The sequence below is a fragment of the Streptomyces sp. NPDC104761 genome (genome assembly GCF_055583445.1).
In genome coordinates this window covers 333,048-390,023 of record NZ_JBVJNZ010000006.1, presented here as the reverse complement: position 1 = coordinate 390,023, position 56,976 = coordinate 333,048, and the positions used below count along the sequence as shown (strand labels likewise).

The window sequence follows — 56,976 nt, the reverse complement described above, 5'->3', positions numbered from 1 at the left end:
CCTGATGCTCGACGTGCCGCCCGGCATGCCGCTCGGTGTCGGCGGCGAGCCCTTCGAGGAGGTCGAGGTCGAACTCCCCGAGGGTGCGCTGCTGGCGCTCTACACCGACGGCCTGGTCGAGTCCCGCGACCACCCCCTCGACGAGGGCCTCCAGGCGTTCGTCGGGGCCCTCACGGACCCCGCCCAGCCCCTGGAGGACGTCTGCGACCACGTCCTCAGCACCCTCGACACGCATCACGGCGAGGACGACATCGCGTTGCTGATGGCACGTGTCCAGGGACTGCCGGCCGACTCCGTCGGCGACTGGACACTCCCGCGCGAGCCCCGCAGCGTGGGCCGCGCCCGCGAGTACGCGCGCGGCCAGCTCCTCACCTGGGACCTGGAGCCGCTGGTCGACACCACGGAACTCCTGGTCAGCGAGCTCGTCACCAACGCGCTGCGGTACGGCGAGGGCGAGATAAGGCTCCGCCTCCTCCTCGACCGGACCCTGGTCTGCGAGGTCTGGGACTCCGGCCTGGTCCAGCCGAGGCGCCGCAGGGCGCGGGACACCGACGAGGGCGGCCGGGGACTGCAACTGGTCGGCCTGCTCAGCGCGGCGTGGGGCTCACGCCGGACGCCGCGGGGCAAGACGGTGTGGTTCGAACTCCCCCTCCCGGACGGCGAGACCGGCCTGACCGACCCCGCGGAGGCGCTGCTCAGTCTGTTCTGAGAAGGGGTGGTTCGGTCCGGTCGTTCGGTGCGGCGCGGTGGGGGCTGGTCGCGCAGTTCCCCGCGCCCCCTTTGGGGCGCGTTGCCGCGGACGCCGGCTGTAGCGCCCCGTAAGGGGCGCGAGGAACTGCGCGACAAGCCCCCACGCACCCCGCAGCCGCCCGACGACGATCCGCCGCACCCTCTGACGCGCTACCCCAACCGCCGCCTGCTCCCCGGCCCCCCGAACGCCACCACCGGCCCCCCGTCCGCCTCCTCACCCAGCAGCACACCCCCGAGCACCACACCGGCCACCCCACTCCCGTGCGCGGCCTCCCCGGCGAACGGGTTCCCGTGCGCTCGCACGTCCCGCTCCGCCAGCTCCCGCGCCTTCCGCGCGAGCCGGTCGGCGTCCGCGGGCGCAGCCCGCCCCGCAGCGGCCAGCAGTGCCCGCGCCTCCGCCCCCACCGCCGCCCGGTGCGTCCCCACGAAGTCGTCCGCCGCCCCCAGCGCACTGCGCGCCACCAGCTCCGCTCCCGCCGCGATCACCCCGGACCGCCCGCCCCCCGTCCCCTCCACCGCCCGCACGATCCGGCGCAGGGCGTCCACCGTGTCGTAGGACCCGCCGGTCACCTCGCCCCGCACGCCGGCCAGCACGGCGTCCGCATGGGCCAGCCGCGGCGGCAACGCCGTCCCCCGCAGCCCCGCCAGCTCCGCCTCGGCACCCGTGACGGCGGCCGGCACCAACCCCGCCGCCGTCCCCAGCTCCTCTGCCAGCCGCTCCACCCCGCACAGCAGCACCGCGGCCTGTGCCACGGCCCCCTCGGCGGCCCGCACGTCCCGCCGGAACCCGTCACCGTCGCCCGAATCGGCGGCCTGGCGGGCCTGGTTGAGCCGCGAGGTCGCGAACACCAGCCGGTCCTTGGCCTGTTCGACGTGGCCGACGACGGGGGCGACCGCGGCCGCGCCGTACCGCTCGCCCGCCCCGGCCAGCGCCGCCGCCACCCCGCCGGTCCGTCCCGCCAGCCGCCGGAACCGCCCCTCGGCCACGGCCAGCGCGTCCCCCGCGTCCCACGCGATGTCGAACCCCGGCGCCTCCGCGTCCAGTTGCCGCCCCGCCTCCGCGCACCGCCCGACCACGCCCACCAGCGCCTGGCGCCGCCCGGCGTCGTCCCCCGGCACCCCCTCCTCGAACCGCCGCCATATCGCGAACGCGGCCGTCAGCTCGGTCTCGGCCGCCCGCAGGGCCCGTGCCGCGGACGCGGCCCCTTCGACGTACCCGAGGGCCTCGCGGCTGGTGCGGACGCAGTCGTCGGCGAGGACCAGGGCGGCCCGGGCCTGCCGCTCGGCGTCGGCGGGCGCCGGCTTCGGTGGGGCCGGGGAGAGGATCCCCGGTGTGGTGCGCGAGCGGGCCCGCCGTATCCGGCGTACGTAGCCGTAGCCGCCCAGCGCGCCGGCCACCGCCACGACGACGAGCGGCAAGACGTAATCGGTCGCCGACGCCCCGTCCGCCGCCCGGGCCGCGGAAGCCGTCACGCCGCCCGCCACGGGAACCGGATCTTGAGTGACGCTCGTCATCACCGGCAACACCAGCCAGACCACCCCGGCCACCCCGCCCAGCACCGCATGCCCCACCCGCACGGCTATGTGCCCCGTGGCATGCCTCGGCCGACCCCGGATCAAGGATGACGTCACATTTCGGAGCGTATGGGCAGCCGGTCGGCTCCGCGACCGGGGCGGAGACAGCCGGGGGACGACGAGAAAAGGCGGACAGAACATGGAACGGAGCGCGAACCAGGAGAACAACCCGACACCCCCCACCGCCCCGGCCCCCGCGACACGACCACCCGCACCCGACGACGAGAGCCGCACGGGTCGGGCGGGCGGGAAAGCGAAAGCCGTCAGACGGACGCTACGCGCCCTCGCCCTCCTGCTCGCCCTCCTGCTGCTCCCCCTCCTCATCGCCGAGACCGCCCTCCGCATCAACTACACCGGCGACCCGAAGGCCGGTACGTACAGCCGCAACCGGGACGCCCTCTGGCTCGGTCACGCGTGGGTCGACGGCCGTAGGACCGACGCCGACGTCACCGCACTCGCCGCCCGGCTCGCGGACACCGGCATTCGCGACCTCTACGTCCATGCCGGACCGCTGGAACACAACGGCACGCTGCCCACGTCGGCCTATTCCAAGGCCCGTTGGCTGATAACGGCCGTGCATCGAAAACTCCCCGGCGTACGGGTGCAGGCCTGGCTCGGCGACGAGCTCGCGCCCGAGAAGCCGGACGCCATGCACCTGGAGAAGAAGGCGACGCGGGACGCCGTGGTCACGTCCGCCCGGCAGGTCGTCGGTGCCGGGTTCGACGGGGTCCACCTCGACCTGGAGCCCCTGCACTCCGGCGACCGGAACTACCTCGCCCTCCTCGACGCCCTGCGCCCCGCCACCCCGCTGCTCTCCGTCGCCGCACACCAGATCGATCCGCTGCCGGCGTTTCACTCCTTCTGGGGTACCGCCACCGGTCATCCGAAATGGTGGTCGCAGGAATATTTCGGACAGGTCGCCCGTCGGGTGGACCAGATCGCGGTCATGTCCTACGACACCATGCAGCCGCTGCAGAGCCTGTACGGCGGGTACGTCGCGCAGCAGACCAGCCTCGCGCTGGAGGTCACACCGGCGGACACCGATCTGCTCATGGGGCTGCCCTTCTACCACGAGAACCGGTTCGGGCACTGGGCGCACGCGGAGACCGTGCCGGCGGCCGTGCGCGGGGTTCGGCTGGGACTGTCACGGACGGACCCGGATCGCGCTACCTTCGGCGTCGCCCTGTACGTCGACTTCGCCGCCACCGAGGATGACTGGACCTCCTATCGGAAGGACTGGGTTCGTACGTCATGACAACCGCTCGTGCCCACCTCACCCGTGACGACCTCGCGTCGCTGTCCCGCGAGGCCCTCGGCCGTGCTCCCGTGGCCGTCACCCGGCTGCGCGGAGGGAGCAAGAAAGGCGTCTACCGGCTCGCCCTCGACAACGGCCGGAGCGCGATCGCGTACGTCTGGTCCCCGGAGGAGGACTACTGGGGGCCCGCCGACGCCGACATCCGCGACCCCTTCGCGCACGCCTCCGGCCTCGGACTCTTCCTGTCCGCCCACGACCTGCTGACCGAACTCGGCGTGCGCACCCCGCGCCTGCTGTTCGCCGACGAGGACGCCCGGCACCTGACCGCCTTCGCCGCGGTCGTCGAGGACGTCCGCGGCGGCAGCCTGGAGGTCCTGCTGCGCAGCGACCCGGGCGCCGCACGGGTGCCGCTGGCCCGGCTGGCGGGGACGCTCGGCGTGCTCCGCGCGCACGTCGCCGCCGGGTACGGGAAGGCCGCCCTGGTGGAGGAGGGCGGCAAGCCGCTCGGCAGCTCCTGCGAACAGGTCGTCGCGGACCGCGCGATGCGCGACATCGCGGAGGTGGCCGAGCGGGACCCCCGGGTGCGTGAGGCGCGGCAGGCGCTGACCGAGCGGGTGCACGAGCTCTACGACGCGGTCGAACCGCGCGACCACGCCTCCCTCGTGCACGGTGAACTCGGCCCCGACCACGTCCTGGTGACCGAGGACGGCGATCCCGCACTCATCGACGTCGAAGGCCTGATGTACTTCGACGCCGAATGGGAGCACGCCTTCCTCCAGCACCGCTTCGGGCCCGCCTACGACGTGCTGCGCACCGCCGGCCTCGACGAGGACCGCATGGCGCTGTACCGGCTCGCGATGCACCTCAACCTGGTCGCCGGGCCGCTGCGGCTGCTGGACGGCGACTTCCCGGAGCGCGAGCCGATGCGGGACATCGCCGAGTCCAACCTGCGGCAGGTGCTCAGCCTCCTGCGGGGCGCCTCCTGATCTTCGAGCCGAGCCAGACGAGGGGGTCGTACTTGCGGTCGACCGCCCGCTCCTTCAGGGGGATCAGGGCGTTGTCGGTGATGTGGATGCCCTCCGGGCAGACCTCCGTGCAGCACTTGGTGATGTTGCAGTAACCGAGGCCGTGTTCGTCCTGGGCCGTGCGCTTGCGGTCCAGGCCGGAGGCCTCCGCCGCGTCCAGCGGGTGCATGTCCAGTTCGGCGACGCGCATGAGGAAACGCGGGCCGGCGAAGGCCGTCTTGTTCTCCTCGTGGTCGCGCACGACGTGGCAGGTGTCCTGGCACAGGAAGCACTCGATGCACTTGCGGAACTCCTGCGAGCGGTCCACGTCCTCCTGGTACATGCGGTACTCGCCGGGGCCGACCCCCGCGGGCGGCACGAAGGACGGGACCTCCCTGGCCTTCTGGTAGTTGAAGCCGACGTCCGTGACCAGGTCGCGGATCACCGGGAAGGCCCGCAGCGGGGTGACCGTGATGGTCTCGTCCTGCTCGAAGACGGACATCCGGGTCATGCACATCAGGCGCGGGCGGCCGTTGATCTCCGCCGAGCACGAACCGCACTTGCCCGCCTTGCAGTTCCAGCGGACGGCCAGGTCGGCGGCCTGGGTGGCCTGGATGCGGTGGATGATGTCGAGGACCACCTCGCCGTCGTTCACCTCGACCTTGAAGTCCTCCAGGCCGCCGCCCTCGACGTCGCCCCGCCACACCCGGAAGTGGGCCGTGTAGCCGCTCATTCGTACAGCTCCTCTTCGGCGAGGTACTTGACCAGCTCCTCCTTCTCGAAGAGGGCGAGCAGGTCGGCTCGGATGGGGTCGGTGGTCTCGCGGGTGAGGTCGATCTGGCCGCGCTCCGGGTCGGTGGCGGCCAGTCCGCCGGTGGGGTCGGCCAGCCGGCAGAGCAGGTTGACGCGGCGCCAGCGGCGGTCCATGACCGGATGGTCCTCACGGGTGTGGCCGCCGCGCGACTCGGTGCGCTCAAGGGCCGCACGCGCCACGCACTCACTCACCAGCAGCATGTTCCTGAGGTCGAGGGCGAGGTGCCAGCCGGGGTTGAACTGCCGGTGCCCCTCCACCCCGGCCCGGCGCGCCCGCACCCGCAGCTCGGCGAGCTTCTCCAGGGCCTGCTCCATCTCGCCCTCCCGGCGGATGATGCCGACCAGGTCGTTCATGGACTGCTGGAGCGCCTGGTGGAGGGTGTACGGGTTCTCCGGCGGCCCGGAGTCCGGTTCCTGGCCCTCGGCGGAGAAGGGCCGCAGCGCCTCGGCCGCGGCCGCGTCGATCTGCTCGTCGTCCACGACCGGCCGCTCGTCCAGGTCCGCCGCGTAGTCGGCCGCGTGCCAGCCCGCCCGGCGCCCGAACACCAGCAGGTCGGAGAGCGAGTTGCCGCCGAGCCGGTTGGAGCCGTGCATGCCGCCGGCCACCTCACCGGCCGCGAACAGCCCCGGTACACCGCGGGCGGCGGCGGTGTCGGAGTCCACCGCGACCCCGCCCATCACGTAGTGGCAGGTCGGCCCGACCTCCATCGCCTCCGCGGTGATGTCGACGTCCGCCAGCTCCTTGAACTGGTGGTACATGGACGGCAGCCGGCGCCGGATCACCTCGGCCGGCATCCGCGTCGACACGTCCAGGAAGACCCCGCCGTGCGGGGAGCCGCGGCCCGCCTTCACCTCGGAGTTGATGGCGCGGGCGACCTCGTCGCGGGGGAGCAGCTCCGGGGGACGCCGGTTGTGGTCCGGGTCCTCGTACCAGCGGTCGCCCTCCTCCTCGGACTCGGCGTACTTCTCCTTGAAGACGTCCGGGATGTAGTCGAACATGAACCGCTTGCCCTCGGAGTTGCGCAGCACCCCGCCGTCGCCGCGCACCGACTCGGTGACCAGGATCCCCTTCACCGACGGCGGCCAGACCATGCCGGTCGGGTGGAACTGCACGAACTCCATGTTGAGCAGCGGCGCCCCGGCCAGCAGAGCGAGCGCGTGCCCGTCGCCCGTGTACTCCCACGAGTTCGACGTCACCTTGAAGGACTTGCCGATGCCCCCGGTCGCGACGACGACGGAAGGCGCCTCGAGGACGAAGAAACGCCCGGTCTCCCGCTCGTACGCGAACACCCCGGACACCCGTGTGCCCGCGGCGGAGCCGCTGTCAGGCACGGTCTTGAGGATCCGGGTGACCGTGCACTCCTGGAAGACCTTGAGCCGGGACTCGTAGTCACCGGTCTCCTTGTGGTCCTCCTGCTGGAGCGAGACGATCTTCTGCTGCAGGGTCCGGATCAGTTCGAGCCCCGTGCGGTCGCCGACGTGCGCGAGGCGCGGGTACTCGTGGCCGCCGAAGTTGCGCTGGGAGATCTTCCCGTCCTTCGTGCGGTCGAACAGGGCGCCCCAGGTCTCCAGCTCCCAGACCCGGTCCGGGGCCTCCTTGGCGTGCAGTTCGGCCATCCGCCACTGGTTGAGGAACTTGCCGCCGCGCAGGGTGTCGCGGAAGTGCACCTGCCAGTTGTCGTGCTCGTTGACGTTGGCCATGGCCGCCGCGATGCCGCCCTCGGCCATCACCGTGTGCGCCTTGCCGAACAGCGACTTGCAGATCACCGCCGTACGGGCGCCCCGCTCGCGCGCCTCGATCGCGGCGCGGAGGCCTGCCCCGCCGGCGCCGACGACCACGACGTCCCACTGCTGCCGCTCCACCGCTGACATCACAAGCCCCTGTCCCTAAAAGAGTCGCGGATCGTCGAAGACACCGGACGCGAGCAGATAGACGTAGAAGTCGGCGAGCGCCACGCTCACCAACGACGCCCAGGCGAGCAGCATGTGCCGGGCGTTGAGCCGGCCCACGAACTGCCATGCCTTGTAGCGCACGGGGTGTTTGGAGAAGTGCTTGAGCTTGCCGCCGACGATGTGCCGGCAGGAGTGGCAGGACAGCGTGTACGCCCAGATCAGCACGATGTTGACCAGGAAGACGAGGGTGCCGAGACCCATGTGGCCCCAGCGCTCGTGGGTGTCCCGGAAGGAGAGCACCGTGTCGTAGGTCAGCACGCAGGCGACCAGCAGGGCGAAGTAGAAGAAGTACCGGTGGACGTTCTGCAGGATCAGCGGGAAGCGGGTCTCACCGGTGTACTTCGCGTGCGGCTCGGCCACCGCGCAGGCGGGCGGGGACGCCCAGAAGCTGCGGTAGTACGCCTTGCGGTAGTAGTAGCAGGTCAGGCGGAAGCCCAGCGGGAAGATCAGGATGATGATCGCCGGGGAGATCGCCCACCAGCTGCCGAAGACGTCGGCGTTCGGGCCGGACGGCATGGTCTTGCAGTTCTCGGCCAGACAGGGTGAGTAGAACGGCGAGACGTACGGCGCCGAGTAGTAGTGCGCGTTCGAGAAGGCCCGCCACGTCGAGTAGACGACGAACGCGAACAGACCGGCCGCGGTGACGGCGGGCGCCAGCCACCAGCGGTCGGTCCGCAGGTGCGGGGCGGAGATCGCGGCGCGCGTACCGGTGCGTACGCCGCCGCTGTTCGGATGTGGTTCCGTACCAGTGGCCAAGGGGATGACTCCGGTCGGTTCGGGGGTCGGGGCCTGCGGGCGGGCGCTCCTAGGGGGCGTGCCGGTCGCGGGCGCCGAGACCCTCGTCGTCCGTGTCCGTCCACAGGTTGATGTCGTACGGGTCGTCGGAGATGGTCACGAGCTCGGGGCGTTTGCCCGGGGCGCCGGTGCTGGCCGCCTCCCGCAGCAGTGCCACGCTCTCGCGCAGGTGATCGGCGTCGGACCGGACGCGGCGCATCTCCAGGCCGCCGCTCCCGAGCTGCTGCTCCAGGCGGCCGACGGACCGGTTCAGGTCTTCTAGGCAACGCTGGACTGACGTCAGGTCGTCGTGCACGGACATGACGTGACCTCACTTCCGCGGACTTCGGTGTCCAAGGCGGCAACGTTCATGCGCCTGCGAGTGTTGCGCGTCACACCTGCCGATGTGAAGCCATGTGCAGCGATTGGCGGATTGCGCGCCTCCGTCGCACGCCCGCACGCGCTCTGTGTGCGCCGGGAAGGAGCGCGGCATTGCGCCGCACGGGTGGCCTTTGGCAGCCCCGGCCGCCGTGTCGTCCCCGGCCGACGGACCTCGTCCATTTCAGTGGGGTCCGTACTTCTGACGTACATGTGATCAACTCCAAAATACCCCCAAATGTGAACACACCGCACCCAAGGGGCCTCCCGGAGGTAAGCAGAGATGTCTCACCAGGGCGTCAGCCGTAGCGCCCCGTCAGGGGCGCGGGGAACTGCGCGACCAGCCCCCACGGACCCGCAGCCGAACCACGGCGGCACAGCGCGGCGCTACCGGCGAAGCCTCGCCTTCCTTGCCGCCGGCGCCCTCGCCGTCCCCCTCCTCGCCGGCTGCGGGTCCGACGACGAGGCCAGCAAGCCGCTCGCCGGACAGGACATCGTGCCGGTGGCCAGGGACGCGGTCGCCGAGGGCGGCACCCTGAAGATGGCCGTGGACGCCGTACCGGAGACCCTCAACACCTTCCAGGCCGACGCCGACGCGGGCACCACCCGGGTCGCCCAGGCCGTCCTGCCGTCGATGTTCACCATCGACGCCACCGGGAAGCCGGTCCGCAACCCCGACTACCTGGAGTCCGCGAAGGTCATCGAGACCGAGCCCCGCCAGGTCGTCCTGTACAAGCTCAACCAGCAGGCCGTCTGGAGCGACGGCCGGGAGATCGGCGCCGCCGACTTCGCCGCCCAGTGGCGCGCCCTGTCCGGCAAGGACTCCGCCTACTGGACCGCCCGCAACGCCGGCTACGACCGCATCGCCCAGATCGAGCGCGGCGCCAACGACCTGGAGGTCCGGGTCACCTTCGACCGGCCGTACGCCGACTGGAAGTCGCTGTTCTCCCCGCTGTACCCGAAGGACGTCATGGGCACCCCGGACGCCTTCAACGACAGCGCCCGCCGCAAGCTCACCGTCACCGCGGGTCCCTTCCGGGTCGACAAGGTCGACACCGCCAAGAAGGACGTGGTTCTCACCCGCAACCCGCGCTGGTGGGGCCGCCCGGCCAAGCTCGACGAGATCGACCTGCACGCGGTGGACCGGGCCAAGCGGGCCGCGGCGCTCGCCGACGGCACCGTGGACGTCGCCGACCTCGACGTGGCCGACGCCGACCGGATCACCGTCGCCGGCCGCGAGAAGGGCACCGGCCTGCCGTTGCAGGGGGCCGGGAAGACCTCGGCCAAGAAGCTGCGGTCCTGGGCGCTGACCCTCGGCATGGACGAGGAGAAGCTGCCGAAGGGGCCGAAGAAGCTCCGCAGGAGCATCGCGAAGTGGCTGGAGCAGCAGCACGAGCTGCGCGACTTCGCCGTCCGCAAGTCGCTGGAGCCCGCCTACACCCAGCTCGCCCTCAACGGTTCCGAGGGCCCGCTCGCCGACGAGCGGGTGCGCCGGGCCGTCGCCCGCGCCCTGGACCGCCAGGCGCTCGCCAGGCTGGTCCTCACCCCGCTGGGGCTGCCCGCGGTGCCGGTCGGCAGCCACGTCGCCCTGTCCGGGCAGGCCGCCTACACGGACGGCAGCGGGGCGATCGGCGGCCTCGACACCCACGAGGCGCAGGCCCTGCTCGCCGACGCCGGCTGGGTGGCCGGCGGCCCGGTCAAGACCGGCGGCAAGGCGGCCGGCGCCGAGGACGGGGAGAAGGCCGACAAGAAGAAGGACGACAGCGAGGAGGGCGACGAGTCGGACGGCGGGCACGACGGGCAGTACATCGTCGGCGAGGACGACAAGGGCTCGGACGACAAGGGCCCGGACGACAAGGGCACGGACGACAGGGACACCCGCGACCACCAGAAGGACCACGCCCACGGGGCGCCCGGTGCGTACGCGCCGAAGGGCACGGCGGCACCCAGGGGAGCGGGGGCGCCGGCCGGGCCGCTGGCCAAGGACGGCAAGGCGCTCTCGCTGCGGTTCGTGCTGCCCTCGGGGCCGGGCTCGGAGACCCTCCAGGCGGTCGCCGGCCAGATCTCGCAGATGCTGGACCGGGTGGGCATCGCGACCGAGATCCACAAGGTCTCCGACGACAGCTACTTCAAGGACCACGTCGCGGCCGGGCAGTACGACCTCGCCCTGTACTCGTGGCCGTCCTCCGCGTTCCCGGCGACGGACGCACGGCCGATCTACGCGAAACCGGTGGTGGCGGCCGACGGCTCGCTGAACGTCGAGCAGAACTACACGCGGGTCGGCACCGACCAGGTGGACCAGCTCTTCGACCAGGCGCTGGGCACGCTGGACGAGGACGAGGCGGACGGGCTGCTGCGCAAGGCCGACTCCAGGATCTGGGCGTCGGCCGGGTCGCTCCCGCTCTACCAGCGGCCGCAGCTCGTGGGCGCCCGGAAGGACCTGGTGAACGTGGGCGCCTTCGGCTTCCAGACACCCGTGTACCAGGACATGGGGTTCCTGAAGAAGGGCGCGAAGGTGTCGCCGAGCCCGAGCAAGGGGTAGCGCGGTTCGGCCGGCCGTCGGGTGGGTCGTGGGGGCTCGTCGCGCAGTTCCCCGCGCCCCTTGCGTCGGCCCGGCGAGCCTCCGCTGGAGAGTGCACGTACCATGGGGTGAGGCCGTGGCGTGTTCAGCCCGGCAGGGTCCGCGTAACGATGTACGCGCAGGCCCCTTCCTCACACTCCGGGAGTACGCCGCACTATGGCCACGCGCCACGACATCCGCAATGTCGCCATCGTCGCCCACGTCGACCACGGCAAGACGACCATCGTCGACGGCATGCTGAAGCAGGCCGGCGCGTTCGCCGCGCACCAGCTCGAAGGCGTCGACGACCGCATGATGGACTCGAACGACCTGGAGCGTGAGAAGGGCATCACGATCCTCGCCAAGAACACGGCGGTGAAGTACCACCCCAAGGACGGCGGGGACCCGATCACCATCAACATCATCGACACCCCCGGCCACGCCGACTTCGGCGGCGAGGTCGAGCGCGGTCTGTCGATGGTCGACGGTGTCGTGCTGCTCGTCGACGCCTCCGAGGGCCCGCTGCCGCAGACACGGTTCGTGCTGCGCAAGGCGCTCCAGCAGCGTCTTCCCGTCATCCTGTGCATCAACAAGACGGACCGCCCGGACTCCCGCATCGACGAGGTCGTCAACGAGACGTACGACCTCTTCCTCGACCTGGACGCGGACGAGGAGCAGATCGAGTTCCCGATCGTCTACGCCTGCGGCCGCGACGGCATCGCCTCGCTGACCAAGCCGGAGAACGGCACGGTCCCGGCCGACTCCACCAGCCTGGAGCCGTTCTTCTCCACGATCCTGGAGCACATCCCGGCCCCGACCTACGACGAGGACGCCCCGCTCCAGGCGCACGTCACCAACCTGGACGCCGACAACTTCCTCGGCCGTATCGCGCTGCTGCGCGTCGAGCAGGGCGAGCTGCGCAAGGGCCAGACGGTCGCCTGGATCAAGCGGGACGGTTCCGTCAGCAACGTCCGCATCTCCGAGCTGCTGATGACCGAGGCGCTCACCCGCAAGCCCGCCGAGAAGGCCGGCCCGGGTGACATCTGTGCCGTCGCCGGTATCCCGGACATCATGATCGGCGAGACCCTCGCCGACACCGAGAACCCCATCCCGCTGCCGCTGATCACGGTCGACGAGCCGGCGATCTCCATGGTCATCGGTACCAACACCTCGCCGATGGTCGGCCGCGGCGGCTCCGGCAAGGGCGCCGACGCGAAGGCGGCCGTCAAGGACCGCAAGGTCACCGCCCGCCAGGTCAAGGACCGCCTCGACCGCGAGCTGGTCGGCAACGTCAGCCTCCGGGTGCTGGAGACCGAGCGTCCCGACGCCTGGGAGGTCCAGGGCCGAGGTGAGCTGGCGCTCGCCATCCTGGTCGAGCAGATGCGCCGCGAGGGCTACGAGCTGACCGTCGGCAAGCCCCAGGTCGTCACCAAGGAGGTCGACGGCAAGGTCTACGAGCCCGTCGAGCGCATGACGATCGACGTGCCCGAGGAGCACATGGGCGCGGTCACGCAGCTCATGGGCGTGCGCAAGGGCCGTATGGACAACATGTCCAACCACGGCTCCGGCTGGGTCCGCATGGAGTTCGTCGTGCCGTCCCGCGGTCTGATCGGCTTCCGGACCGAGTTCCTGACGCAGACCCGCGGCACGGGCATCGGCCACTCCATCCACGAGGGCCACGAGCCCTGGTTCGGCGCCCTGCAGACCCGTAACAACGGCTCGCTGGTCGCCGACCGCTCCGGTGCCGTCACCGCGTTCGCGATGACGAACCTCCAGGAGCGCGGCGTGCTCTTCGTGGAGCCGGGCACCGAGGTGTACGAGGGCATGATCGTCGGTGAGAACTCCCGCTCCGACGACATGGACGTCAACATCACCAAGGAGAAGAAGCTCACCAACATGCGGTCCTCGACGGCCGACGTGGCCGAGTCGATCGTGCCGCCGCGCAAGCTGTCGCTGGAGCAGTCGCTGGAGTTCTGCCGTGACGACGAGTGCGTCGAGGTGACCCCGGAGGCCGTTCGCATCCGCAAGGTGAACCTGGACGCCCGCGAGCGGGCGCGCGCCGCCAGCCGCGCCAAGCACGGCTGATCGCGCCTGATCGCCGGACATCGGAGCCCGGGTGCCCCCATGATGGGGGTGCCCGGGTTTTTTGCAACCCGATTTCGGGTGGGCGGGACTCGGCCATTTCCGGGCCGGTGTCCGAAATGCGGAGATCCTCGCCCGATAGCCATGTAACAAGTCCGTTTCGTGGCCTTCTCCCCTCGAACGCTTTGTCCATTTTTCGGAAGAACTACACGCCAGCTGTGACTGAATTGAGATTTAAAGACAGTGGTCGGCACCTGGCTCATGGCAGATAGTTAGCCGCGTAGCGCTCGGGTCAATGGGTCTCGCGCTGTGGGGACAGCGCCCGACTCACGAGCATCAGGGGGTGTCTGACCCTCCGTCAGGGGTGTCGGAGGGTATGGACGGAAACCTCCTGTTGGTGAACACGTGAAGTCATGAGGAGAAGTCCCATGTGCAGTGTCACAGGCACCAGGTGGGTTCCGTCGCCGGTGACGGCCGTTCGGTCCGCCCGGTCCGACTGTCCTTGTTCGTCCGGCGGTTGGTCCTGAAACAAGGGCCGGCCGGGTAGCGCGTTCGCTCGCCTACGCGCGTCCGGCTGCGGTGTTCCCGTTCTGCGCGGGGACGCCCCCGACGCCTCATCGGATCATGCCACAGCGGTCGCGCCCCCGTGCCGGCCGCCGGTTCGGCACACCCACACCTGTGAATTGGACGAACTGTGACCAGTCCTACGGACATTGAGGGCGGTGAAAGGTCGGTCGTCGTGGACGGCGGACCGGAGCCGGAGACGAAGACCGGGACGGTGAAGCTCGAAGGCCGCTCACCCGGCCAGCTGATGTGGATCCGCTTCAAGCGCGACCGCACCGGCGTCATCTCGGCGTTCGTCGTGGCGTTCTTCTTCCTCGTCGCAGCGGCGGCCCCGCTGATCTCGAAGCTGTACGGCAAGAACCCGTACACCATCTACGCCGACGAACGCCCGGAACTCTTCGACAGCGCGGGTGTGCCGGTGCAGCCCAACGGCGGCATCAGCAGCGAGTTCTGGTTCGGCCTCGAACCGGGCAACGGCTACGACGTGTTCACCAAGCTGATCTACGGCATCCGGACCTCGCTGACGATCTCCGTGGCGGTCACCGTCGCGGTCGTCATCACCGGAATCCTCCTCGGGGTCAGTGCGGGCTACCTCGGCGGCAAGACCGACTTCTTCATCGGCCGGATCATCGACTTCCTGCTCGCCTTCCCCTCGCAGCTGTTCTTCATCGCCAGCATGCCGGTCGTGGTCTCGCTGTTCGTGAGCCCGCGCGACGAGACGCCGACCTACGTGCGGGTCGTCGCGCTGATCGCCGTCCAGTGGGTGCTCGGCTGGATGAGCCTCGCCCGCATCCTGCGCGGCACGACACTCGCCCTGCGAGAACGGGAGTTCATCGAGGCGGCCAAGGTGAGTGGCGCCTCGCCGTGGCGGATCATCCGCAAGGAGATCCTGCCGAACGTGGTGACACCGCTGCTGGTGCAGACCACGTACACGCTTCCGTACCTCGTCACCAGCGAGGCGGGCCTGTCGTTCCTCGGCGTCGGCATCGTGGAGCCCACCCCCGACTGGGGTCAGATGTTCTCCAAGGCCTCGACCGAACTCGTCCTGCAGAACGACATCACCTACATGTTCTTCCCCGGCGTCTCGATGGTCATCTTCATCGTCGCCTTCAACCTGCTCGGGGACTCGGTCCGGGACGCCTTCGACCCGAAGGCGTCGCGCTGACCGACAGTTTGTGGGCGTCCTCGCCCGGATACCGCACGGCCATTTCCTTCGCACCGGCGTACACACAGATGGGTGGAGACTTCAGTGATGAGTAGGGGCGGACGCCATGCATACGCCGCTTTGTCGATATTCGCGGCGGGGGCACTCGTGCTCAGCGGCTGCAGCAAAGGCGGCAGCAACGCCAGCGACAACGAGAAGAAGGACCAGCAGAACGCCAAGCGGCAGCAGGCCTCGATCAAGTTCGGAAACGCGGCCGACTCGACGGGGCCCGCGGCCGCCGTACCGGGCGCGAAGACCGGCGGCACCCTGGAAGTGCTGCAGCGCGACTCCTACGCCCACCTCGACCCCGGCCAGATCTACGTCTCCGACGAGGGCTCGCTCGCCACGCTGATCCACAGAGGTCTCACCGGCTACAAGTCCACCAACAACGACGGCAGCGGCCACGAGGTCGTCGGCGACCTTGCCACCGACTCCGGCACCACCACGGACGGCGGCAAGACCTGGAAGTACACCCTCAAGGACGGCATCAAGTTCTCCGACGGGACGCCGATCACGTCCGCGGACTTCCGCCAGACCTACGAGCGGCTCTTCGCGTCCTTCATCAACCAGGGCCCGACGTACCTCCAGCAGTGGCTGGCCGACACCAACGGCGCCGACTACCGCAAGCTGCTCCCGGACGGTCCCTACAAGGGCAAGCACCTGCCGGACAGCATCCTGGAGACGCCCGACAGCAAGACCATCATCTTCCACTTCAAGTCCCCGCACCCGGACCTGCCGTACGCGCTCGCCATGGCGGGCTACGCGGTCGTCTCCAAGAAGGGCGACACGAAGGAGAAGTACGACAAGGCCCCGCTGACGACCGGCCCGTACAAGATCCAGTCGTTCAAGTCCGGCAAGTCGATGGTGCTGGTCAAGAACACCGACTGGGACCCGAAGACGGACCCCATCCGCCACCAGTACGTGGACCAGATGGACTTCACGTTCAACGTGCAGTACGAGGACTCCACGAAGCAGCTGCTCGCCAACAGCGGCGCCGACCAGACCGGCATCAGCTTCAACAACTCGGTGGACGCGGGCAACATCTCCCAGGTCCTCGGCGGCGACGCGGCCATCAAGGCCCGTACGGTCGCCGGGTACCAGCCCTACGTCGGCCAGGTCAACATCAACATGAAGCACGCGGCGTTGCAGGACAAGACGGTCCGCGAGGCCATCGCCTACGCCCTCCCGATCACTCCGATGATCCGTGCCTTCGGCGGCAGTTCCGCCGCCGAGGTCGCCGGCGGCTTCATCAGCCCGACGGTCAGCGGCTACGACGCCGCCTTCGACCCGTGGGGCAAGAAGAAGAACCCGGGCGGTGACGCGGCCAAGGCCAAGGCGCTGCTGAAGAAGGCCGGCAAGGTCGGCATGAAGCTGACCTACGGCTACATCAACACCCCCGAGGGCCAGCAGTACTCCGCCGCCATCGCCGCCGCGCTGGACAAGGCCGGCTTCAACGTCCAGCGCCAGGACATCCCGGCCGAGACCTTCTACGACCAGATCGGAAAGGTCGAGAACAACTACGACATCTACCACTCCGCCTGGGGTGCGGACTGGCCGTCCGCCTCGACCGTGATCCCCCCGCTGTTCGACGGCCGCGCGATCGCCGACGGCTCGCCCAACTACTCGCACGTCAACGACGCCAAGGTGAACGCCGACATCGACGCGGCGAACAAGATCACCGACCCGGTCAAGTCGGCGGACGCCTGGGAGAAGATCGACCAGTACCTGGCCAAGGACGTGATCAACGCCGTCCCGACCATCTACTACAAGCAGGTCCAGATCGCCGGCTCCAAGGTCGGCGGCCTGGTCTACGACGACGTGATCGGCGGCATCGACCCGCGTCGCCTGTACATCAAGTAACCCCATCCGCCCGCCGGTACCCGGTGCGTGAGCCTCCTCGGGGCGACACCGCACCGGGTACCGCCCGGCCCGCCGACGTCAGAAAGCCCTTCGCATGCTGCGCTTCCTCGTCCGCCGGATCCTCGGTGCCGTCGTCATCCTCTTTCTGCTGAGCATCGTGACGTTCTTGCTGTTCTTCGGGATGCCGCGCGACCCGGCGCTGCTGATGTGCGGCAAGACGTGCAATCCGACGAGTCTCGCCAACATCCACCACGTGCTCGGCCTCGACAAGTCGATCCCCGAGCAGTACTGGATCTTCCTGCACAACCTCGTCCTGGGCAGCGACAAGTTCGCCCAGGGCCCGTGCCCCGCCCCCTGTTTCGGGTACTCGTACCACACCAACGACCTGGTCTGGGCGACCATGATGGACCGGCTGCCCACCACCGTCTCGCTCACCCTGGGCGCCGCGGTGGTCTTCCTGACCGTGGGTCTGGGCACCGGCATGATCGCCGCGTGGAAGCGCGGCACCCTGCTCGACAAGTCGGTTACGGCCGGCTCGATGGTCCTCAGTTCGATGCAGATCTACTTCCTGGGCCCGCTCGCGCTCGCCGTACTGGTCTACCAGTCGCACATCTTCGACAAGCCCGCCTACAACGACTTCCTCGCGAACCCGGTCACCTGGCTCACCGGGCTGATCATCCCGTGGGTGGTGCTGTCCACGATCTTCGCCTCGCAGTACACCCGTATGGCGCGCTCGTCGATGATCGAGCAGCTCCAGGAGGACCACGTGCGCACCGCCCGCGCCAAGGGCATGTCCCGCCAGTACGTCTTCTTCCGCTACGCCTGGCGCGGCTCGCTCATCCCGATCGTCACCATCTTCGGCATCGACCTCGGTTCGCTGCTCGGCGGCGCCATCATCACGGAGTACACCTTCGGACTGCCCGGCCTCGGGCGCCTCGCGGTGGAAGCCGTGCAGTTCAGCGACCTGCCGCTGCTGCTCGGCGTCATGCTGTTCTCCGCCTCCATGATCCTGCTGTTCAACATCATCGTCGACGCGGCCTACGCGTTCATCGACCCGCGCGTCCGGCTGTCCTAGGCCGGGCAGGAGGAGAACCGTCGTGACCACTCTGACCAAGGACGCCGGCGCCCCCGCACCGGCCGACGCGGGTGCCTTCCTCTCGGTGCGGGACCTGCACGTCAGCTTCAAGACCGAGGACGGCGTCGTACGGGCCGTGGACGGGCTGTCGTTCGACGTGGCGCGCGGCAGGACACTCGGCATCGTCGGCGAGTCGGGCTCCGGGAAGTCGGTCACCAACCTGACCATCCTCGGCCTGCACAACCCGCAGTTCACCACGGTCGAGGGCGAGATCCTCCTGGACGGCCAGGAGCTGATCACCGCGCGCGAGTCCGAACTGGAGAAGGTGCGCGGCAACAAGGCCGCCATGATCTTCCAGGACCCGCTCACCGCGCTGTCTCCGTACTACACGGTGGGCCGGCAGATCGCCGAACCGTTCATGAAGCACCGGGGCGCCTCCAAGCGGGCGGCCTGGGACCGGGCGGTCGAGATGCTCGCGAAGGTCGGCATTCCCAACCCGAAGGAGCGGGCGAAGGACTACCCGCACCAGTTCTCCGGCGGCATGCGCCAGCGCGCGATGATCGCGATGGCCCTCGTCTGCGACCCCGACCTGCTCATCGCCGACGAGCCGACCACCGCCCTCGACGTGACCGTGCAGGCGCAGATCCTGGACCTGCTCAAGGACCTGCAACAGGAGTTCGGATCGGGCATCATCTTCATCACCCACGACCTGGGGGTGATCGCCGACATGGCCGACGACATCATGGTGATGTACGCGGGCAGCGCGGTGGAGCGCGGCAGCACGGACGAGGTCCTGCGTGCGCCCCAGCACCCGTACACCTGGGGTCTGCTGAACTCGATGCCCCGCCTCGACTCCGACCTGTCCGCGCCGCTGAACCCGATTCCCGGCACCCCGCCCTCCCTGCTGACCCCGCCTTCCGGCTGCCGCTTCCACCCCCGCTGCACCTTCCAGGACCGGGTCGGCGGCACCCGCTGCGTCACCGAACGCCCGCTGCTGGGCCCCGACCGCGCCTCGGCCTGCCACCTCACGGCCGACCAGAAACGCACCATCTTCCTCGAAGAGATCAAGCCCCGTCTGGGCTAGGAGACGACACGTCATGACCCAGGACACGGTCCTTCCCGCCCCGCGCGAGGCGACTGCCGGTGAACCGCTGCTGGAGGTCTCCGGCCTGACCAAGTACTTCCCGGTCAAGGGAGGCTTCCCGATCCGGCGCACGGTCGGGCACGTCCAGGCCGTGGACGGCATCGACCTGACCGTGCACGTGGGGGAGAGCTTCGGCCTGGTCGGCGAGTCCGGCTGCGGCAAGTCCACGACCGGCCGCCTGATCACCCGCCTGCTGGAACCGACGGACGGCACGATCAGCTACCGCGGCCAGGAGATCGGCCACGCCTCCCGCAGGCAGCTGGCGCCGATCCGGTCCGAGATCCAGATGATCTTCCAGGACCCGTACTCGTCGCTGAACCCCCGCCAGACCGTCGGCAAGATCATCTCGGGCCCGATGGAGATCAACGACATCAACCCGGCCGGCGGCCGCGAGAAGCGCGTCCGCGAACTCCTCGAGATCGTCGGCCTCAACCCCGAGCACTACAACCGCTTCCCGCACGAGTTCTCCGGCGGCCAGCGCCAGCGCATCGGCGTGGCCCGCGCCCTGGCCCTGGAGCCGAAGCTGATCGTCGCCGACGAGCCGGTCTCCGCCCTGGACGTCTCCATCCAGGCCCAGGTGGTCAACCTCCTCCAGAAGGTCCAGAAGGAACTGGGCATCGCGTTCCTCTTCATCGCCCACGACCTGGCGATCGTGCGGCACTTCTCCCAGCGCGTCGCGGTCATGTACCTCGGCAAGATCATCGAGGTCGGCGACCGGGAGGCGATCTACAGCCGCCCCCGCCACCCCTACACCCACGCCCTGCTGTCCGCCGTCCCCGAGGTCAGCCTCACGGACGACGGCGACTCGGCCGGCCGCGAACGCATCCGCCTGGCCGGCGACGTCCCGTCCCCGATCTCCCCGCCCTCCGGCTGCCGCTTCCGCACCCGCTGCTGGAAGGCGCAGGACAAGTGCGCGACGGAGGAGCCTCCGCTGGTCCGGATCTCCGGCAACCACGAGGGCCACCTGACGGCCTGCCACTTCCCGGAGGAGCCGACCACGGAGGCCCGCGACGAGGACATCGTCCTCGACCCGGCGCTGGCGGCGCTGGAGGAGGAGGGGTAGCGCCCACCTGCCGGACGGCCGCGGGACTCATGCGCCGTCGAGCTGGTGGTCTGCCCAGACATAGCTCTCGGGCAGCAGGTCCGTGATGAGGACGGTCCGAAGGCGGCCGTCCTCACCGACGATGACGTGGAGAGCCGGGAAGTAGTCCAGCAGGACCTGGCGGCACCGGCCGCACGGGGGAACAACTCCCCGCTCCCGGTCGCCCACGGCGACGATGGTGTCCAGCTCGTAGGCGCCCTGAGCGGCGGCGGCACCGATGAGGACCAGTTCGGCGCAGGGGCCTCCGGTGAAGTGGTAGGCGTTCACCGCGGTGATGATCCGGCCGTCCCGGGCGCGGCCCGCGGCTGCCATGGTGTGGTTGTCGCCCCGGCAGCGGGTGCGGGCGACGTGCGCCGCGGCCTCGACGAGTTCGTGGTCGACGGGACCGTACCCGGAGGCCGTCCCCGCGTCAGCGGGCGGGGAATTCACGGAGTACCGAGCTGAGTCGGCGCAGGTCGTCGGTCTCCGTCTCGTAGGAGAGGTGTCCGAGTTCGTCGTCGAGTGTGAGCATCCGCTGATGATCGCAGGCCGACGCACCCGGGCCAACGGGGTTTCGCACGGCGCCCGTTGTCCTCAGCGCGGTCCCGCGACGGTGATGATCTCGGGGCTGCCGGAGGTGACCGGCCCGCGATCCCAGTCCCCGTACTGATCGACGACCTCCAGCCCGGCACCGGCCAGGAAGCCGGACAGGGCGTCGAGGCCGAGAAAGCGCAGAGTCGAGCGGCACACCTGAGGCTGCGCCCAGGCCTCGCCCTCGTACGTCTCCGTGAAGGTCACCCGGTCTCCCACCGGCGGTCCCTCGACCTCGTGCCAGACCCGGACCGGACGCCCGTCCCCGTCGGCGAGCCGGCGCACCCGGTCCGGCGTCCAGGTCTCCCAGGCGCGTGCGGTGGGGTTGCGGGTCTCGAAGACGAACCGGCCGGTGGGGCCGAGAGCGTTGCGTACGGCGGTCAGCGTGGCGCGCACCTCCTCGTCGCCGAGCAGCTCCTGAAAGGCATGACCGGTCATCACGGCGAGATCGAAGCCGTGGCCGTCCCAGCGGCGGGTACGCAGATCACCGAGCACCCACTCGACCTCGGGTTCGGCCCGTCGTGCCTGCACGAGCATCGCCGCGGCCGGCTCGAGCCCCATCAGGCGCCCGCCGTGCCCCGCGGCCCGCGCCCCGCGCAGCAACCGCCCGGTCCCGCAGCCGACATCGAGCACCGACCCGGCGGACATCACCAGGCCCAGGTAGAAGTCGTCACCCGGCCCCCACGGATTGAGGCTGTCGTAGAGCGCGGCGAGCGAGAGATCCGCGTACGAATGATCGACCACCGCGGCAGTGTGCCACATGATGTTGAACGCAGGGTCAGGAACGGCGCTCTTCTTGAGCTTCTATCAACTTCCGTTGGACTGAGGATGCTTCATCACGTAGAGCTGTGGGTGCCGGACCTGGACCGGGCGACGGCGTCCTGGGGCTGGCTGCTGGGAAGCCTGGGCTGGACGCCGTACCAGGACTGGCCGGAGGGGCGGAGCTGGCGGCTGGGCCAGACGTATGTGGTGATCGAGCGATCACCGGCGATGCGGGGCGGCGACGCCGGGCACGACCGCATGCGACCGGGCCTCAACCACCTGGCGTTCCACGCACCGGACCGGGCGACGGTCGACGCGCTGACGGAGGCGGCTCCGGCGCACGGGTGGACGCTGCTGTTCCCGGACCACCATCCGTACGCCGGTGGCCCGGACCACTACGCGGCGTACCTGGAGAACGAGGACGGCTTCGAGGCGGAGCTGGTGGCTCGGGGATGAGCGGATCGCAGGGCGCCGACGAAGGCGGCGAAGGCGTGGGGGCGGAAGGCGAGGGTGGCTCTGGTGGGGGCTTTGGAGTCGCGGACGGATATGTGGGTGGGGCGGGGGCTACCTCGACGCAGGCGTTGCCGTCGCCGCCGGAGTAGGACGACTTGCGCCAGTTGCCGATCGGTCATGAGTGCTTCACAGCTCCGTCGTCAGCCTGTGGATGAAGTCACGCGACCGGCCTGGGCCGAGCGATGCCGACCCCAACCTACGGAAGTGTGTTCGGAACGCACCCAGCCGTGCTTCGGAATCGACGAAGCCCGTGCCGTGTGGCCCGTCGCGTACGACGGTGTCCAGCTTGGGGACGGCGCCTCCGGCGTACACCATGGCGGCACCGACATCGATGAAGTGCTCCAGGTCGAAGGGCATCACACGTACCGAGGTGCCCTCGGCTTCGGAAAGCTCCAGCACTCGGGCGAGTTGAACCCGTGCGGCAGCGCGGGTGGCAGCGGGTGCCGGGCGTTCCGTTTCCGGAGACGCGGGAGTTCGCCGCGATGAACGTGGACCCTCACGGAGATCGCGGATGAGCGGGAGGCGGTGCGGGACGTACCTCTTGCGGTGCTGTCGGCCATGACGCACGGGCGGGGGCGGCAGGCCCCGGCCATACTGGAGTCGCTGGCAGCCGCCCTGCAGACCATCGACCGCGACAGTGCCGCGGTCTTCGTGCAGTTCGTCGACTCGTGCCTGGTCGATCCCCGGGCGAAGCAGATGTGGAGGGACCTGATGACGGCGATGCAGTACTTCTGGCGGCACCCGCTGGCGGAGCAGGTGCGAGAAGAGGGGCGCGAGGAGGGGCGTGTTCAGGAGCGTGCCGAGATGGTGTTGCGTGTTCTGGAGTGGCGGGGGATCGCGGTGAGCGACTCCGTGCGTGAGCAGGTGGGCGCCTGTACCGATCTGGACCAGCTCGAAATCTGGGCGCAGCGGGCGGTGCACGTCACGGACGCTGCGGAGCTGTTCGTGGAGTCCTGAACGGCGGGGTCTGGGCGCGGGTCGGGGAAGCCTGACCCGCGATCCGTACTTGGCGGGAAGAGCGCGTGACGGTGACGGGGCCGAGGTCGCAAGGGCGTAAGGTGCCCGTCCATGTCTGCCGCTGAGCACCCCCCGTCCCTGCTGCGCAACACCGGTTTCGTGCGCCTCGCGCTCGCCCGGATCATCTCCGTCCTCGGTAACGGGTTCGCCCGGATCGCGCTGGCCTTCGCGGTGCTGGCGCTGCCCGGCGCGACTCCGGGCGACCTCTCGCTCGTCGTCGCCTGCCAGGCGGTCCCGCAGCTCGCGCTGGTGCTGGTGGGCGGAGTGATCGCGGACCGGGTGTCCCGCTCCGCGTTGATGGCCGTGGCGGACGTGCTCGGCGCGCTTTCCTACGGCGGACTCGCGGCCATGGTGCTCAGCGGCCACGCCCCCGTCGCCGCGCTGTGCGTTCTCGCCGTCACGGCGGGCACCGCGACCGCTCTCTTCTCGCCCGCGATGGACGGGGTCATCCCGGTGCTGGTGCCGTCCGAGGCCCTCCAGCGGGCCAACGGTCTGTTGCGGGTCGGCACCAACACCTCCCTCCTGCTGGGGCTGGCCCTGTCCGGCGTGACGGTCGCGTGGGTCGGTGCGGGCTGGGCGCTGGCCGTCAACGGTCTTTCCTTCGTGGTCAGCGCGGCGCTCACCGCCTCCCTGCGGCTGCCGCGTCGGCGACGGAAGTCCGCCTCGGGCTGGGCGGACCTGCGCGAGGGCTGGCACGAGTTCGCCTCCCGGCAGTGGCTGTGGGTGGTCGTCGTCCAGTTCTCCCTCGTGATGGCCGCCACGAACGCCAACGCCGGGGTCCTGGGTCCGCTGGCCGCGCGGGCCCACTTCGGCGGGGCCCGCGCATGGTCGCTGGTGGTGGCGGCGCAGGCGCTTGGCGCCGTGGCGGGCGCCGGGATCGCGGCCCGTGCGCGCGTGACCCGGCCGATCCTGGCGGCGGTCCTGTTCACCCTCCCGTCCGCCCTGCCGCCGGCCCTCCTCGGAGCCGGAGCTCCGCTGTGGACGGTCGCCGCGGGCGCCTTCACCGCCGGCGCCAGCCTGGACTTCTTCGGCGTGTTGTGGGCCACCACCATCCAGCGCGAAGTCCCCGAGGAAGCCCTGTCCCGGGTCAGTTCCTACGACTGGTTCGGCTCGCTCAGCCTCGCCCCGCTCGGCCTCGCGCTGGCCGGACCGGCCGCCGACGCCTTCGGCACCGACCGGATGCTGATCGTCTGCGCCACCCTGATCGGCACCGCCACCGTGGCCGCACTCCTGTCGCCCGGGGTGCGGTCGCTGCGGGCGGCACCTGCGGCGGACCGGCCCGAGCTCCTGGAAGCCACTCACGCGTCCTGACGTACGGCAGCGAGAAGGGCCCGCACCTGGGGAGGTGCGGGCCCTTGCTCCCCTGGAGCGGACGTTCAGGGGCTCGGGTCAATGGGCCGGTGAAAGTCCGTTCCGCAGGCGGCGGCTGACGGAAAGGGGTGTGTCAGGCCGCGGCCTCGGGGTCCTTGGAGAGACGCGGGGCGGGAATCATGTCCTGCGTCTCAGGATAGTGGCACGCGGTGAGGTGGCCGGGCTTGTTGCCCTCGACCTGGACCAGCGGCGGGGCCTCCGTGGCGCACTTCTCCGTCGCCTTCCAGCAACGGGTGCGGAAGCGGCAGCCGGACGGCGGGTTGATCGGGGACGGGACGTCGCCGACCAGGCGGATCCGCTCACGCGGCACCTCGTCCACCGTCGCCTCGGGCACGGCGGACAGCAGGGCCCGCGTGTACGGGTGGCGCGGGTTGTCGTACAGGTCCTCGCGGTCGGCGATCTCCACGATCTTGCCGAGGTACATGACCGCGACGCGCTGGGAGAAGTGCCGCACGATCGCCAGGTCGTGGGCGATGAAGACGAAGGCGATGCCCAGTTCCTTCTGGACCTTCTGGAGAAGGTTCACGACCTGGGCCTGGATGGAGACGTCCAGGGCGGAGACCGGCTCGTCGGCGACGATCAGCTTCGGTTCCAGGGCCAGGGCGCGGGCCACGCCGATGCGCTGGCGCTGGCCGCCGGAGAACTCGTGCGGGAAGCGGTTGAAGTGCTCCGGGTTGAGGCCGACGATCTCCAGCAGCTCGCGGACGCGCTTCTCGCGGCCGCCGGCCGGGTTGATGTCGTTGATCTCCATCGGACCGGCGACGATCTTGCCGACGGTCTGGCGGGGGTTCAGCGACGCGTACGGGTCCTGGAAGATCATCTGAATCTCGGACCGGATCGGCGCCAGCTGCCGGCGGTTGGCGTGCGTGATGTCCTGGCCGCGGTAGCTGATCTTGCCGCCCGTCGGCTCCAGCAGGCGGGTGATCAGGCGGCCGGTCGTGGACTTGCCGCAGCCGGACTCGCCGACCAGGCCCAGGCTCTCGCCCTCGGCGACCTGGAAGTCGAGGCCGTCCACCGCCTTCACCGCGCCGACGGTCCGCTTGATCGGGAAGCCGCCCTTGATCGGGAAGTGTTTGGCCAGCCCGGAGACGTCCAGGAGGGGGTTGGTGATGCTCATGGTCGTGAAGTCCCGTCTCGTGTCCGTCAGTTGTGGCCGGCGGTGGCCGCGTAGTCGGCGAAGAGTTCGTCTCGCCGGCCCAGTTCCAGGTGGCAGGCGGAGCCCCGGCCCTCGATCAGTTCGAGCGCCGGCTGCACGCTGGAGCACTTGCCGCCCGGGACCTTCTCCGCGAACGCGCAGCGCGGGTGGAAGCGGCAGCCCGACGGCGGGTTGAGCAGCGACGGCGGGGAGCCGGGAATCGGCGACAACGGCACGTCGACCGGCCCGTCCAGAGCCGGCATGGAGTTGAGCAGGCCGAGCGTGTACGGGTGCTGCGGATTGCCCAGCACCTGCTTCTTGGTGCCCCGCTCCACGCACCGGCCGCCGTACATCACCAGGACGTCGTCCGCGATGTCGGCGATGACTCCGAGGTCGTGGGTGATGAAGATGATGGCCGTGCCGAACTCCTGCTGGAGGTCCTTGAGCAGGTCCATGATCTGGGCCTGGACCGTCACGTCGAGCGCGGTGGTCGGCTCGTCGGCGATCAGCAGCTCGGGGTCGCAGACCAGGGCCATCGCGATCATCGCGCGCTGGCGCATACCGCCGGAGAACTGGTGCGGGTAGTCGTCGACCCGGACGTCCGGCTGCGGAATCCCGACCCGCTTCAGCATCTCGATCGCCCGCGCCCGCGACTCCTTCTTGGAGGCGCCGGTGTGCTTGCGGTACACCTCGGAGATCTGCGTGCCGATGGTGTGGTACGGCGACAGCGAGGCCAGCGCGTCCTGGAAGATCATCGACATCTTGTTGCCGCGCAGCTTCTCCAGCTCCCGCTCGGAGGCCGTGAGCAGCTCCTTGCCGTCGAGCAGGATCTCGCCGTCGATCGCCGTACGGTCGCGGTCGTGGAGACCCAGGATCGTCAGGTTGGTGACGGACTTGCCGGAGCCCGACTCACCCACGATGCCGAGCGTCTGGCCCTTCCTGAGGTCGAAGGAGAGCCCGTCGACGGCCTTGACGATGCCGTCCTCGGTGGAGAAGTGGACCTTTAGGTCCTTGACGGAAAGGAACGGCTGCTGATCGGTGCTCGTCACGGGGACGCTCCTGGGGGGTGATGCGGGGGGTAGGGGTCGGGGGCGGAGGTCAGGCGAGCCGGATCCGCGGGTCGATGAAGGCGTAGGCGGCGTCGACGATGATGTTGAAGAACACGATCGCGGCCGCGGACAGCACCGTGACGCCGAGCAGCATCGGCAGGTCGCTCTGGTTGACGGAGGTCACCGCGAGGCGGCCGATGCCCTGGAGGCTGAAGACCTGCTCGGTGATGATCGCGCCGCCGATCAGCGTGCCCAGGTCGATGCCGAACAGCGTGACGATCGGGCCCATCGCGCCGCGCCAGGCGAAGCGCAGGAACACGTTGGCGCCGGAGAGGCCCTTGGCGCGGGCGGTGCGGACGTAGTCCTCACTGAGCTGCTCGACCAGCTGGGAGCGGGCCATACGGGTGTAGTTGGCGGTGAAGATGATCGACAGCACGATCCACGGCAGCAGCAGGCCCGAGAACCACTGGACGGGGTTGTCGGTCAGTGCCGTGTACGAGGGCTGGTCGAGGATGCCCGTCTTGAAGGTCAGGAAGTACAGCGCGATGTAGCCGACGAAGTAGATCTGCAGCGAGGAGCCGAGCAGCGACGCCGAACTCGCGAACTTGTCCAGGAACTTGCCCTGCTTGAGCGCGGCGACCATGCCGGTGCCGACACCGAAGGTCAGGAAGATGACGGCCGAGCCGAAGGCGAGCGAGAGGGTCAGCGGCAGCCGGTCCATGATCGTGCCGAAGACGGGCTCGTTGTTGGCGAAGGAGTAGCCCAGGCACGGCGCGTTGCAGTGCCCGAATCCGGTGTAGTCACGCCCGACGAAGATGCCCTTGAGCCAGGACCAGTACTGGACCGGGATCGGATGGTCGATGCCCAGGTTGTGCCGGATCTGCGCCAGCGAGGCCGGCGTGCAGTTCTTGCCGCAGGACATCATGGCCGGGTCACGCGGGACGGCGTAGAAGAGCCAGAACGTGATGGCGCTGATGATCAGCAGAATGACCAGCGCGCCGATCGTACGGCGGACAAGGAAGCGGAACATGGGGTCAGGACTTTCCGGACGGGGCGCCGTTGCCGGGGCGTGAGGGGTGTGGAGCCGGTGGGGAGGCGGCCCCGGTGGGGCCGCCTCCTGATGCCGTGTGGCGCCTACGCCTTGGCGTAGAGCCTCGTGAGCGCGATGCCGGTGTTGCCGGCGTCGTAGACGAAGCCGCCGACCTTCGAACCGTGCATCCAGTTGCGGATGGCGTGGTAGTCCGGGACGCAGGCCGCGAGCTCCATGACCTGCTTGTCGATGGCGCCCCAGGCCTTGTTGGCCTCGTCCGCGTCGGTGATCAGAGAGGCGGCCGCGATCGCCTTGTCGACGCTCGCGTTCTTCAGCTGGGCGTAGTTGCTGCGGCCGTCACCGATGTTGTCGCCGTCCCAGCAGGGGTAGAAGACCGAGTAGCCACCCGGCCAGTCCGGGCTCCAGCCGGCCGCGAACAGGTCGTAGGTGTTGTCGATCTTGCCGATCTGGGTGTAGAAGGTCGACTTGTCGAGCTGCTTGTTGACCACCGTGAAGCCGGCGGCCTCCAGCGCGTTCTTGATCGCGACGGCCTGCTTCACCGCGTTGTCCGACGTCTGGTAGGCGATGACCAGCTTCTGCCCGAGCTTGCCGGCCTCCTTGAGGAGGGCCTTGGCCTTGGCCGGGTCGCCGCCGGGCTTCGTCTTCTTGCCGTAGAGGTCGAAGTCCGTGTAACCGGGCGTGACCGGGCTGAAGATCGTGGTGGCGATCTCGCTGGTGGACGCACCACCGCGGATGGTCTGCAGCTGCTGGTTCGGCCAGGCGTAGTTGATGGCCTGGCGGACCTTGACGTCCGTGATCCGGGTGGTGTTGATCGGCCAGTAGTAGGTGACCGTGTCGACCGCGGTGAGCACCCGCTCCTTGAGCTTCGCGTTGGTGAGGACCGTGGCGATGCGCTCGGGGGCGATCTCGTTGAAGATCGACATCGTGTACTGGTCGTTGCCCTTGTCCGCGATGTAGCGGTCGGTCGAGGCCAGCAGCTCGAAGCCGAACTGGAAGAGGTACTTGTCCGGGTAGGCGTTGCGGATCGGGTCCGTCGCCGGGTCCCAGTGCTCGTTGCGGGTGTACGTCAGGGACTTGCCGATGTCACGGGCGGAGATCTTGTACGGGCCGCAGGAGAACGGCTGCTTGTCGTACTTCTCCTTGGTGTCCTTCGACTTCTTCACGAAGGAGTACGCGCGCTCGGCGAGCGTGAAGTTGAAGTCACCGCGGGCCTGGTTGAGGCGGAAGGTGATGGTCCTGCCGTCGATCTCGATGGAGTCGAGGTGCTTGCCCTCGTAGGGGCCCTTGTACTTGTCGCCGCCGACCAGGAACTGCTGGACGTAGCGCGGGCCCTCCGTCACGAACGAGGCGAAGAGGCGCTCGAACGTGTGGCGGACGTCATCCATGGTGAGGTCGGAGCCGTCCTCCCACTTGATACCGTCCTTGATCGTGAACGACCAGGTCTTGCCGCCGTCCTTCGCGGTGCCCGCGTCCGTGGCCACGTCGCCGACCAGCGTGGCGCCGCCCTTGGAGTCGAGCTTGTAGCCGGTCAGACCGCGCATGATCGGCGTGGTGATGAGGATCTCGGTGGAGACGTAGATCTGGGCCGGGTCGAGGTGGTCCATGTCGAACTGGTCGAGCCCGTAGATCGTCCCGCCCTTGACCGCGCCGGCGACCTCGGGGGCCGGGCCGGTCGAGTCGGCCTTCGTGCCGACCGCGATCTTGCTCTGCTTGGCCTTGCTGACCGAGGGGATCTTGTTGTCCGACGACTTGCCGCCGCCGCCACAGGCGGTCAGCACCGTGCTAGACGCGGCGACCACGCCGGTGGCGATCATGAAGTTTCTGCGGGAAAAAGACACAGCAACCCTGCCTTATGGGTGGGACGGGACCAGCCGGACGACGTTGACCGGACCGGCAGATGAGAGATGGGTCAGCGCTTGGACTTCGGGTCGAGCGCGTCGCGCGCCGAGTCGCCGAGCAGGTTGAACGCCAGGACGAAGATCACCATGGCCAGACCCGGGAAGAGCATGAAGGTGAAGTCCTGGGTGTAGAACTGGGCGCCTCGCTGGATCATGACGCCCCAGTCGGGGGTCGGGTCGATCATGCCGACACCGAGGAAGGCGAAGCCCGCCTCCGCGGTCACGTAGGCCGGGAGCATGAGCGTGGACTGGATGAGGATCGGCGTCCACAGGTTCGGCAGCAGTTCCTTGAACACGATGCGCGCCGGTGACGCCCCGGTCACCTTGGCGGCCTCGACGAACTCCCGCTCCCGCAGGCCGAGTACCTGGCCGCGCAGCAGACGGGCGATCGACGCCCAGCCGAAGAAGGACATCATGAAGATGAGCGCGACGGCACGCAGCCACGTCGGGATGTTGTCGTCGGCGGCGACGAACAGTCCGAACACCACCGGCATGAAGGCGATGATGAACAGCGTCGAGGGGATCGACAGGACGATGTCGATGATCCGGCCGACCAGGTAGTCCGTCTTGCCGCCGAGGTAGCCCGCAGTCACACCGACCACGACGCCGACGACGGTGGTGATCAGGGTGGCGGCCAGGGCGATGCCCAGGGAGGTCCGGATGCCGTAGATCAGGAAGGTGAAGACGTCACGGCCCAGCTGCGGCTCGATGCCGAACCAGAACTGCGAGCTCATGCCGCCGTTCGCGCCCGCCGGATAGGAGAAGGCGTCCAGCAGGCTCGGGTCCTGGCTCGCGTACGTCGTGTACGGATCCTTCCCGTACAGCTTGGATATCAGCGGCGCGGCCAGCGCGATCACGAAGAAGAAGATCACGATGATCGCCGATATGACGCCCGTACGGTCGCGCTTGAAGCGGCGCCACGCGAGCTGTCCCGGGGACCTGCTCGCGCCGGCCTTCGAGTCGGGAGAAGTGGTCGACTTCTCGGCGCTCTCGTCGGACACCTCGAGCGGGGCCGCGGATGGAGTTGGGGGGGTCATGGTGCTCCTGGCCCAAGGGAGGGTCTGATGACTCCGCAGGGCACTCTCCCCTACGGGCTACGCCGGACTTTTTCAACGCAATTCATTCAAGGTCAATAAATTCTGGGTCGGCTTGGGTTTCTCTTTACTTTTTTTGCTCCGACTTGACCGTTCCGTAGCTACGCGGGTAGCGCCTCGTAATCGCACCGTGCTTTAGTTCGGGCTAATTGGGCAAAACGGGCAATGAGTTCGTTATGCGGACGCCAGGGTGCCGAAATGCGTACATCGACGGGTCGCAATCCAACGTTTCGGCATCGTTGTCCGGAGATCCATTGCGCGGCGGTCGCAAGATCCTCAAGGGGGTCCCGGAGGGGCGTCTGCAATCGGGTGACGTGTCCCTCTAAAGGTCGGCATGGGGTCTTCGGGAGCCCTCCGTTCGGGGCAGTGGGTGAGCGATATCGACCTGTTCGGTCGATATTGACCGATAGCGGGTCATCCGGGGATCCGCCGGTCCACCGATCACCCTTCACGGAGGAGGCACGCCATGCGTTCAGCCACGCACGCCCGAGGGGCGGCCTGCGCGGTCGTGGTGGCGCTCGCCGCCACGGCCTGCGGGGGCGGCGGCGGCAGCGGGGGCGGCGGAGGCGAGAGCGGCGTGCTCAGCTCCTCCTGGGGCGACCCGCAGAACCCCTTGGAGCCCTCCAACACCAACGAGGTCCAGGGCGGCAAGGTCCTGGACATGATCTTCCGGGGTCTGAAGAAGTACGACCCGAAGACCGGCAAGGCCACGGACATGCTCGCCCAGAAGATCGACACGAGCGACTCGCAGAACTACACGATCACGATCAAGGACGGCTGGACCTTCAGCAACGGCGAGAAGGTGACCGCCAAGTCGTTCGTCGACGCCTGGAACTACGGAGCCAGCCTCAGGAACAACCAGAAGAACGCCTACTTCTTCGGCTACATCCAGGGCTACGACAAGGTCCACCCGGCCGGCGGCTCACAGAGCGCCGACACGCTCTCCGGACTGAAGGTCGTCGACGACAGGACCTTCACCGTCGCGCTCAACCAGAAGTTCTCCAGCTTCCCCGACACCCTCGGCTACGCGGCCTTCGCCCCGCTGCCGCAGACCTTCTTCACCGACCACGCCGGCTGGCTGGCCCAACCGGTCGGCGACGGGCCGTACCGCATCGAGTCCTACACCAAGGGCTCGCAGATGTCCCTGAAGAAGTGGGACGGCTATCCCGGCGCCGACAAGGCGCAGAACGGCGGAGTGACCCTCAAGGTCTACACGGACAGCGACACCGCCTACACCGACCTCATCGCCGGCAACCTGGACCTCGTCGACGACGTTCCCGCGTCGCAGCTGAAGAACGTCAAGAACGATCTCGGCGACCGCTACATCAACACTCCGGCCGGCATCATCCAGACGCTCGCCTTCCCCTACTACGACAGCGCCTGGAACAAGAGCGGAGCGGAGAAGGTCCGCACCGGCATCTCCATGGCCATCAACCGGAAGCAGATCACCGACACCATCTTCCAGAACACCCGCACCCCGGCCACCGACTGGACCTCGCCCGTGCTCGGCGCGGCCGGCGGCTTCAAGGAAGGGCTGTGCGGAAGCGCCTGCGACTACGACCCGGCGCAGGCCAAGAAGCTCATCCAGGAGGGCGGGGGACTGCCCGGCGGACAGCTCAAGATCACGTACAACGCCGACACCGGCTCGCACAGGATGTGGGTGGACGCCGTGTGCAACTCCATCAACAACGCACTGGGCAACGACAAGGCGTGCGTCGGCAATCCGGTCGGCACGTTCGCCGACTTCCGGAACCAGATCGGCCAGCACAAGATGACCGGGCCATTCCGCGCGGGCTGGCAGATGGACTACCCGCTCATCCAGAACTTCCTCCAGCCGCTCTACTACACCAACGCCTCCTCCAACGACGGCAAGTGGTCCAACAAGGACTTCGACAAGCTCGTCGACCAGGCGAACGCCCAGACCGACACCGCCAAGGCGGTGTCCACCTTCCAGCAGGCCGAAGGCGTCGTCCGCGACAACATGGCCGCCATTCCGCTCTGGTACCAGAACGGCAGCGCCGGCTACTCCGAGCGGCTGTCGAATGTGGCCCTCAACCCGTTCAGCGTCCCCGTCTACAACGAGATCAAGGTCAGCTGAACCGGCATGGGACGCTACGTCGTCCGGCGGCTGCTCCAGATGATCCCGGTGTTCGTCGGGGCCACGCTGCTGATCTTCCTCATGGTCAACGTCATGGGCGACCCGATCGCCGGGCTGTGCGGCGAGCGCGCCTGCGACCCGGCGACCGCCGCCCAGCTGAAGAAGGAGTTCGGACTCGACAAGCCGGTGTGGCAGCAATACCTCACCTATATGGGGAACGTCTTCACCGGCGACTTCGGTACGGCGTTCAACGGGCAGCCGGTCACCGAGCTGATGTCCACCGCGTTCCCCGTCACCATCCGGCTGACGATCGTGGCCATCGTCCTCGAGGTCGTCATCGGCATCACGCTGGGCGTCGTGACCGGACTGCGGCGCGGGCGCCCCGTCGACACCGGGGTGCTGCTGGCCACCCTGGTCGTCATCTCCGTACCGACCTTCGTCACCGGTCTGCTGCTCCAGTTGCTGCTGGGAGTGGAGTGGGGCTGGATCAAACCCTCCGTCTCCCCGGAGGCCGCCTTCGGCGAGCTGATCGTGCCGGGGCTGGTGCTCGCCTCCGTGTCGCTCGCCTATGTCACCCGGCTCACCCGCACCTCCATCGCCGAGAACAAGCGGAGCGACTACGTCCGTACGGCCGTCGCCAAAGGGCTGCCCCGCCGCCGGGTCGTCACCAGGCACCTGCTGCGCAACTCGCTCATCCCCGTCGTCACCTTCATCGGCACCGACATCGGCGCGCTGATGGGCGGCGCGATCGTCACCGAGCGGATCTTCAACATCCACGGCGTCGGCTACCAGCTCTACCAGGGCATCCTGCGGCAGAACACCCAGACGGTGGTCGGGTTCGTGACCGTGCTGGTCCTGGTGTTCCTGGTGGCCAATCTGCTGGTGGACCTGCTCTACGCCGTACTCGACCCGAGGATCCGCTATGCCTGAGCAGCCGTTCGAGCAGGACCGGGCCATCGCCGGGACGGGCATGGGCGGGGCGATGGACCTCGCGACGAGCGAGGCGCAGACGCTGGAGCGGACACCGGGCGGGCCGCTCGGCACCGGCCCCGCCGCCAAGCCCCGCTCCCTGTGGTCCGACGCGTGGCGGGACCTGCGGCGCAACCCGGTCTTCATCGTGTCCGCCCTCGTCATCCTCTTCCTCGTCGTCATCTCCCTGTGGCCGTCCCTGATCGCCTCCGGCTCCCCCCTCAAGTGCGACCTCGCCCTCGCCCAGGAGGGTCCCCGGCCGGGCGCTCCCTTCGGCTACGACGGGCAGGGCTGCAACGTCTACACGCGGACCGTGTACGGCGCCCGTACGTCCGTCACGGTCGGCGTCTGCGCCACGCTCGGGGTCGCGCTGTTCGGGTCGGTGCTCGGCGGGCTCGCCGGGTTCTTCGGCGGCATCTGGGACTCGGTGCTGTCCCGGATCACCGACGTCTTCTTCGCGATCCCGGTCGTCCTCGGCGGTCTCGTCCTCCTCTCCGTGGTGACGAGCAACACGGTCTGGCCGGTCATCGGGTTCATGGTGCTGCTCGGCTGGCCGCAGATCTCCCGGATCGCCCGCGGCTCGGTGATCACCGTCAAACAGAACGACTACGTCCAGGCCGCCCGCGCCCTCGGCGCCTCCAACTCCCGCATCATGCTGCGGCACATCGCACCCAACGCGGTGGCCCCCGTGATCGTCGTCGCGACCATCGCGCTCGGCACCTACATCGCCCTGGAGGCGACCCTGTCCTACCTTGGCGTCGGGCTGAAACCGCCCAGCGTCTCCTGGGGCATCGACATCTCCGCAGCCTCGCCCTACATCCGCAACGCCCCGCACGCGCTGCTGTGGCCCTCCGGGGCCCTGGCCCTCACCGTCCTGGCCTTCATCATGCTCGGCGACGCGGTGCGCGACGCCCTCGACCCGAAGCTGAGGTGAGCGCCGCCGTGCTGCTCGAAGTGCGTGACCTGCACGTGGAGTTCCGGACGCGCGACGGGGTCGCGAAGGCGGTCAACGGTGTCTCGTACGCCGTCGACGAGGGGGAGACGCTGGCCGTGCTGGGCGAGTCCGGGTCCGGGAAGTCGGTGACCGCCCAGGCCGTGATGGGGATCCTGGACGTGCCGCCCGGGCGGATCGGCGGCGGCGAGATCCTCTTCCGGGGCCGCGACCTGCTGAGGCTGAAGGAAGAGGAGAGGCGGAAGATCCGGGGCGCCGAGATGGCGATGATCTTCCAGGACGCGCTGTCGGCGCTCAACCCGGTGCTGAGCGTGGGTGACCAGCTCGGCGAGATGTTCGTGGTGCACCGGGGGCTGTCCAGGAAGGACGCGCGCGCCAGAGCCGTCGAGCTGATGGACCGGGTGCGGATCCCGGCCGCCGCCCAGCGGGTGCGGGACTACCCGCACCAGTTCTCCGGGGGCATGCGCCAGCGCATCATGATCGCCATGGCGCTGGCCCTGGAACCGGCGCTCGTCATCGCCGACGAACCGACCACGGCCCTGGACGTGACCGTCCAGGCCCAGGTCATGGACCTGCTCGCGGAGTTGCAGCGCGAGTACCGGATGGGGCTGATCCTGATCACGCACGACCTGGGCGTGGTCGCCGACGTCGCGGACCGGATCGCCGTGATGTACGCGGGGCGGATCGTCGAGTCGGCGCCCGTGCACGACATCTACAAGGCGCCGGCCCACCCCTACACGCGCGGGCTGCTCGACTCCATCCCGCGCCTCGACCAGAAGGGCCAGGAGCTCTACGCCATCAAGGGCCTGCCGCCCAACCTGATGGACATCCCTCCGGGGTGCGCCTTCAACCCGCGCTGCCCGATGGCCCAGGACGTGTGCCGCACCGACGAGCCGCCGCTGTACCAGGTCGACCAACACCGGGGCAGCGCCTGTCACTTCTGGAGGGAGTGCCTCAATGGTTGAGCGGGTGGTTGAGCCGATCCTGGAAGTGAGTGGACTGGTCAAGCACTACCCCTTGACCCAGGGCATCTTGATCAAGAAACAGATCGGTGCCGTCAAGGCCGTTGACGGCGTCGACTTCGTACTCGACAAAGGGGAGACGCTCGGCATCGTCGGTGAGTCCGGCTGCGGCAAGTCGACGGTCGCCAAGATGCTCGTCAATCTCGAGCGGCCGACGGCGGGGTTGATCAAGTACAAGGGCGACGACATCACCAGGTTGAGCGGACGGGCCCTGAAGGCCGTGCGCCGCAACATCCAGATGGTCTTCCAGGACCCGTACACCTCACTCAACCCCAGGATGACCGTCGGCGACATCATCGGGGAGCCGTACGAGATCCACCCGGAGGCGGCCCCCAAGGGCGACCGGCGCAGACGGGTCCGGGAACTGCTGGACGTCGTGGGGCTCAACCCCGAGTACATCAACCGCTATCCGCACCAGTTCTCCGGCGGTCAGCGGCAGCGCATCGGCATCGCGCGCGGGCTCGCGCTGCGCCCTGAGGTGATCGTCGCCGACGAACCGGTGTCCGCGCTCGACGTCTCCGTGCAGGCCCAGGTGATCAACCTGCTGGACCGGCTCCAGAACGACTTCGACCTGTCGTACGTCTTCATCGCCCACGACCTGTCGATCGTTCGGCACATCTCGGACCGGGTCGGGGTGATGTACCTCGGGCGGATCGTGGAGATCGGCAAGGACGAGGAGATCTACGACCACCCGACCCACCCCTACACCCAGGCCCTGCTCTCGGCGGTGCCGGTACCGGACCCGGAGGCGCGGGAGCACCGGGAGCGGATCATTCTGAGCGGGGACGTGCCGTCGCCGACGAACATTCCGTCGGGGTGCCGGTTCCGCACGAGGTGCTGGAAGGCGGAGGAGCGGTGTGCGGTGGAGGTGCCGTTGCTCGCGGTGCCCGCCGCCTTCCGGCTCGCGGCGGGGCCGGCGGCCCATGACTCCGCCTGCCACTTTGCGGAGGAGAAGCAGGTCGTGCCGCCGGACGATCTTGGTAACCCGGGGGCGTAACGGGGCGTATGCGCATCAATCGCGTTAACACGCAGGCAACTTCGCCGACCCGGTCTCGATATACGGACGCGGCACTCTTTTCAGCGTACGGCCGTGCGGGTGCCGTAAACGGGCCGGAGCGCGCCATGTCGCTCCGGCCCGTTGCCCCTTTGTGCGCCTGAACCGGCGCCGCTCTCGCGGACCTGGCTGGTGCTTCGTCGGGGTTCCTCAATTGTTGGTTGCGGTGCTCTGTGGAGTGCTGCTGCTCAGCTCAGTCCGAGTGCGCGCCGGAGGAAGTCCAGCTGGAGCAGCAGCAGGTTCTCCGCGACCTGTTCCTGTGGGGTCATGTGCGTGACGCCCGAGAGGGGCAGGACCTCGTGCGGGCGGCCGGCTGCCAGCAGGGCGCTGGAGAGGCGCAGGGAGTGGGCCACGACCACGTTGTCGTCGGCCAGGCCGTGGATGATCATCATCGGGCGGTGCGGTTCGGCGGCGTCGACCAGACCGGTGTCGTCGATCACCGAGTTGCGGCGGTAGACCTCCGGCTGTTCGCCGGGGTGGCCGAGGTAGCGCTCCTGGTAGTGGGTGTCGTACAGGCGCAGGTCGGTCACCGGGGCGCCGACCACCGCGGCGTGGAAGACGTCCGGGCGGCGCAGGGCCGCGAGGGCGGCGAGGTAGCCGCCGAAGGACCAGCCGCGGATCGCCACCCTGGTCAGGTCGAGGGGGAAGTCGGAGGCGAGCGCCTGGAGGGCGTCGACCTGGTCCTGGAGGACGGTCGCCGCGACGTCGTCCTTGATGGACTTCTCCCAGGCGGGGGAGCGGCCCGGGGTGCCGCGGCCGTCGGCGACGACCACCGCGAAGCCCTGGTCGGCGAACCACTGGGAGGTCAGGTGGGCGTTGTGCGCGGCGACCACCCGCTGACCGTGCGGACCCCCGTACGGGTCCAGCAGAACCGGAAGGGGAGTGTCCCCGTGGTAGTCCCGTGGCATAAGCACGGCGCACGGAATTCGGCGTGCGCCCCCCTCGGTGAGCGTCACGCGCGGGGACAAACCGGGGTCTTCGGCGTATGACGTGACAGTCGCCAGGTGTTTTCCGTCATGCAGCACCTGGACGCGGGCGCCCGGGGTGTCCAGGGTGGCGGAGATCAGTACGGTCACGCCCCCGGCGCGCACGGCCGTGTGCACGCCGGGTTCCTGCGACACGCGCTCCACGCCGAGCTCGTTCACCCGGTAGACGTGTACCTCGCCGATCTCGGGGGCCTCGGCCTCCTCGCCCGCGGACGCGGAAACCAGCACGTCGTCGGCGGTCACGTCGAGAACCGCACGGATGTGCAACTGGGGCCCCGTGAGCGGGCGTTCACCCACCGCGAGCACTCGGGCGCCGCCCTCGTCGGCGATCCGGACCAGTTGTCCGGAGGGGCTCCAGCAGGGCACTCCAGCGAACAGTTCAAGCCATGTTGGATCTTCGTCGGCATGCACCATCCGGGTCGCCCCCGACTCCGGGTCCACGGCCAGGAACAGCTGGCTGCGCTGGTCGCGCGCCTGTACGAGCAGCAGGGGGGCACCCGCCTCTGACCAGTGCACATGCGCCACGTACGGATAGCGCGCCCGGTCCCAGGAGACCTCCGTGCGCGCCCCGTCGAGGCCGTGGACGAACAGGCGTACGTCGGCGTTCTCGGTGCCCGCCGCCGGATAGGCGACATGATGTGGCTCACGCTCCGGGTGGGCGGGGTCGGCGATCCACCACCGCCGCACCGGCGTGTCGTCCACGCGCGCCACGAGCAGCCGGTCGGACCGCGGCGACCACCAGAAGCCGCGCGCACGCCCCATCTCCTCGGCCGCGATGAACTCGGCCAATCCGTAGGTGACCTGTTCCGACTCCGGCTCGGCGAGCGCCCGGTCGCCCTCGCCCTCGGCGCCGACGACGCGCAGGGCGCCCGCCGCGACGTAGGCGACATGACGGCCGTCGGGGGACGGGCGCGGGTCGATCACCGGTCCCGGGACCGCGAGTTCGCGTGCCGTACCGGCCCTGAGCTCGGCCGTGAAAAGCCGTCCTGACAAGGCGAAAGACGCCAACTCCAGGGTGGCGTCGGTGGCGTAGCCGACGATGCCGGCACCGCCCTCCCGGCTGCGTTCGCGACGGGCCCGCTCCTGCGGCGAGAGGTGCTCCTCGGCACCGCCGAGCAGGGTGCGCGGGTCCGCCGCGAGGCGCTCCTCGCCGCTCGGTACGTCAAGGATCCAGAGGGAGTTGGCGCGGTCGGTGCCGGAGCCGGAGCGCAGAAACGCCACGCGGGAGCCGTCGGGGGCCACGGTGAACGCGCGCGGCGCGCCGAGCGTGAAACGCTGGGTGCGGGCGTGCCGGCGGGGGAATGAGACAGCCTCGGTCGTCATCCCCCGACCATATTGGCCATGCGCCCCCTTGTGCGGCCGTGCGCCGAGCGATGCGCGAGCACGCATAGTTATGATCACTACCGCTGAGTGGGTATGAACCTGCTGGCGTGCGCATGGAATTGCTGTACCGATCCACAACGTGATCTACAACCCCCATAGTCCGAACCCCCCGCATCCCTGGGATCTTTGGAGGTGAGCCGCCGTGGCACTCTCGATTTCGGCGGTGGTGCTGCTGGCGATCATCGTCTTCTTGTTGATCAAGAAGTCGGGTCTGAAGGGCGGTCATGCCGTGGTGTGCATGCTGCTCGGTTTCTATCTCGCCTCCTCGACCGTCGCACCGACGATCAGTGATCTGACGACGAACGTCGCCAGCATGATCGGCAGCATCAAGTTCTGACCCCGGGCACCTTTCGCACCGGCGACCCGGGCACCGGTCGACCCGGGCTGCGCGGCGCCGCTCGACCCGGGCTGCGCGGCACTGTCGGTGTCGTTTTGTAGGGTGGGCACATGACGGAACTGCCCACCCGGCGTCTGTTGCTCGTGCACGCGCATCCGGACGACGAGTCGATCAACAACGGCGCCACCATGGCCCGCTACGTGGCCCAGGGCGCCCATGTGACGCTGGTCACCTGCACCCTGGGTGAGGGCGGCGAGGTCATCCCGCCCGGACTGCGGCATCTCACCGGCCCCGCGCTGGGCGAGTACCGGCTCGGCGAGCTGACCGCGGCCATGCGTGAGGTCGGCGTGACCGACGTCCGGCTGCTCGGCGGGCCCGGCCGCTACCGCGACTCCGGCATGATGGGCGTGCCCGACAACGACGTGCCCGGCTGCTTCTGGCGGGCCGACGTCGACGAGGCCGCCGGACACCTGGCCGAGATCGTCCTGGAGACCCGCCCCCAGGTCCTCGTCACCTATGACGACAACGGCGGGTACGGCCACCCGGACCACATCCAGGCCCACCGCGTCGCCATGAGAGCCGTCGCGCTGGCCGCCGAGGCCGGCCACCGCATCCCCAAGGTCTACTGGAACCGCGTCCCGCGCACGGTCGCCGACGCCGCGTTCGCCAGGCTCCAGGGCGACCTGCCGGGGCTGCCCTTCGCCAAGTCCGCCGCCGTCGACGACGTACCGGGCGTGGTCGACGACCGCCGGGTCACCACCGAGATCGACGGCACCGCGTACGCCGACGCCAAGGCCGCCGCGATGGCCGCCCACGCCACCCAGATCGAGGTGGCACCGCACGGCGCCCGCTACTTCGCGCTCTCCAACGAACTGGCCCAGCCCTTGTTCACCACGGAGTACTACGAGTTGGTGGGCGGGGAGCCGGGCGCGGCGCGCGAGAGCGATCTCTTCGCCGGCCTCGGGGAGGCGTCATGAGTTCCGACGGACGGGGTTCGATGCTGGCGCAGCCCCTGCGGGCGCCCTCGGCCGGACGGGTCGCAGCCCTCGTCGGGCTGGCCGTGCTCGGGGCCGTGGTCGGCGCCGCGGGTGCCCTCGTCCAGGCCGGCTGGTTCCCGGGCGGGCTGCTGCTGGCCCTGGCCGGCGCCGCGGGGCTCTTCCTCGGCGGGGCGCGGGCCCTGGCGAGCCGATCCGGAGCCGTCGCACCCGCGTTCGGCTGGGTTGTCGCCGTCATCTTCCTCACCGCCAGCAGGCCGGAGGGGGACTTCCTGTTCGGCGCGGGAGGCGGCTCGTACCTCTTCCTGCTCGGCGGCATGGCGCTGGCTGTGATCTGCGCCACTATGGGTTTGGGGCGGCAACCCGGAGCGGGCGGCGCCCGACTTGGCAAGTGACGTACCACTTCGCCGTGGGGCGCCCGTGCGAGTCCGGTGTGGGTTTCCCCAGCGGTCATGGGATAAGCGTCAGAAGTGGCCAGTATGGTGGTGCGCGCCGCCGAGCCGTCCCAGCGAGGTCGTCACGGGCGGTGGAGCCAACCGGGAGAACCTGCCTTGAGTCGTGAAACTGACACTCCGTCCTCCGGGCCCGACGGGCGCGGTGGATCCGCATACCCCTCGGGCACGCCGCCGTACGGGACCCCCATGGCTTCCGACGACGGTACGGACGCGGCCCGTTCGGCCGCGCGGCCGGAGGAGCGCAAGACCGAGACCACGCTGACGACCCGGATCCGGATCAACATCCCCGGTTCCCGGCCGATTCCGCCGGTGGTCGTCCGTACCCCTGTCGCGGACGTCGAGGGCGGTACGGCCGCCGCGGGCGGCCCGAGCGGCACGGGCGAGGAGACGGGCTCCCACGCGCGGCCGGCAGGCGCCGCCACGCCCACTGGCAACGCCGAGCCGCCCGCCGCCGAACCGGCACCCGCGCCCACCACCGACTGGTTTGCGCCTCGCAAGTCCGGCCCTGCCAAGGGCGGACAGCGCGCCGGCGCCACCAACGGGGCGGGTGCACCTGGCGGTTCCCCCGCTGCCTCACCGAACGCTCCGGGTGCGCCGCGTCCGAACGGGGGCGCCCCCCGCTCAGGCGCCGCGAACGGCGGCCGTCCCGGCGGTGTCGTCGGCGCCATGAGCGTGCCGGGTACGTCCCGGCCCGGCGGGACCAACGGCGCGGGGCTGCCCGCAGGCGCGACCGGCGGCCCGGTGGCCCCCGGCCACGGCGGCGGCACCGGCTCCTTCGACGTGACCGAGGCGCTCGCCGCGGGCCCGCTCGGCGGCCCCCGGGGCGGCGCGCCGGGCGGCGGTGACGCCCGCCGCGACGACCTGCCGTACTTCTCCGACAACGGCGGCCAGAACGGCACGCAGGGCGGCCCCGGCGTGCCCGGCGGCGGCCCGGCCGGTCCCGGTGGCCCCAGCGGCTTCAGCGGGCCGGGCGGTCCCGGCGGCCCGGGCGGCCCGCAGGGCCCGGCAGGCCCCACCGGCGGCCCGGTCACCGGCGACGGCCCGTTCGTCCCGCCGGTCAACGGCGGCGAGCCCTTCGGCGGCCCGAGCGGCCCTGCGGGCCCCGGCAGCGGTCCCGCGGGTCCCGGCGGGCCGCGCGCCCGCAGTGCCCAGGCCCGGCCCGGCGCGCGCACCGCCCCCGCCGGTCCCGGACACGCCGTCCCCGGCGGGGGGCTGAGCGACGACACCGCGATCCTCACCCCGCAGAAGCCCGCCCCCGAACCGGGCGCGCCCGGCTACGGCACCCCGGCGGGCAACGTCTCCGGGCAGACCGTCACCAGCGGCATGCCGGTCGTACCGCCGGGCGCGGGCTCCCCGTTCGCGCCGGGCGCCCCCACCGACGGGCCGCTGCCGCACACGCCCCCGAAGCTGCCCGAGCCGGTCTCGCCGCCCCCGGCCGAGGCGAAGGGCAAGGGCAAGGCGAAGGCCAAGAAGAAGCGCGGCAAGCTGCCGCTGCTCGGTGGTGTCGTGGTGGTGGCCGGCGTGGGCCTCTACGGCGCCGGGTTGCTCATGAACCACTCCGACGTGCCCAAGGGCACCACCGTGCTCGGCGTCGACATCGGCGGCGGCACCCGCGACGACGCCGTGAAGAAGCTCGACGACGCGTTCGGCAAGAACGTGAACAAGCCGCTGAAGCTGTCGGTCGACGGCAAGACGGTCTCGCTGGTGCCGGACCAGGCAGGCCTGCAGTTCGACATCCAGAACACCGTCGAGGCGGCCGCCAAGAGCGACTACAACCCCATCTCCGTGATCGGCTCCCTGTTCGGCCAGAAGCGCGTCGTCGACCCCGACATGCCGGTCGACGAGGAGAAGCTCCAGGCCGCCCTCAAGGGCCTCGGCGGCAGCTCCGGCTCGGTCACCGAGGGCACGATCAAGTTCACCTCCGGCAAGGCCGTCGCGGTCTACGGCAAGGCGGGCAAGGGCATCGACGCGGCCGCCTCCACGAAGGCGGTCGAGCAGGCGTACGAGCAGATGGTCGAGACCGGCACCACCTCCGCGGTGACCGTACCGACGACCACCCAGCAGCCGTCGGTCTCCAACGCCGAGGTCGACCGCGAAATGAAGGCGTTCGCGGAGCCGGCGATGTCGGGGCTGGTCACCGTCAAGACGCAAAGCGGTGTGTCCGTGCCGATGAGCCCGCAGAACTCCCTGTGGAAGTTCCTCCGGGTCAAGGCGGTCGAGGGCAAGCTCGTGGACAGCCCCGATCTGAACGCCCTCAAGAACCTCTACGGCAATGCCTTCGACGGCGTCAAGATCACCCGTGCCACCGGTGAGAAGACGGCCGTCACCCCGCAGGACGTCTACGTCGCCCTGCGCCAGGCCCTGCTGAGCAAGACGAACCGGGTGGGTGTCATCCAGACGAACCCGAGCTAGTCGAACGACGACGAGAGGGGGCGCCCGGTACTCACCGGGCGCCCCCTCTCGTCCTGTCACGCCCTGCCCATGACATCTGTCATGCGGCTCTCCGGACGACCGGCACTGCCCCCGGCCACCTGCTCGCCGTCAGCATGGAGGCATGACAACGACAGCGGCGACGACGGCCACCGGGACCCCGGTGGTGGTCGGGTTCGACCAAGTGAGCAAGACCTACGGGAACGTGCGGGCCGTCGACGGGCTCTCGCTGCGGCTGCACCCGGGGGAGACCGTGGCCCTGCTCGGGCCGAACGGCGCGGGCAAGTCCACCACGCTCGACCTGCTGCTCGGCCTCAAGCAGGCCGACGCCGGCACGGTGAGCGTGTTCGGCCTGAGCCCGCGGGAGGCCATCGTCGCCGGGCGCGTGGGCGCGATGCTGCAGAGCGGCGGCCTGATGGACGAGGTCACGGTCGCCGAACTCGTCAGGCTCGCCTGCCAGCTGCACCCGAAGCCCTACAAGGTCACCGACGTCCTCGCCCGTGCGGGCATCTCGCAGATCGCCGACCGCAAGGTCAACAAGCTCTCCGGCGGCCAGTCCCAGCGCGTCCGCTTCGCCCTCGCGACCGCCGGCGACAGCGACCTGATCGTCCTGGACGAGCCGACCACCGGCATGGACGTCTCCGCCCGCCAGGCGTTCTGGGCCACCATGCGCGAACAGGCCGACCAGGGCCGTACCGTGCTGTTCGCCACCCACTACCTGGAGGAGGCCGACGCCATCGCCGACCGGGTGCTGGTGCTGCACCGGGGGCGGCTGCTGGCAGACGGGACGGCCGCCGAGATCAAGGCGAAGGCGGGCGCCCGGCGGATCTCCTTCGACCTGGAGGGCGAGATCGACGAGGCCCCGCTGCGGGCGCTGCCCTTCCTCACCGCCGTCGACGTGAGCGGCCAGACGATCCGCATGCAGTCGTCCGACGCCGACGCCACCGTCCACGCCCTGTACGGCCTCGGCGTCTACCCCCGCAACCTCGAAGTCGCCGGGCTCGGTCTGGAGCAGGCCTTCGTCGCCATCACGGAGGCCGAAGAGGCCAAGGAGGCCACGCAGTCGTGAACGCCCTGATCAAGCTGGAGCTCGCCCGCGCCCTGCGCAACCGCAAGTTCCTGTTCTTCTCGGTGATCTACCCCTCGATCATCTTCCTGCTGGTCGCCAGCCAGAGCGGCACCGCCGACACCGTCGACGACTCCGGACTCTCCCTCGCCGCCTACGTCATGGTCTCCATGGCCTCCTTCGGCGCCCTCACCGCCGTCCTGATGGGCAACAGCGAGCGCATCGCCAAGGAGCGCGAGAGCGGCTGGGTGCGGCAGCTGCGGCTGACCACGCTGCCCGGCCGCGGCTACGTCCTCGCCAAGACGGCCAGCGCGGCCGTGGTGAGCCTGCCGTCGATCGTGGTCGTCTTCCTGGTCGCCGCCTCGGTGAAGCACGTACGCCTCGACGCCTGGCAGTGGTTCGCGCTCACCGGGGCGATCTGGGCCGGCAGCCTGGTCTTCGCCGCGCTCGGCGTCGCCATCGGGTATCTCGCGAGCGGTGACGCGGTCCGCCCGATCACGATGATCACGTACTTCGGCCTGTCGATCCTCGGCGGCCTGTGGTGGCCGTCCTCCTCCTTCCCGACCTGGCTCCAGGACATCGCGAAGTGGCTGCCCACGCACGCGTACGCTGCACTGGGACGGGCCATCGAGCAGAGCCAGGCCCCGCACGCCCAGGACATCGCCATCCTCGTCGTCTTCTTCGCCCTCTTCGTCGGCGGCGCGGCCTGGCTGTACCGGAAGGACACGCTGAAGGCGTGAGCGCGATGACGGAAGACCTGCGGTCCGAGGACGAAGCCCGGGCGGACCGGCTGGTGCGGATCGGCCAGCCGCCGCGCAACCGCGCCGAGGCGATGCGCAAACTGGTGTGGGTGCTGCCGTGGCTGGTGTTCCTGGGCTCCCCGGTGGACGACCTGACGTCCGGCCACCACACCACCGGGGCCACGGCGGCCGGCTGGGCGGGCCTGGCGGCCTTCGTCGGGATCTACCTGAGCATCGTCTTCCGCCAGATGGGCCGGCCGTTCCGCGGTGGTACCGTCGCCGCCGCGATCGCCGTGGAGTGGACGCTCGCGGTCGTCCTCGCCTTCGGCCTCGGCAGCTCCTGGCTCGGCCTGTTCGTGTACGTCTCCGTGATGTGCGGGGTCACCTTCCCGCTCCGTATCGCCTACTGGACGATCCCGGTCACCACCGCCGCGATGATGCTGGCGGGCTGGCACGCCCACGCCCTGGACGACGCCTGGGGCCTGTTCCTGGTGGTGCTCCTGGTCGGCTACTCCATGACCGGCGTACGGCAACTCGTCGCCACCACGATCGAGTTGCGCAAGGCCCGTGCCACCGTCGCCCAACTGGCCGCCAACGAGGAGCGGTTGCGCCTCGCCCGCGACCTGCACGACCTGCTGGGCCACTCGCTCTCGCTGATCACGCTGAAGAGCGAGCTGGCCGGCCGGATGCTCCCCGACCACCCCGACAAGGCGGCCCAGCAGGTCTCCGACATCGAACAGGTCAGCCGCCAGGCCCTGGTGGACGTCCGCGAGGCGGTCACCGGCTACCGGCGGCCCCGGCTCGCCGCGGAACTGGCGGGCGCGCAGGTCGCCCTGACCGCCGCCGCGGTCACCGCCGAGATCCCGGCCGACCCCGACCTGGCCGGCGTACCCGACGAGGGCGAGGCGGCCCTCGCGTGGGCGCTGCGGGAGGCGATCACCAACGTCGTACGGCACAGCGGTGCGAGCGCCTGCACGGTGGAGCTGCTGCGCCGCCAGACCCTGGACGGCCCGGTCCTCGAACTCGCCGTCGAGGACAACGGTTCGGGCGGTTCGGGCAAGGGCCCGGGCAACGGGCTCACCGGCCTCACCGAGCGCCTGGAGAAGGCGGGCGGCACCCTGGAGGCAGGCCGCCTCAAGCGCGGGTTCCGGCTGGTCGCCCGGGTCCCGCTGGGCTCCGGCATGGCCGTAGGATCCGGGGCATGAGCAGCACGATCAAGGTCCTCCTCGCTGAGGACCAGTCGATGGTCCGCGAGGCGCTGGCCGCACTGCTGGGCCTGGAGGACGACATCGAGGTCGTCGCCCAGGTCGCCCGCGGCGACGAGGTGCTGCCCACGGCCCGGCAGCACGACATCGACGTCGCCCTGCTCGACATCGAGATGCCGGGCTGTACGGGCATCGAGGCGGCGGCCCAGCTCAACAAGGCGCTGCCGGCGGTGAAACTGGTCGTCCTCACCACCTTCGGCCGCCCCGGCTACCTCCGCAGCGCCATGGAGGCGGGCGCCGACGCGTTCCTCGTCAAGGACGCCCCCGCCGCCCAGCTCGCCGAGGCCGTCCGCAAGGTCCTCGCCGGCGAACGTGTCATCGACCCCACCCTCGCGGCAGCGGCCCTCGCGGAGGGCGCCAACCCCCTGACCGACCGCGAGCGCGAGGTCCTCCGCGCCGCCGCCGACGGCTCCACCAACGCGGAACTCGCAGCGACGCTGCACCTCTCCCAGGGGACGGTGCGCAACTATCTCTCGACGGCCATCCAGAAACTGGCGGTACGGAACAGGGCGGAAGCGGTCCGGATCGCGCGGGAGAAGGGCTGGCTGTAGGCCTGGCCGTAGGCGCCGGCTCACGGCGAGTTCGGCACCGGCGGATCTCAGGTGTGGAGGACAAGGGGACGGCCGCATCCGTGCCGGCGGTGCATCCCACCCAGGGGCGCGGGGAACTGCGCGACCGGCCGCTACGGCCGCAGCCGCCCATGCACCGAGACCACTACGGCCCATGGGACCGCAAACCCTCTCAGTTGAGGCGGGCCCGTGCTGCCCGTGCCTCACCCCGTACCTTCTCCGCCGCCCCCTCGTCGACCACGTCGATCAGCCCCGCGTACTTCTCCAACTCCTCGGCGCCGTCCGTGAACTCGCCCCGTTCCACCAGCAACCGCGCCCGCTCGTACCGCAGTCGCGCCGGGTGCGACGGCAGCTGCAGGGACAGGTCGACCGCCCACAGGCCCACGTCCGACCGCTCCGGGCGGGCCGCCGCCCACGCCCGTACGTTGTTCAGGATCCGCCGTACGACGTCCAGGGGATCGGCCGGCTCCAGCATCGCCGGGTCCAGCGGCACCCCCGCCGCCCCCACCACCAGCAGCTCCGCGTCCGACCCGGTCAGCACCCGCCCCCCGTCGAACGGATCGGCCAGCACCTGCTCCTCGGCCGCCCCGAACCCGACCACGAAGTGCCCCGGCAGCGCCACCCCGTACACCGGCGCCCCGGCCCGCCGCGTGACCTCCAGCCACACCACGGACAGCAGGATCGGCAGCCCGCGCCGGCGCCGCAGCACCTCGTGCAGCAGCGAGGACTCCAGCCGCTGGTAGTCCCCGGCGGTGCCCCGGAAACCGAACCGTTCGCCGAGGACCCGGTGCGCCGCCGTGGCCCACGCGTGCGGCCCGCCCGGCCGGTACGGCAGCTGCCCGGCCAGCCGGTCCAGCTCCATCTGCGCCGCGTCGATCCCGTCCTCGTCCAGCGCACCGTCGGCCGCCGCGCCCGCAAGCAGGCACAGCGCCGCCAGATCGGGCCGCTCGGACCGCGCCTCCTCGGCGAACCGCCGCCGTACCTCGGCGGCCCGCTCCGGCGACGGCGGTCGTGGATGTGGCTGACCGGAAGCCATAGCTGTTTCGTGCCCCTTCAGAATGATCGGTACCGCCTGGCCTCCCGGATTCAGGAGCCGTCCGCCTCCGGCGCCCGGTAGTGGTGGTACGTGTGGTGCGCCGCGAAGCCCAGCGGCCCGTACAGCGCCCGCGCCCCCTCGTTGTCCGTCTCCACCTGCAGCCAGGCCGCCGACGCGCCCTCCGCCAGCGCCCGGCCGGCCAGCGCTGCCATGACCTCGGTGGCCAGTCCCCGCCGCCGCAGCCCCGGATCCACCTCGACGGCGGCGAACCCGGCCCACCGGCCGTCCACCACCAGCCGCCCGATCGCCGCGGGCGCGCCTGCCCCGGCGCCCGGCACGGTCGCGAACCACACCGACGGCCCTCCCCCCAGCACCTTCAGCGCAACCTCGCTCACGCCCTTGCGCTGGTAGCGCGCCAGCCAGTCCTCGCCGGCCGCCCGGGAGAGCAGCACCCCGGCCCCCTCCGCCCGGTCCGCCACCGGAGCCAGCCCCCCGGTCCACAGCTCGGCGCTCACCTCGCGCAGCCACCCACGCCGCTCCAGCTCCGCGCAGAGCAGTTCCTGGGTGCCCTCGGCGCCGGTCGCGGTCTGCACGTACGCGGGCAGCCCCCGTTCCCCGTACCACTGCCGTACGGCCGCCAGCGCCGCGTCCAGCGGCAGCCCGGGGTCACCGAGCGGCAGCACGCTGTTCGCCCGCCGGGTGAATCCCGCGGCGGCCCGCAGCTCCCACTCGCCGAGCCGCTCGCTCTCCACCGGCCGCCACCCGCGTGCGGCGACACGCGCGAGCTCCCCGTACGAGGCGGCGGGCCCGCGGCGGCGCGCCGGAGCGGCCGGCACCACCTTCCCGGCCACCAGCGCGGACTCCGGTATCCGGACGGTTTCCCCGTCCCGCCGTGTGATCGTCAGCATGCCGTCGTCGTCCCATGATGTGAGAACACCCACCGTGTCGGTGAACTTCTCCCCGTCGACACCATTTCCGGCCAAACGGCGCACCGACACCCGTTTACCCACGTCAGCAGCGGTGATACGGACCTCGAAGCGTCCTGCGGCAGAGATTTCCACTGGTCAGTTCACCCCTCCTGTTCGGATCATGCCCAGGAACGGAGATACTAGGGGCGGGCATCGACGACGCCGCGCTCCCGCGCGCCAGGCGGCGGAGCCTACGGAGGCCCGCCAGCGCCCAATCGAGGAGGAACGACAGCGTGACCTACGTCATCGCGCAGCCTTGTGTCGACGTGAAGGACAAGGCGTGCATCGAGGAGTGCCCGGTCGACTGCATCTACGAGGGCCAGCGGTCCTTGTACATCCACCCGGACGAATGCGTCGACTGCGGAGCCTGTGAGCCGGTCTGCCCGGTCGAGGCGATCTTCTACGAGGACGACACCCCGGAGGAGTGGAAGGACTACTACAAGGCCAACGTCGAGTTCTTCGACGACCTCGGCTCCCCGGGCGGCGCCAGCAAGCTGGGCCTGATCGAGCGCGATCACCCGTTCATCGCCGCGCTGCCCCCGCAGGCCGAGTAGTCCGCACCGGCGGCCCGCCGCACCACCGTGCCGCCTCGGTCCCGTACGGCCTGATCACGTCCGATCGACGCCGTACGGGGCCGAGGCGTTTGCCGTACCGGATGTACCGAAGAAAGTGAGCAAGTAACCGTGTCCGCAGTCTCCGACCGTCTGCCCACCTTTCCCTGGGACAAGCTGGAACCGTACAAGAAGACGGCAGCGGCGCACCCGGACGGCATCGTCGACCTGTCGGTCGGCACCCCGGTGGACCCGGTCCCCGACCTGATCCAGAAGGCCCTGATCGACGCGGCCGACTCGCCCGGCTACCCCACGGTCTGGGGCACCCCGGCGCTGCGCGACGCGATCACGGGCTGGGTCACCCGCCGCCTCGGCGCCCGGGACGTCACCCACCGCCACGTCCTCCCGATCGTCGGCTCCAAGGAACTCGTCGCCTGGCTCCCCACCCAGCTGGGCCTCGGCCCCGGCGACCGGGTGGCCTACCCGCGCCTCGCGTACCCCACCTACGAGGTCGGCGCCCGCCTCGCCCGCGCCGAGTACGAGGTCTACGACGACCCGCGCGACCTGGACCCGGCGCACCTGAAGCTCCTCTGGCTGAACTCCCCGTCCAACCCGACGGGCAAGGTGCTGTCCCAGCAGGAACTGACGGAGATCGTCGCCTGGGCCCGCACGCACGGGATCCTGCTCTTCTCCGACGAGTGCTACCTCGAACTGGGCTGGGAGGCCGACCCGGTCTCGGTCCTGCACCCCGACGTGAACGGCGGCTCGTACGACGGCATCGTGGCCGTCCACTCCCTCTCCAAGCGCTCCAACCTCGCCGGCTACCGCGCGGCCTTCCTGGCCGGCGACCCGGCGGTCCTCGGGCCCCTCCTGGAGATCCGCAAGCACGGCGGCATGATGACCTCGGCCCCGACACAGGCGGCGGTCGTGGCGGCCCTCTCCGACGACACCCACGTCCAGGAACAGCGCGAGCGCTACGCGTCCCGCCGCACGGCCCTGCGCGAGGCCCTCCTGTCGCACGGCTTCCGCATCGAACACAGCGAGGCCAGCCTCTACCTGTGGGCGACCCGCGACGAGTCCTGCTGGCAGACGGTGGCCCACCTGGCCGAGCGCGGCATCCTGGTGGCACCGGGCGACTTCTACGGCGAGGCCGGCGAGAAGTTCGTAAGGGTGGCCCTCACAGCGACGGACGAACGCGTGCGAGCGGCTGTGGAGCGGCTTTCGTAGGACGCACCGGGGCTGTGGCGCCCCTCGAGGGCCGCGGGAAACTGCGCAAGCGGTCCCTTCGGACATGCCCGGGCCGTGGCGCCCCTCGAGGGCCGCGGGGAACTGCGCAAGCGGTCCCTTCGGACGTGCCCGGCCGTGGCGCCCCTTGAGGGGCGCGGGGAGCTGCGCGAGCGGTCCCTTCGGACGTGCCCGGGCCGTGGCGCTCCTTCAGGGCCGCGGAGAGCTGCGCTAGCGGTCCCTTCGGACGTGCCAGGGCTGTCGCGCCCCTTGAGGGGCGCGGGGAACTGCGCGAACGGCCCCCACCGACCCGCAGCCGACACACAACGGAAAGGGGCCCGGGGAGACCCCGGACCCCTTTCCGGCAAGCGGTCGGCCCACTTACGCGAGCGGCAGCCCCTTCACCGGCAGCCCACCCGTCGGCAGCCCACCCTTGGTCGCGGTGGACGCCGTCTCACCCAGCAGCCCCCCGGCGGAGCCTGCCGCGTCGCCGGCGGTGTGCTGCACCACCGGCGCCGCCTTCTTGACGGCCTTGCCGCCGGTCTGGCCGGCGGCGGGCACCGCCGACTCGATCGCCGCGCCACCGGTACGGCCGACGGTCCCGGTGACGGTCTGCGCCGCCGCGTCGGCGGTGTTGCCGACGCTCGCCCCGTCCAGCGCGGTCAGACCGCCCAGGTTGGGGGTGCCGGCCGGCAGACTCGGGGCCGCGCCGGCGGAGCCGGCCGCACCGACCCCGGCAGCCGCTCCCGCTGCGACCAGCAGCGCGGCACGGGCGATCCGGCGGGTCAGAGGCAGGGACATGATGCTCCATTCGACGGGAGGGAACGTGATCGCCGTGACTACCGCTCGAAGCCCGCGAAGGTTGCGGATGCCCAAGGTAAAGAGTTGATAACGCATCGCATTATCGGGTGTGGGGAAAAACGGGCAAACGACACGCTGCCGATGCCCCCGCAGAATCCTTCCGGCCCAACGCTCCCAGGGGATTTGACGCATGCGCGAGTGACCGTGCGAATACGTGAGCACACCACGCGTACGGCGTGTCCCGGCTGACCCGCCGGAGGGACCCCCCGAACTACTGCCCGGTCACGATCCGCACCGAGCCCGCGGACTTCTCCGCACCACCCGTGCTCTGCGAACCGGACACCGGCTGCCACCGGCTGTCCGTGCTCCCGGCGGTCCACTCCCGGCCCGCGTACGACACCCGCTCGATGTGCAGCGCCGACGAGTTGGCCACCGCCCAGTGCGCCAGCTGCCAGCCCCGCTCGCTCTCGGTGCGCCCCGACTTGTCGGTCTTCTGCCCCTCCGGCACCGGCACGGTCACCGTCCGCCCGTGCGCCGTGGCGGTCACGGTCGGAGTGGGGGTCGGCGTGGCCGACTCGCTCACCTCGGCGCCGGCCTCTTCGACCGCGTCCCGCCCGAAGTCCCGCACGAGCGCGGTCCGCACCGCGTCCGGACCCGTCGCCGTCGTGGCCGCCGTCGCCGCGGTGGTGGCCGCAGGGCGCCCGTCGCACGTCAGGGTGGCGGCGGACTGCCCGGTCAGGGCCGCCGCGAGCAGCGTGGCGTCGGTCTCGTGCTTCGCGTACGCCTCCGGGTAGCCGCTGCGCTGCACGCGCTGCGCGGCCACCGTCAGCGGCAGGGTCTCGTAGTCGCGCACCTTGGCCAGGTGGGCGTAGAACATGCCCGCCGCGTACGCCGGGTCCAGGATCTGCTTCTGGGTGCCCCAGCCCTGCGAGGGCCGCTGCTGGAACAGGCCCAGCGAATCCCGGTCGCCGTGCTCGATGTTGAGCAGCCCCGACTCCTGGATCGCGGTCGCCAGGGCGATGGCCACGGCCCGCTCGGGCATGCCGCGGCCGGTGCCGACGGCGGCGATCGTCGCCGCGTTCACCGCCTGCTCGGGCGTGAACTGGTACGACTCGTCGTCGCTTCGGCCCGAGACGACCTTGCAGCCCTCGGCGCCACCGCCGCCGGTGACGTACTGGACGACCAGATAGGCGCCGACGGCGCACAGGATGAGCAAGCCCGACACGAAACGCAGGACACGGCCGCGACGCTTGGGACGGATGGGGGACGGCTCTGGCACGCGTACAACATACTGGAGAGTACGAGCCGCTCACCCCCGGGTCCGCAAGCCTGTGAACCCGCCCGCGGGATCGCGCGCGCTAGGGTCGGGGCCATGGCCGACACCTCGCTTGACCTCACGCTGGACGCCGCCGCGCTCACCGCGCAGCTCGTCGACCTCCCCTCCGAGAGCGGCACCGAGAAGCCGCTCGCGGACGCGATCGAGAGCGCGCTGTGCGCCCTGCCGCACCTGACGGTCGACCGGTACGGCAACAACGTGATCGCCCGGACGAACCTCGGCCGCCCCGAACGCGTGATCCTGGCCGGCCACATCGACACCGTCCCGATCGCGGAGAACGTGCCCTCCCGGCTCGACGCGGACGGCGTGCTGTGGGGCTGCGGCACCTGCGACATGAAGTCGGGCGTCGCGGTCCAGCTGCGCATCGCGGCCACGGTCCCGGCCCCCAACCGCGACCTGACCTTCGTCTTCTACGACAACGAGGAGGTCGCCGCCGACCTCAACGGGCTCAAGCACGTCGCCGAGGCCCACCCCGAGTGGCTGGCCGGCGACTTCGCGGTGCTGCTCGAGCCCTCGGACGGCGAGGTCGAGGGCGGCTGCCAGGGCACCCTGCGCGTCCTGCTGACGACCTCGGGCGAGCGGGCCCACTCGGCACGCTCCTGGATGGGTTCCAACGCGATCCATGCGGCCGCCCCGATCCTGGCCCGCCTGGCCGCCTACGAGCCGCGCCACCCGGTCATCGACGGCCTGGAGTACCGCGAGGGCCTCAACGCGGTCGGCATCTCGGGCGGGGTGGCGGGCAACGTCATCCCCGACGCGTGCGTGGTCACCGTGAACTTCCGGTACGCCCCGGACCGTTCCGAGGCCGAGGCCATCGCCCACGTCCGCGAGGTCTTCGCCGACTGCGGGGTCGAGGAGTTCGTGGTCGACGACCACAGCCCCGGCGCGCTGCCCGGTCTCTCCCACCCGGCCGCGGCCGCCTTCATCGAGGCGGTCGGCGGTACGCCGATGCCCAAGTACGGCTGGACCGACGTCTCCCGCTTCTCCTCCCTCGGCGTCCCCGCGGTCAACTACGGCCCCGGCAATCCGCACTTGGCTCACAAGCGGGACGAAAGGGTGGAAAGCGCCAAGATCCTGGCGTGCGAGGAGCGTCTGCGCACCTGGCTGACCAGCTGAGCACACGACGGCGCTGCGCGCCCGACATGCCGACGTCCCGCGCCTGTAACCCGCACGGATCTACGCTGGGGCGGATACACCTGCAAGCGGAGGGAGCGCGCATATGCCTACCGGGAACCCCGAGGGGAAGAAGGTGCCGCCGGACGAGCAGCGCCTGGGACCGGTCCTCCGACGGCGCGGTCAGGTGACCGCGAGCACGACGGACCAGCGGCTGCTGGACGCGGGCGGTCCCTCCGACTGGGTCCACACGGACCCCTGGCGGGTGCTGCGCATCCAGTCGGAGTTCATCGAGGGCTTCGGCACGCTCGCCGAACTGCCGCCCGCGATCAGCGTGTTCGGCTCGGCGCGGACCCCGGTCGACTCGGCGGAGTACGACGCGGGCGTGAAGCTGGGCCGCGGCCTGGTCGAGGCGGGCTGGGCGGTGATCACCGGCGGCGGGCCCGGCGCCATGGAGGCGGCGAACAAGGGCGCCCTCGAAGCGGGGGGCGTCTCGGTCGGCCTCGGCATCGAGCTCCCCTTCGAGCAGGGCCTGAACCCGTACGTCGACATCGGCCTCAACTTCCGCTACTTCTTCGTGCGGAAGATGATGTTCGTGAAGTACGCACAGGGCTTCGTCGTCCTCCCCGGAGGCCTCGGCACCCTCGACGAGCTCTTCGAGGCCCTCACCCTCGTCCAGACCCAGAAGGTCACCCGCTTCCCGATCGTCCTGTTCGGCAGCGGTTACTGGGGAGGCCTGGTCGACTGGCTCAAGAACACGCTGGTCGCCCAGGGCAAGGCCGCCGAGAAGGACCTCCTGCTCTTCCACGTCACGGACGACGTGGAGGAGGCGGTGGGCCTGGTGTCGAAGGAAGCGGCCCGCTAGACCCGTCCATTGCCCACCCACCCGGCTCGCTCTGCCGAGAAGCCGGGGCCGAGGGGCTCTCGCCGTGCACCGACCGAGCCGGTGCGTGCGCCTCTCGCCCCACCGAGCCGGTGCGTACGCTCGCCGGCTCACCGAGTGGGTTCGTTCACCTCTCTGCTCACCGAGCCGGGTGGTGGGTGGGCGAGGGCTTCGGGGGTCTGGGGGCGGAGCCCTCAGGGCGCTACGCGAGGCCTCGTCGGGCCACGGCCGGAGGGCGGTGCCCGGCGATCGACGCGACCATGTCCAGCACCTGGCGCGTCTCGGCCACCTCGTGCACCCGGTACACCTGCGCCCCCAGCCACGCCGACACCGCCGTCGTCGCCAGCGTCCCGATCAGCCGCTCCTTCAGCGGCCGGTCCAGGGTCTCGCCCACGAAGTCCTTGTTGGACAGGGACACCAGCACCGGCCACCCCGTCTCCACCATCTCGCCCAGCCGCCGCGTGGCCTCCAGGCTGTGCCGGGTGTTCTTGCCGAAGTCGTGCCCGGGATCGATCAGCACCGACTCCCGCGGCACCCCCAGCGCGACGGCCCGCTCGGCCAGCCCCAGGGTCACCCGCAGGATGTCGGCGACGACGTCGTCGTACGTCACCCGGTGCGGCCGCGTCCGCGGCTCCGCCCCGCCCGCATGCGTGCACACCAGCCCCACCCGGTACCGCGCCGCGACCTCCGCCAGACCCGGGTCGACCCCGCCCCACGCGTCGTTCAGCAGATCCGCCCCCGCCTCGCAGGCGGCCTCCGCGACCGACGCCCGCCAGGTGTCCACGCTGATCACGACGTCCGGGAAACGGCTGCGCACCTCCGCGACGAACCCGACGACGCGGCGCGCCTCCTCCTCGGCGCCGACCTCCTCGCCCGGCCCGGCCTTCACCCCGCCGACGTCGATGATCGCGGCCCCCTCGGCCACCGCCTGCTCCACGCGCGCGAGGGCCGGCTCGTCACGGAAGGTCGCCCCCTGGTCGTAGAAGGAATCCGGGGTCCGGTTCACGATGGCCATGATCACCGGTTCGTTCGGCCCGAATTCCCGCCTGCCCAGCCTGAGCATCGCCTGTGACCTCCCGTAGTAATTCCCTCGGTGCGACCGCCTGCGACCCTAACTGTCAGACTCGCATGGCACGATCGGACACAGACACATTCGACACCGAGCACGCTGAGCACACTGAGCGCCACGAGTGCTGCTGCACCGAGCTTCACCGAGCCTGGGGGCCCACCGCGATGGTTATGTTCCTGTTCCTCGTCGTCGCGCTCGCGGTCGTGGTCGCCGCGGTCACCCTCTCCGTGGTGAGCGGTGGCGAGAGCGGACCGCTGGCCGAGGTGGCGCCCGAGCGGTTGGAGGACCCGCTGCCCCCGGACCGCCCGGTGAACCGCGCGGACGTGGAGAGCATCCGTTTCCCCCTCGTCCCGCGCGGCTACCGCATGGCGGACGTCGACGACGCGCTCAGCCGCCTCGGCGCCGAGCTCGCGGAGCGCGACGCACGGATCGCCGACCTGGAGTCCGCGCTGGCCGGTGCCCAGGCCGGGCCGCGCGGCCCGCACACGTCGCACGGCCCGCACACGTCGCTGGACAAGCCCGAGCCGGAGGACCGGCCGTGAGCGAGATGACCGACATGATCGCGGGCGCGGCGGTTCCCGGCCCGGACGGCAGGCTGCGCTGCCCCTGGGCGCTGTCCACCGCGGACTACGTGTCGTACCACGACGACGAGTGGGGCCGCCCGGTCCACGGGGACGACGCCCTCTACGAACGCCTCAGCCTGGAGGCCTTCCAGTCCGGCCTCTCCTGGATCACGATCCTGCGCCGCCGCCCCGGCTTCCGGGCCGCCTTCGCCGACTTCCGCATCGAGAAGGTGGCCGCGTTCACCGACGAGGACCGCGACCGCCTGCTGGCCGATCCCGGCATCATCCGCAACAGATCGAAGATCGACGCGACGATGGCCAACGCGAAGATCCTGGCCGAGTGGTGGCCCGGCGAGCTGGACGCCCTGATCTGGTCGCACGCTCCGGAGCCGGGCTCCCGTCCCGCACCGAAGACCATCGCCGACGTACAGGCGGTGACCCCCGAGTCGACGGCCCTCTCCAAGGCCCTGAAGAAACGCGGCCTGCGCTTCATCGGCCCGACGACGGCGTACGCCCTGATGCAGGCGTGCGGTCTGGTCGACGACCACCTCGAAACCT

The 56,976-nt window shown here is 70.3% G+C and carries 51 protein-coding genes and 1 pseudogene (2 of these 52 running past the window's edge); 32 read left to right on the top strand and 20 right to left on the bottom strand.

What is annotated here, in order from left to right; all coding sequences use genetic code 11:
* On the top strand, nt 1-709 hold the 3' portion of the coding sequence (locus ACZ63F_RS19450; protein ID WP_469712413.1) for a SpoIIE family protein phosphatase. Its footprint begins 1,880 nt before the window's first position; only the last 709 of its 2,589 coding nucleotides appear in the window; its start codon lies beyond the left edge, outside the window; its stop codon occupies nt 707-709.
* A gap of 191 nt (nt 710-900) precedes the next feature.
* On the opposite strand, the gene ACZ63F_RS19445 is transcribed toward ACZ63F_RS19450, so the two are convergent.
* Complete coding sequence (locus tag ACZ63F_RS19445; protein ID WP_469712411.1) at nt 901-2,382, bottom strand: hypothetical protein; 1,482 nt, start codon at nt 2,380-2,382, stop codon at nt 901-903.
* Nucleotides 2,383-2,464: 82 nt separating this feature from the next.
* Here ACZ63F_RS19445 and ACZ63F_RS19440 point away from each other — a divergent pair, with 82 nt between their 5' ends.
* A complete protein-coding gene (locus tag ACZ63F_RS19440; protein WP_469712410.1) occupies nt 2,465-3,580 on the top strand; it encodes a glycoside hydrolase family 18 protein in 1,116 nt (371 codons plus the stop codon).
* A complete protein-coding gene (locus tag ACZ63F_RS19435; protein ID WP_469712409.1) occupies nt 3,577-4,566 on the top strand; it encodes a phosphotransferase family protein in 990 nt (329 codons plus the stop codon). Before ACZ63F_RS19440 ends, ACZ63F_RS19435 begins: the two co-directional genes overlap by 4 nt.
* Here the strand turns inward: ACZ63F_RS19435 and ACZ63F_RS19430 are convergent.
* Genes ACZ63F_RS19430 through ACZ63F_RS19415 form a run of 4 tightly spaced genes read right to left on the bottom strand, consistent with a single transcriptional unit; the run spans nt 4,541 to nt 8,446 of the window.
* On the bottom strand, nt 4,541-5,317 hold the full coding sequence (locus ACZ63F_RS19430; protein WP_351958018.1) for a succinate dehydrogenase/fumarate reductase iron-sulfur subunit: 777 nt from the start codon (nt 5,315-5,317) through the stop codon (nt 4,541-4,543). The two genes, ACZ63F_RS19435 and ACZ63F_RS19430, sit on opposite strands and share 26 nt — an antisense overlap.
* Nucleotides 5,314-7,269 (bottom strand): fumarate reductase/succinate dehydrogenase flavoprotein subunit, encoded by a 1,956-nt coding sequence (locus ACZ63F_RS19425; RefSeq protein WP_469712406.1) that lies wholly within the window; start codon nt 7,267-7,269, stop codon nt 5,314-5,316. The genes ACZ63F_RS19430 and ACZ63F_RS19425 overlap by 4 nt, the downstream gene beginning before the upstream one ends.
* Before the next feature lie 15 nt (nt 7,270-7,284).
* A complete protein-coding gene (locus ACZ63F_RS19420) occupies nt 7,285-8,106 on the bottom strand; it encodes a hypothetical protein (RefSeq protein WP_351958016.1) in 822 nt (273 codons plus the stop codon).
* Between the two features lie 49 nt (nt 8,107-8,155).
* A complete protein-coding gene (locus tag ACZ63F_RS19415; RefSeq protein WP_469712404.1) occupies nt 8,156-8,446 on the bottom strand; it encodes a hypothetical protein in 291 nt (96 codons plus the stop codon).
* A 339-nt stretch (nt 8,447-8,785) separates the two neighbouring features.
* Between ACZ63F_RS19415 and ACZ63F_RS19410 the strand changes: the two genes are divergently transcribed.
* The 7 genes from ACZ63F_RS19410 (at nt 8,786) to ACZ63F_RS19380 (ending at nt 20,054) form a co-directional block, all read left to right on the top strand.
* A complete protein-coding gene (locus ACZ63F_RS19410) occupies nt 8,786-11,044 on the top strand; it encodes an ABC transporter family substrate-binding protein (RefSeq protein WP_469712402.1) in 2,259 nt (752 codons plus the stop codon).
* A 195-nt stretch (nt 11,045-11,239) separates the two neighbouring features.
* The gene (typA, locus tag ACZ63F_RS19405) at nt 11,240-13,147 is read left to right on the top strand and encodes a translational GTPase TypA (protein ID WP_352365210.1); all 1,908 of its coding nucleotides are present in this window, start codon (nt 11,240-11,242) and stop codon (nt 13,145-13,147) included.
* Between the two features lie 691 nt (nt 13,148-13,838).
* Nucleotides 13,839-14,873: an ABC transporter permease gene (locus ACZ63F_RS19400; RefSeq protein WP_469712400.1), complete on the top strand. Its 1,035-nt coding sequence runs from the start codon at nt 13,839-13,841 to the stop codon at nt 14,871-14,873.
* A gap of 87 nt (nt 14,874-14,960) precedes the next feature.
* Complete coding sequence (locus ACZ63F_RS19395; RefSeq protein ID WP_352365214.1) at nt 14,961-16,772, top strand: ABC transporter substrate-binding protein; 1,812 nt, start codon at nt 14,961-14,963, stop codon at nt 16,770-16,772.
* Between the two features lie 94 nt (nt 16,773-16,866).
* Nucleotides 16,867-17,847 carry an ABC transporter permease gene (locus tag ACZ63F_RS19390; RefSeq protein WP_352365216.1) on the top strand — a complete coding sequence of 327 codons (981 nt, stop codon included), beginning with the start codon at nt 16,867-16,869 and terminating at the stop codon, nt 17,845-17,847.
* A 22-nt stretch (nt 17,848-17,869) separates the two neighbouring features.
* Nucleotides 17,870-18,931, top strand: coding sequence for an ABC transporter ATP-binding protein (locus ACZ63F_RS19385; protein ID WP_457686773.1), 1,062 nt, complete (start codon nt 17,870-17,872; stop codon nt 18,929-18,931).
* A gap of 13 nt (nt 18,932-18,944) precedes the next feature.
* Nucleotides 18,945-20,054, top strand: a complete 1,110-nt coding sequence (locus tag ACZ63F_RS19380) for an ABC transporter ATP-binding protein (RefSeq protein ID WP_457686771.1) — start codon at nt 18,945-18,947, stop codon at nt 20,052-20,054.
* A 27-nt stretch (nt 20,055-20,081) separates the two neighbouring features.
* Here the strand turns inward: ACZ63F_RS19380 and ACZ63F_RS19375 are convergent, their stop codons facing one another.
* Nucleotides 20,082-20,522, bottom strand: coding sequence for a cytidine/deoxycytidylate deaminase family protein (locus ACZ63F_RS19375; protein WP_469712397.1), 441 nt, complete (start codon nt 20,520-20,522; stop codon nt 20,082-20,084).
* A 144-nt stretch (nt 20,523-20,666) separates the two neighbouring features.
* Nucleotides 20,667-21,407 carry a class I SAM-dependent DNA methyltransferase gene (locus ACZ63F_RS19370; RefSeq protein WP_469712396.1) on the bottom strand — a complete coding sequence of 247 codons (741 nt, stop codon included), beginning with the start codon at nt 21,405-21,407 and terminating at the stop codon, nt 20,667-20,669.
* Between the two features lie 84 nt (nt 21,408-21,491).
* Here ACZ63F_RS19370 and ACZ63F_RS19365 point away from each other — a divergent pair, with 84 nt between their 5' ends.
* Nucleotides 21,492-21,881: a VOC family protein gene (locus ACZ63F_RS19365; RefSeq protein ID WP_469712395.1), complete on the top strand. Its 390-nt coding sequence runs from the start codon at nt 21,492-21,494 to the stop codon at nt 21,879-21,881.
* Here ACZ63F_RS19365 and ACZ63F_RS19360 read toward each other — a convergent pair.
* Complete coding sequence (locus ACZ63F_RS19360) at nt 21,821-21,973, bottom strand: DUF397 domain-containing protein (RefSeq protein WP_469712526.1); 153 nt, start codon at nt 21,971-21,973, stop codon at nt 21,821-21,823. The genes ACZ63F_RS19365 and ACZ63F_RS19360 overlap by 61 nt on opposite strands.
* A 91-nt stretch (nt 21,974-22,064) precedes the next feature.
* On the bottom strand, nt 22,065-22,505 hold the full coding sequence (locus ACZ63F_RS19355) for a Scr1 family TA system antitoxin-like transcriptional regulator (protein ID WP_469712394.1): 441 nt from the start codon (nt 22,503-22,505) through the stop codon (nt 22,065-22,067).
* Here ACZ63F_RS19355 and ACZ63F_RS19350 point away from each other — a divergent pair.
* Together ACZ63F_RS19350 and ACZ63F_RS19345 are read left to right on the top strand one after the other, a co-directional pair.
* Nucleotides 22,443-22,895: pseudogene (locus ACZ63F_RS19350) on the top strand (hypothetical protein); the annotation flags it as partial. The gene ACZ63F_RS19355 and the pseudogene ACZ63F_RS19350 sit on opposite strands and share 63 nt — an antisense overlap.
* Before the next feature lie 111 nt (nt 22,896-23,006).
* Nucleotides 23,007-24,266: an MFS transporter gene (locus ACZ63F_RS19345; protein WP_469712393.1), complete on the top strand. Its 1,260-nt coding sequence runs from the start codon at nt 23,007-23,009 to the stop codon at nt 24,264-24,266.
* 133 nt (nt 24,267-24,399) lie between these two features.
* Here ACZ63F_RS19345 and ACZ63F_RS19340 read toward each other — a convergent pair whose 3' ends face one another.
* The 5 genes from ACZ63F_RS19340 to ACZ63F_RS19320 all read right to left on the bottom strand — a co-directional run bounded on the left by ACZ63F_RS19340 (nt 24,400) and on the right by ACZ63F_RS19320 (nt 30,496).
* Nucleotides 24,400-25,443, bottom strand: coding sequence for an ABC transporter ATP-binding protein (locus ACZ63F_RS19340; RefSeq protein WP_457686757.1), 1,044 nt, complete (start codon nt 25,441-25,443; stop codon nt 24,400-24,402).
* 26 nt (nt 25,444-25,469) lie between these two features.
* On the bottom strand, nt 25,470-26,510 hold the full coding sequence (locus tag ACZ63F_RS19335) for an ABC transporter ATP-binding protein (protein ID WP_457698936.1): 1,041 nt from the start codon (nt 26,508-26,510) through the stop codon (nt 25,470-25,472).
* 49 nt (nt 26,511-26,559) lie between these two features.
* Nucleotides 26,560-27,540: an ABC transporter permease gene (locus tag ACZ63F_RS19330; protein ID WP_469712391.1), complete on the bottom strand. Its 981-nt coding sequence runs from the start codon at nt 27,538-27,540 to the stop codon at nt 26,560-26,562.
* Between the two features lie 104 nt (nt 27,541-27,644).
* Nucleotides 27,645-29,375, bottom strand: coding sequence for an ABC transporter substrate-binding protein (locus ACZ63F_RS19325; RefSeq protein WP_469712389.1), 1,731 nt, complete (start codon nt 29,373-29,375; stop codon nt 27,645-27,647).
* A gap of 95 nt (nt 29,376-29,470) precedes the next feature.
* On the bottom strand, nt 29,471-30,496 hold the full coding sequence (locus ACZ63F_RS19320; protein ID WP_093499270.1) for an ABC transporter permease: 1,026 nt from the start codon (nt 30,494-30,496) through the stop codon (nt 29,471-29,473).
* A gap of 523 nt (nt 30,497-31,019) precedes the next feature.
* On the opposite strand from ACZ63F_RS19320, the gene ACZ63F_RS19315 reads away from it, so the two are divergent.
* From ACZ63F_RS19315 to ACZ63F_RS19295, 5 genes are read left to right on the top strand one after another with little or no spacing between them, the layout of a single operon-like run.
* Nucleotides 31,020-32,651, top strand: a complete 1,632-nt coding sequence (locus tag ACZ63F_RS19315; RefSeq protein WP_469712387.1) for a peptide ABC transporter substrate-binding protein — start codon at nt 31,020-31,022, stop codon at nt 32,649-32,651.
* A 6-nt stretch (nt 32,652-32,657) separates the two neighbouring features.
* Nucleotides 32,658-33,581: an ABC transporter permease gene (locus tag ACZ63F_RS19310; protein ID WP_469712386.1), complete on the top strand. Its 924-nt coding sequence runs from the start codon at nt 32,658-32,660 to the stop codon at nt 33,579-33,581.
* Nucleotides 33,574-34,554 carry an ABC transporter permease gene (locus ACZ63F_RS19305; RefSeq protein ID WP_469712385.1) on the top strand — a complete coding sequence of 327 codons (981 nt, stop codon included), beginning with the start codon at nt 33,574-33,576 and terminating at the stop codon, nt 34,552-34,554. Before ACZ63F_RS19310 ends, ACZ63F_RS19305 begins: the two co-directional genes overlap by 8 nt.
* A gap of 8 nt (nt 34,555-34,562) precedes the next feature.
* A complete protein-coding gene (locus ACZ63F_RS19300) occupies nt 34,563-35,537 on the top strand; it encodes an ABC transporter ATP-binding protein (RefSeq protein ID WP_469712383.1) in 975 nt (324 codons plus the stop codon).
* Nucleotides 35,530-36,591: an ABC transporter ATP-binding protein gene (locus ACZ63F_RS19295; protein WP_469712381.1), complete on the top strand. Its 1,062-nt coding sequence runs from the start codon at nt 35,530-35,532 to the stop codon at nt 36,589-36,591. Before ACZ63F_RS19300 ends, ACZ63F_RS19295 begins: the two co-directional genes overlap by 8 nt.
* A gap of 245 nt (nt 36,592-36,836) precedes the next feature.
* On the opposite strand, the gene ACZ63F_RS19290 is transcribed toward ACZ63F_RS19295, so the two are convergent.
* Nucleotides 36,837-38,957 (bottom strand): S9 family peptidase, encoded by a 2,121-nt coding sequence (locus ACZ63F_RS19290; RefSeq protein WP_469712379.1) that lies wholly within the window; start codon nt 38,955-38,957, stop codon nt 36,837-36,839.
* A gap of 202 nt (nt 38,958-39,159) precedes the next feature.
* Between ACZ63F_RS19290 and ACZ63F_RS19285 the strand changes: the two genes are divergently transcribed.
* The 8 genes from ACZ63F_RS19285 (at nt 39,160) to ACZ63F_RS19250 (ending at nt 46,856) form a co-directional block, all read left to right on the top strand.
* The gene (locus tag ACZ63F_RS19285) at nt 39,160-39,354 is read left to right on the top strand and encodes a hypothetical protein (protein ID WP_046733847.1); all 195 of its coding nucleotides are present in this window, start codon (nt 39,160-39,162) and stop codon (nt 39,352-39,354) included.
* 110 nt (nt 39,355-39,464) lie between these two features.
* Nucleotides 39,465-40,331, top strand: coding sequence for an N-acetyl-1-D-myo-inositol-2-amino-2-deoxy-alpha-D-glucopyranoside deacetylase (gene mshB, locus ACZ63F_RS19280; RefSeq protein WP_469712377.1), 867 nt, complete (start codon nt 39,465-39,467; stop codon nt 40,329-40,331).
* Nucleotides 40,328-40,744 carry a DUF6113 family protein gene (locus ACZ63F_RS19275; protein ID WP_469712375.1) on the top strand — a complete coding sequence of 139 codons (417 nt, stop codon included), beginning with the start codon at nt 40,328-40,330 and terminating at the stop codon, nt 40,742-40,744. The genes mshB and ACZ63F_RS19275 overlap by 4 nt, the downstream gene beginning before the upstream one ends.
* Before the next feature lie 156 nt (nt 40,745-40,900).
* Entirely contained in the window at nt 40,901-43,216 is a 2,316-nt protein-coding gene (locus ACZ63F_RS19270) for a hypothetical protein (protein WP_469712373.1), read from the top strand.
* A 142-nt stretch (nt 43,217-43,358) separates the two neighbouring features.
* Nucleotides 43,359-44,303, top strand: coding sequence for an ABC transporter ATP-binding protein (locus ACZ63F_RS19265; protein WP_469712371.1), 945 nt, complete (start codon nt 43,359-43,361; stop codon nt 44,301-44,303).
* Nucleotides 44,300-45,040, top strand: coding sequence for an ABC transporter permease (locus ACZ63F_RS19260; protein ID WP_469712369.1), 741 nt, complete (start codon nt 44,300-44,302; stop codon nt 45,038-45,040). The genes ACZ63F_RS19265 and ACZ63F_RS19260 overlap by 4 nt, the downstream gene beginning before the upstream one ends.
* A 5-nt stretch (nt 45,041-45,045) precedes the next feature.
* Nucleotides 45,046-46,245, top strand: coding sequence for a sensor histidine kinase (locus ACZ63F_RS19255; protein WP_469712524.1), 1,200 nt, complete (start codon nt 45,046-45,048; stop codon nt 46,243-46,245).
* The gene (locus ACZ63F_RS19250) at nt 46,242-46,856 is read left to right on the top strand and encodes a response regulator transcription factor (protein ID WP_352366738.1); all 615 of its coding nucleotides are present in this window, start codon (nt 46,242-46,244) and stop codon (nt 46,854-46,856) included. Before ACZ63F_RS19255 ends, ACZ63F_RS19250 begins: the two co-directional genes overlap by 4 nt.
* A gap of 190 nt (nt 46,857-47,046) precedes the next feature.
* Here the strand turns inward: ACZ63F_RS19250 and ACZ63F_RS19245 are convergent, their stop codons facing one another.
* Entirely contained in the window at nt 47,047-47,910 is an 864-nt protein-coding gene (locus ACZ63F_RS19245; RefSeq protein ID WP_469712368.1) for a transglutaminase-like and tetratricopeptide repeat-containing protein, read from the bottom strand.
* 50 nt (nt 47,911-47,960) lie between these two features.
* Nucleotides 47,961-48,971 carry a GNAT family N-acetyltransferase gene (locus ACZ63F_RS19240; RefSeq protein ID WP_469712366.1) on the bottom strand — a complete coding sequence of 337 codons (1,011 nt, stop codon included), beginning with the start codon at nt 48,969-48,971 and terminating at the stop codon, nt 47,961-47,963.
* A 140-nt stretch (nt 48,972-49,111) separates the two neighbouring features.
* On the opposite strand from ACZ63F_RS19240, the gene fdxA reads away from it, so the two are divergent.
* Entirely contained in the window at nt 49,112-49,432 is a 321-nt protein-coding gene (fdxA, locus tag ACZ63F_RS19235; RefSeq protein ID WP_089098949.1) for a ferredoxin, read from the top strand.
* Between the two features lie 129 nt (nt 49,433-49,561).
* A complete protein-coding gene (locus ACZ63F_RS19230) occupies nt 49,562-50,656 on the top strand; it encodes a bifunctional succinyldiaminopimelate transaminase/glutamate-prephenate aminotransferase (protein ID WP_469712365.1) in 1,095 nt (364 codons plus the stop codon).
* Nucleotides 50,657-51,034: 378 nt separating this feature from the next.
* On the opposite strand, the gene ACZ63F_RS19225 is transcribed toward ACZ63F_RS19230, so the two are convergent.
* Together ACZ63F_RS19225 and ACZ63F_RS19220 are read right to left on the bottom strand one after the other, a co-directional pair.
* On the bottom strand, nt 51,035-51,454 hold the full coding sequence (locus ACZ63F_RS19225; protein ID WP_469712363.1) for an ATP-binding protein: 420 nt from the start codon (nt 51,452-51,454) through the stop codon (nt 51,035-51,037).
* A gap of 271 nt (nt 51,455-51,725) precedes the next feature.
* On the bottom strand, nt 51,726-52,733 hold the full coding sequence (locus tag ACZ63F_RS19220; RefSeq protein ID WP_469712362.1) for a VldE C-terminal domain-containing protein: 1,008 nt from the start codon (nt 52,731-52,733) through the stop codon (nt 51,726-51,728).
* 93 nt (nt 52,734-52,826) lie between these two features.
* Here ACZ63F_RS19220 and dapE point away from each other — a divergent pair, with 93 nt between their 5' ends.
* Together dapE and ACZ63F_RS19210 are read left to right on the top strand one after the other, a co-directional pair.
* Nucleotides 52,827-53,906: a succinyl-diaminopimelate desuccinylase gene (gene dapE, locus ACZ63F_RS19215; RefSeq protein WP_469712361.1), complete on the top strand. Its 1,080-nt coding sequence runs from the start codon at nt 52,827-52,829 to the stop codon at nt 53,904-53,906.
* Nucleotides 53,907-54,009: 103 nt separating this feature from the next.
* On the top strand, nt 54,010-54,768 hold the full coding sequence (locus tag ACZ63F_RS19210) for an LOG family protein (protein WP_351501880.1): 759 nt from the start codon (nt 54,010-54,012) through the stop codon (nt 54,766-54,768).
* Between the two features lie 220 nt (nt 54,769-54,988).
* Here ACZ63F_RS19210 and folP read toward each other — a convergent pair whose 3' ends face one another.
* On the bottom strand, nt 54,989-55,849 hold the full coding sequence (gene folP, locus ACZ63F_RS19205) for a dihydropteroate synthase (RefSeq protein ID WP_469712360.1): 861 nt from the start codon (nt 55,847-55,849) through the stop codon (nt 54,989-54,991).
* Between the two features lie 170 nt (nt 55,850-56,019).
* On the opposite strand from folP, the gene ACZ63F_RS19200 reads away from it, so the two are divergent.
* A complete protein-coding gene (locus ACZ63F_RS19200; protein WP_469712359.1) occupies nt 56,020-56,397 on the top strand; it encodes a DivIVA domain-containing protein in 378 nt (125 codons plus the stop codon).
* 14 nt (nt 56,398-56,411) lie between these two features.
* Nucleotides 56,412-56,976 carry the 5' portion of a DNA-3-methyladenine glycosylase I gene (locus tag ACZ63F_RS19195; protein ID WP_469712522.1) on the top strand. It continues 23 nt past the right edge of the window, so 565 of the gene's 588 nt are visible here — the first part of the coding sequence; the start codon lies at nt 56,412-56,414; the stop codon falls past the right edge of the window.

Excerpts from the sequence above, each read along its gene's own strand:
- ACZ63F_RS19440 (WP_469712410.1), top strand. The coding sequence starts at position 2,465 with ATGGAACGGAGCGCGAACCAGGAGAACAACCCGACACCCCCCACCGCC.
- ACZ63F_RS19410 (WP_469712402.1), top strand. The coding sequence starts at position 8,786 with ATGTCTCACCAGGGCGTCAGCCGTAGCGCCCCGTCAGGGGCGCGGGGA.
- ACZ63F_RS19225 (WP_469712363.1), bottom strand. The coding sequence starts at position 51,454 with ATGTCCCTGCCTCTGACCCGCCGGATCGCCCGTGCCGCGCTGCTGGTC.
- ACZ63F_RS19290 (WP_469712379.1), bottom strand. The coding sequence starts at position 38,957 with ATGACGACCGAGGCTGTCTCATTCCCCCGCCGGCACGCCCGCACCCAG.
- ACZ63F_RS19255 (WP_469712524.1), top strand. The coding sequence starts at position 45,046 with ATGACGGAAGACCTGCGGTCCGAGGACGAAGCCCGGGCGGACCGGCTG.
- ACZ63F_RS19395 (WP_352365214.1), top strand. The coding sequence starts at position 14,961 with ATGAGTAGGGGCGGACGCCATGCATACGCCGCTTTGTCGATATTCGCG.
- ACZ63F_RS19250 (WP_352366738.1), top strand. The coding sequence starts at position 46,242 with ATGAGCAGCACGATCAAGGTCCTCCTCGCTGAGGACCAGTCGATGGTC.
- ACZ63F_RS19415 (WP_469712404.1), bottom strand. The coding sequence starts at position 8,446 with ATGTCCGTGCACGACGACCTGACGTCAGTCCAGCGTTGCCTAGAAGAC.
- ACZ63F_RS19435 (WP_469712409.1), top strand. The coding sequence starts at position 3,577 with ATGACAACCGCTCGTGCCCACCTCACCCGTGACGACCTCGCGTCGCTG.
- ACZ63F_RS19320 (WP_093499270.1), bottom strand. The coding sequence starts at position 30,496 with ATGACCCCCCCAACTCCATCCGCGGCCCCGCTCGAGGTGTCCGACGAG.
- ACZ63F_RS19330 (WP_469712391.1), bottom strand. The coding sequence starts at position 27,540 with ATGTTCCGCTTCCTTGTCCGCCGTACGATCGGCGCGCTGGTCATTCTG.
- ACZ63F_RS19265 (WP_469712371.1), top strand. The coding sequence starts at position 43,359 with ATGACAACGACAGCGGCGACGACGGCCACCGGGACCCCGGTGGTGGTC.
- ACZ63F_RS19245 (WP_469712368.1), bottom strand. The coding sequence starts at position 47,910 with ATGGCTTCCGGTCAGCCACATCCACGACCGCCGTCGCCGGAGCGGGCC.
- ACZ63F_RS19380 (WP_457686771.1), top strand. The coding sequence starts at position 18,945 with ATGACCCAGGACACGGTCCTTCCCGCCCCGCGCGAGGCGACTGCCGGT.
- ACZ63F_RS19365 (WP_469712395.1), top strand. The coding sequence starts at position 21,492 with ATGCTTCATCACGTAGAGCTGTGGGTGCCGGACCTGGACCGGGCGACG.
- ACZ63F_RS19275 (WP_469712375.1), top strand. The coding sequence starts at position 40,328 with ATGAGTTCCGACGGACGGGGTTCGATGCTGGCGCAGCCCCTGCGGGCG.
- mshB (WP_469712377.1), top strand. The coding sequence starts at position 39,465 with ATGACGGAACTGCCCACCCGGCGTCTGTTGCTCGTGCACGCGCATCCG.
- folP (WP_469712360.1), bottom strand. The coding sequence starts at position 55,849 with ATGCTCAGGCTGGGCAGGCGGGAATTCGGGCCGAACGAACCGGTGATC.
- ACZ63F_RS19305 (WP_469712385.1), top strand. The coding sequence starts at position 33,574 with ATGCCTGAGCAGCCGTTCGAGCAGGACCGGGCCATCGCCGGGACGGGC.
- ACZ63F_RS19295 (WP_469712381.1), top strand. The coding sequence starts at position 35,530 with ATGGTTGAGCGGGTGGTTGAGCCGATCCTGGAAGTGAGTGGACTGGTC.
- dapE (WP_469712361.1), top strand. The coding sequence starts at position 52,827 with ATGGCCGACACCTCGCTTGACCTCACGCTGGACGCCGCCGCGCTCACC.
- ACZ63F_RS19430 (WP_351958018.1), bottom strand. The coding sequence starts at position 5,317 with ATGAGCGGCTACACGGCCCACTTCCGGGTGTGGCGGGGCGACGTCGAG.
- ACZ63F_RS19200 (WP_469712359.1), top strand. The coding sequence starts at position 56,020 with ATGGTTATGTTCCTGTTCCTCGTCGTCGCGCTCGCGGTCGTGGTCGCC.
- ACZ63F_RS19315 (WP_469712387.1), top strand. The coding sequence starts at position 31,020 with ATGCGTTCAGCCACGCACGCCCGAGGGGCGGCCTGCGCGGTCGTGGTG.
- ACZ63F_RS19210 (WP_351501880.1), top strand. The coding sequence starts at position 54,010 with ATGCCTACCGGGAACCCCGAGGGGAAGAAGGTGCCGCCGGACGAGCAG.
- ACZ63F_RS19310 (WP_469712386.1), top strand. The coding sequence starts at position 32,658 with ATGGGACGCTACGTCGTCCGGCGGCTGCTCCAGATGATCCCGGTGTTC.
- typA (WP_352365210.1), top strand. The coding sequence starts at position 11,240 with ATGGCCACGCGCCACGACATCCGCAATGTCGCCATCGTCGCCCACGTC.
- ACZ63F_RS19390 (WP_352365216.1), top strand. The coding sequence starts at position 16,867 with ATGCTGCGCTTCCTCGTCCGCCGGATCCTCGGTGCCGTCGTCATCCTC.
- ACZ63F_RS19340 (WP_457686757.1), bottom strand. The coding sequence starts at position 25,443 with ATGAGCATCACCAACCCCCTCCTGGACGTCTCCGGGCTGGCCAAACAC.
- ACZ63F_RS19325 (WP_469712389.1), bottom strand. The coding sequence starts at position 29,375 with ATGATCGCCACCGGCGTGGTCGCCGCGTCTAGCACGGTGCTGACCGCC.
- ACZ63F_RS19425 (WP_469712406.1), bottom strand. The coding sequence starts at position 7,269 with ATGTCAGCGGTGGAGCGGCAGCAGTGGGACGTCGTGGTCGTCGGCGCC.
- ACZ63F_RS19345 (WP_469712393.1), top strand. The coding sequence starts at position 23,007 with ATGTCTGCCGCTGAGCACCCCCCGTCCCTGCTGCGCAACACCGGTTTC.